The 56,996-nt window shown below is 65.2% G+C and carries 47 protein-coding genes and 2 pseudogenes; 22 read left to right on the forward strand and 27 right to left on the reverse strand.

Features of this window, described 5'->3' with window-relative positions; all coding sequences use genetic code 11:
- Positions 1-97: 97 nt before the first annotated feature.
- From D6Z43_RS27140 to D6Z43_RS27220, 17 genes are read right to left on the reverse strand one after another with little or no spacing between them, the layout of a single operon-like run.
- Positions 98-4,837, reverse strand: coding sequence for a DUF6519 domain-containing protein (locus D6Z43_RS27140; protein ID WP_120655065.1), 4,740 nt, complete (start codon positions 4,835-4,837; stop codon positions 98-100).
- Between the two features lie 13 nt (positions 4,838-4,850).
- Positions 4,851-7,196: a phage tail protein gene (locus D6Z43_RS27145; protein ID WP_218569230.1), complete on the reverse strand. Its 2,346-nt coding sequence runs from the start codon at positions 7,194-7,196 to the stop codon at positions 4,851-4,853.
- The gene (locus D6Z43_RS27150; RefSeq protein ID WP_120655067.1) at positions 7,193-9,847 is read right to left on the reverse strand and encodes a hypothetical protein; all 2,655 of its coding nucleotides are present in this window, start codon (positions 9,845-9,847) and stop codon (positions 7,193-7,195) included. Before D6Z43_RS27150 ends, D6Z43_RS27145 begins: the two co-directional genes overlap by 4 nt.
- Positions 9,847-12,408 carry a baseplate J/gp47 family protein gene (locus tag D6Z43_RS27155; RefSeq protein ID WP_120655068.1) on the reverse strand — a complete coding sequence of 854 codons (2,562 nt, stop codon included), beginning with the start codon at positions 12,406-12,408 and terminating at the stop codon, positions 9,847-9,849. The genes D6Z43_RS27150 and D6Z43_RS27155 overlap by 1 nt, the downstream gene beginning before the upstream one ends.
- 12 nt (positions 12,409-12,420) lie before the next feature.
- On the reverse strand, positions 12,421-12,807 hold the full coding sequence (locus D6Z43_RS27160) for a GPW/gp25 family protein (RefSeq protein WP_120655069.1): 387 nt from the start codon (positions 12,805-12,807) through the stop codon (positions 12,421-12,423).
- Between the two features lie 2 nt (positions 12,808-12,809).
- Positions 12,810-13,136 (reverse strand): hypothetical protein, encoded by a 327-nt coding sequence (locus D6Z43_RS27165; RefSeq protein ID WP_120655070.1) that lies wholly within the window; start codon positions 13,134-13,136, stop codon positions 12,810-12,812.
- A complete protein-coding gene (locus tag D6Z43_RS27170) occupies positions 13,133-13,720 on the reverse strand; it encodes a phage baseplate assembly protein V (RefSeq protein WP_120655071.1) in 588 nt (195 codons plus the stop codon). Before D6Z43_RS27170 ends, D6Z43_RS27165 begins: the two co-directional genes overlap by 4 nt.
- On the reverse strand, positions 13,721-14,866 hold the full coding sequence (locus D6Z43_RS27175; protein WP_120655072.1) for a hypothetical protein: 1,146 nt from the start codon (positions 14,864-14,866) through the stop codon (positions 13,721-13,723).
- A gap of 2 nt (positions 14,867-14,868) precedes the next feature.
- Entirely contained in the window at positions 14,869-15,141 is a 273-nt protein-coding gene (locus tag D6Z43_RS27180) for a hypothetical protein (RefSeq protein WP_120655073.1), read from the reverse strand.
- A 40-nt stretch (positions 15,142-15,181) separates the two neighbouring features.
- Positions 15,182-15,850, reverse strand: coding sequence for a hypothetical protein (locus D6Z43_RS27185; RefSeq protein WP_120655074.1), 669 nt, complete (start codon positions 15,848-15,850; stop codon positions 15,182-15,184).
- Positions 15,847-16,098, reverse strand: a complete 252-nt coding sequence (locus D6Z43_RS27190; protein ID WP_120655075.1) for a hypothetical protein — start codon at positions 16,096-16,098, stop codon at positions 15,847-15,849. Before D6Z43_RS27190 ends, D6Z43_RS27185 begins: the two co-directional genes overlap by 4 nt.
- 16 nt (positions 16,099-16,114) lie before the next feature.
- Positions 16,115-18,226, reverse strand: a complete 2,112-nt coding sequence (locus tag D6Z43_RS27195; protein WP_120655076.1) for an ATP-binding protein — start codon at positions 18,224-18,226, stop codon at positions 16,115-16,117.
- Entirely contained in the window at positions 18,223-19,392 is a 1,170-nt protein-coding gene (locus tag D6Z43_RS27200) for a Pvc16 family protein (protein WP_120655077.1), read from the reverse strand. The genes D6Z43_RS27195 and D6Z43_RS27200 overlap by 4 nt, the downstream gene beginning before the upstream one ends.
- A 2-nt stretch (positions 19,393-19,394) precedes the next feature.
- Entirely contained in the window at positions 19,395-20,225 is an 831-nt protein-coding gene (locus D6Z43_RS27205; RefSeq protein WP_120655078.1) for a hypothetical protein, read from the reverse strand.
- The gene (locus tag D6Z43_RS27210) at positions 20,222-20,959 is read right to left on the reverse strand and encodes a hypothetical protein (protein WP_120655079.1); all 738 of its coding nucleotides are present in this window, start codon (positions 20,957-20,959) and stop codon (positions 20,222-20,224) included. Before D6Z43_RS27210 ends, D6Z43_RS27205 begins: the two co-directional genes overlap by 4 nt.
- Before the next feature lie 8 nt (positions 20,960-20,967).
- A complete protein-coding gene (locus D6Z43_RS27215; RefSeq protein ID WP_120655080.1) occupies positions 20,968-21,486 on the reverse strand; it encodes a phage tail protein in 519 nt (172 codons plus the stop codon).
- A gap of 13 nt (positions 21,487-21,499) precedes the next feature.
- On the reverse strand, positions 21,500-23,389 hold the full coding sequence (locus tag D6Z43_RS27220) for a phage tail sheath C-terminal domain-containing protein (protein ID WP_120655081.1): 1,890 nt from the start codon (positions 23,387-23,389) through the stop codon (positions 21,500-21,502).
- 514 nt (positions 23,390-23,903) lie between these two features.
- Here D6Z43_RS27220 and rfaH point away from each other — a divergent pair.
- Positions 23,904-24,407, forward strand: coding sequence for a transcription/translation regulatory transformer protein RfaH (rfaH, locus tag D6Z43_RS27225; protein WP_120655082.1), 504 nt, complete (start codon positions 23,904-23,906; stop codon positions 24,405-24,407).
- Positions 24,408-24,649: 242 nt separating this feature from the next.
- On the opposite strand, the pseudogene D6Z43_RS27230 reads toward rfaH, so the two are convergent.
- Positions 24,650-24,943, reverse strand: a pseudogene (locus D6Z43_RS27230) (c-type cytochrome); the annotation flags it as partial.
- Positions 24,944-25,392: 449 nt separating this feature from the next.
- Between D6Z43_RS27230 and ppk2 the strand changes: the two are divergent.
- Entirely contained in the window at positions 25,393-26,214 is an 822-nt protein-coding gene (ppk2, locus tag D6Z43_RS27240) for a polyphosphate kinase 2 (protein WP_120655083.1), read from the forward strand.
- Positions 26,215-26,249: 35 nt separating this feature from the next.
- A pseudogene (locus D6Z43_RS27245) lies at positions 26,250-26,786 on the forward strand (transglycosylase SLT domain-containing protein); the annotation flags it as partial.
- Position 26,787: 1 nt separating this feature from the next.
- Here D6Z43_RS27245 and D6Z43_RS27250 read toward each other — a convergent pair.
- The 3 genes from D6Z43_RS27250 to D6Z43_RS28025 all read right to left on the reverse strand — a co-directional run bounded on the left by D6Z43_RS27250 (position 26,788) and on the right by D6Z43_RS28025 (position 27,973).
- Positions 26,788-27,105 (reverse strand): heavy metal-binding domain-containing protein, encoded by a 318-nt coding sequence (locus tag D6Z43_RS27250; protein ID WP_120655084.1) that lies wholly within the window; start codon positions 27,103-27,105, stop codon positions 26,788-26,790.
- Between the two features lie 237 nt (positions 27,106-27,342).
- Entirely contained in the window at positions 27,343-27,768 is a 426-nt protein-coding gene (locus D6Z43_RS27255) for an organic hydroperoxide resistance protein (RefSeq protein WP_028630338.1), read from the reverse strand.
- A gap of 64 nt (positions 27,769-27,832) precedes the next feature.
- On the reverse strand, positions 27,833-27,973 hold the full coding sequence (locus D6Z43_RS28025; RefSeq protein WP_162945880.1) for a hypothetical protein: 141 nt from the start codon (positions 27,971-27,973) through the stop codon (positions 27,833-27,835).
- A 360-nt stretch (positions 27,974-28,333) separates the two neighbouring features.
- On the opposite strand from D6Z43_RS28025, the gene edd reads away from it, so the two are divergent.
- The 10 genes from edd (at position 28,334) to D6Z43_RS27305 (ending at position 40,163) form a co-directional block, all read left to right on the forward strand.
- Positions 28,334-30,160, forward strand: a complete 1,827-nt coding sequence (gene edd, locus D6Z43_RS27260) for a phosphogluconate dehydratase (RefSeq protein ID WP_120655085.1) — start codon at positions 28,334-28,336, stop codon at positions 30,158-30,160.
- A complete protein-coding gene (locus D6Z43_RS27265; protein WP_120655086.1) occupies positions 30,157-31,131 on the forward strand; it encodes a glucokinase in 975 nt (324 codons plus the stop codon). Before edd ends, D6Z43_RS27265 begins: the two co-directional genes overlap by 4 nt.
- A 75-nt stretch (positions 31,132-31,206) precedes the next feature.
- Entirely contained in the window at positions 31,207-31,938 is a 732-nt protein-coding gene (locus tag D6Z43_RS27270) for a response regulator (protein ID WP_028630341.1), read from the forward strand.
- 4 nt (positions 31,939-31,942) lie between these two features.
- Positions 31,943-33,358 carry an ATP-binding protein gene (locus D6Z43_RS27275; protein WP_120655087.1) on the forward strand — a complete coding sequence of 472 codons (1,416 nt, stop codon included), beginning with the start codon at positions 31,943-31,945 and terminating at the stop codon, positions 33,356-33,358.
- Between the two features lie 160 nt (positions 33,359-33,518).
- Positions 33,519-34,772 carry an ABC transporter substrate-binding protein gene (locus D6Z43_RS27280; protein WP_120655088.1) on the forward strand — a complete coding sequence of 418 codons (1,254 nt, stop codon included), beginning with the start codon at positions 33,519-33,521 and terminating at the stop codon, positions 34,770-34,772.
- Positions 34,773-34,998: 226 nt separating this feature from the next.
- Positions 34,999-35,907: a carbohydrate ABC transporter permease gene (locus tag D6Z43_RS27285; RefSeq protein WP_120655089.1), complete on the forward strand. Its 909-nt coding sequence runs from the start codon at positions 34,999-35,001 to the stop codon at positions 35,905-35,907.
- A complete protein-coding gene (locus D6Z43_RS27290; RefSeq protein ID WP_028630345.1) occupies positions 35,900-36,745 on the forward strand; it encodes a carbohydrate ABC transporter permease in 846 nt (281 codons plus the stop codon). Before D6Z43_RS27285 ends, D6Z43_RS27290 begins: the two co-directional genes overlap by 8 nt.
- An 11-nt stretch (positions 36,746-36,756) precedes the next feature.
- Positions 36,757-37,905: an ABC transporter ATP-binding protein gene (locus tag D6Z43_RS27295; protein WP_120655090.1), complete on the forward strand. Its 1,149-nt coding sequence runs from the start codon at positions 36,757-36,759 to the stop codon at positions 37,903-37,905.
- A gap of 119 nt (positions 37,906-38,024) precedes the next feature.
- Positions 38,025-39,248, forward strand: coding sequence for a maltoporin (locus D6Z43_RS27300; RefSeq protein ID WP_371924301.1), 1,224 nt, complete (start codon positions 38,025-38,027; stop codon positions 39,246-39,248).
- A 12-nt stretch (positions 39,249-39,260) separates the two neighbouring features.
- Positions 39,261-40,163, forward strand: a complete 903-nt coding sequence (locus D6Z43_RS27305) for a D-hexose-6-phosphate mutarotase (RefSeq protein WP_120655091.1) — start codon at positions 39,261-39,263, stop codon at positions 40,161-40,163.
- A gap of 149 nt (positions 40,164-40,312) precedes the next feature.
- On the opposite strand, the gene D6Z43_RS27310 is transcribed toward D6Z43_RS27305, so the two are convergent.
- Positions 40,313-41,173, reverse strand: a complete 861-nt coding sequence (locus D6Z43_RS27310) for a MurR/RpiR family transcriptional regulator (protein WP_171016547.1) — start codon at positions 41,171-41,173, stop codon at positions 40,313-40,315.
- Positions 41,174-41,355: 182 nt separating this feature from the next.
- Between D6Z43_RS27310 and zwf the strand changes: the two genes are divergently transcribed.
- The 5 genes from zwf (at position 41,356) to D6Z43_RS27335 (ending at position 47,084) form a co-directional block, all read left to right on the forward strand.
- The gene (gene zwf, locus D6Z43_RS27315; RefSeq protein WP_120655092.1) at positions 41,356-42,825 is read left to right on the forward strand and encodes a glucose-6-phosphate dehydrogenase; all 1,470 of its coding nucleotides are present in this window, start codon (positions 41,356-41,358) and stop codon (positions 42,823-42,825) included.
- Positions 42,812-43,525, forward strand: a complete 714-nt coding sequence (gene pgl, locus D6Z43_RS27320; protein ID WP_120655093.1) for a 6-phosphogluconolactonase — start codon at positions 42,812-42,814, stop codon at positions 43,523-43,525. Before zwf ends, pgl begins: the two co-directional genes overlap by 14 nt.
- Before the next feature lie 16 nt (positions 43,526-43,541).
- The gene (locus D6Z43_RS27325; protein WP_174235596.1) at positions 43,542-44,231 is read left to right on the forward strand and encodes a bifunctional 4-hydroxy-2-oxoglutarate aldolase/2-dehydro-3-deoxy-phosphogluconate aldolase; all 690 of its coding nucleotides are present in this window, start codon (positions 43,542-43,544) and stop codon (positions 44,229-44,231) included.
- 271 nt (positions 44,232-44,502) lie between these two features.
- Complete coding sequence (locus D6Z43_RS27330; RefSeq protein ID WP_120655094.1) at positions 44,503-46,128, forward strand: NADP-dependent glyceraldehyde-3-phosphate dehydrogenase; 1,626 nt, start codon at positions 44,503-44,505, stop codon at positions 46,126-46,128.
- 137 nt (positions 46,129-46,265) lie between these two features.
- The gene (locus tag D6Z43_RS27335) at positions 46,266-47,084 is read left to right on the forward strand and encodes a shikimate 5-dehydrogenase (protein WP_120655095.1); all 819 of its coding nucleotides are present in this window, start codon (positions 46,266-46,268) and stop codon (positions 47,082-47,084) included.
- A 128-nt stretch (positions 47,085-47,212) separates the two neighbouring features.
- On the opposite strand, the gene D6Z43_RS27340 is transcribed toward D6Z43_RS27335, so the two are convergent.
- From D6Z43_RS27340 to D6Z43_RS27360, 5 genes are all read right to left on the reverse strand, one after another.
- Complete coding sequence (locus tag D6Z43_RS27340; protein ID WP_120655096.1) at positions 47,213-47,689, reverse strand: MarR family winged helix-turn-helix transcriptional regulator; 477 nt, start codon at positions 47,687-47,689, stop codon at positions 47,213-47,215.
- A gap of 275 nt (positions 47,690-47,964) precedes the next feature.
- Entirely contained in the window at positions 47,965-48,756 is a 792-nt protein-coding gene (locus D6Z43_RS27345) for an ABC transporter ATP-binding protein (RefSeq protein ID WP_120655097.1), read from the reverse strand.
- Positions 48,756-50,555 (reverse strand): ATP-binding cassette domain-containing protein, encoded by a 1,800-nt coding sequence (locus D6Z43_RS27350; RefSeq protein WP_120655098.1) that lies wholly within the window; start codon positions 50,553-50,555, stop codon positions 48,756-48,758. The genes D6Z43_RS27345 and D6Z43_RS27350 overlap by 1 nt, the downstream gene beginning before the upstream one ends.
- Positions 50,552-51,589 carry a branched-chain amino acid ABC transporter permease gene (locus D6Z43_RS27355; RefSeq protein WP_120655099.1) on the reverse strand — a complete coding sequence of 346 codons (1,038 nt, stop codon included), beginning with the start codon at positions 51,587-51,589 and terminating at the stop codon, positions 50,552-50,554. Before D6Z43_RS27355 ends, D6Z43_RS27350 begins: the two co-directional genes overlap by 4 nt.
- Before the next feature lie 180 nt (positions 51,590-51,769).
- Positions 51,770-52,921 carry an ABC transporter substrate-binding protein gene (locus D6Z43_RS27360; protein ID WP_120655100.1) on the reverse strand — a complete coding sequence of 384 codons (1,152 nt, stop codon included), beginning with the start codon at positions 52,919-52,921 and terminating at the stop codon, positions 51,770-51,772.
- A 735-nt stretch (positions 52,922-53,656) separates the two neighbouring features.
- On the opposite strand from D6Z43_RS27360, the gene D6Z43_RS27365 reads away from it, so the two are divergent.
- The 4 genes from D6Z43_RS27365 to D6Z43_RS27380 are packed head-to-tail and all read left to right on the forward strand — an operon-like array spanning position 53,657 to position 56,869.
- Positions 53,657-54,769 (forward strand): amidase, encoded by a 1,113-nt coding sequence (locus D6Z43_RS27365; RefSeq protein WP_120655381.1) that lies wholly within the window; start codon positions 53,657-53,659, stop codon positions 54,767-54,769.
- Between the two features lie 25 nt (positions 54,770-54,794).
- Positions 54,795-55,967: an acyl-CoA dehydrogenase family protein gene (locus tag D6Z43_RS27370; protein WP_120655101.1), complete on the forward strand. Its 1,173-nt coding sequence runs from the start codon at positions 54,795-54,797 to the stop codon at positions 55,965-55,967.
- A 27-nt stretch (positions 55,968-55,994) separates the two neighbouring features.
- Complete coding sequence (locus tag D6Z43_RS27375; RefSeq protein WP_120655102.1) at positions 55,995-56,357, forward strand: IacB protein; 363 nt, start codon at positions 55,995-55,997, stop codon at positions 56,355-56,357.
- A 5-nt stretch (positions 56,358-56,362) separates the two neighbouring features.
- Entirely contained in the window at positions 56,363-56,869 is a 507-nt protein-coding gene (locus D6Z43_RS27380) for a nuclear transport factor 2 family protein (protein WP_120655382.1), read from the forward strand.
- The last annotated feature ends 127 nt before the right edge of the window (positions 56,870-56,996 follow it).

Raw genomic sequence — 56,996 nt, forward strand, 5'->3', positions numbered from 1 at the left:
TGCCGTGCAACGACTGGCTGCGGCGCGGCAGCGGCGACGGCTGCCGGCACGCGCTGAGGCCGGAGATTTTCGTGCTGGGTCCTGTACATGGCCGGAGTCACTTGGGTTTGCGTGGCGCAGGTTTCTTCGCCGAGGTGCTCTTGGCCGTGGCCTTCTTCACGACGGCCGTGCGGGAGGTGGTTTCCTTGGCTGCCAGCGTACGGCCCTTGTCGGTGGGGGTATTGGCGAGCAGTGCCTTGGCTCGCTCGCGCAAGCGGCTGGCTGCCGTGCGGTCGCCGAGTACTTCGATCAATCGAGCGTTGCTGGCTTCGACGATGCCTTCGACGTCGATGATGTCGCTCTTGGCCAGTTGCTTGCGTGTCGCATCGTCCAGTTCGAGTTTGTCCAGCGGGGTACGCACGGTTGGCCGCGGCGGTTGTTCCGGTTCCGGCTTGGGTTCGGGCGAAGGCGTGGTCGGGCGGGTACCGAAAATCACGGTGCCTTCGCTGATCACCGACCTGGGCACCACCTGCACGGGCACCGCGAGGGTGCTCTGCAGTCGGGCGCCGGGATCGAAGCGCAGCTCGCTGCTGTCGCGCAGCACTTCCCTGCCGGCGGCATCGGCGACGCGGGCGACCAGCTTGCCTTCTTTGGCCAGCCTGGCGGTCTGTGTCGAGTCGAAGGTGGCGCTGAAATAGCCGTTGGCGTCGGTTACGCCCACGGTTTCCGTCGCCGTGCCGCTGCTGCGCAACAGTTCGACCCGGTAGCCGGCCAGGCCCTGGCCGCGATCGTTGACCAGTCGCCCGCTGTAGCTGGAGCCGCCTTCTGGCTGCTCGACCTCTTTGAACGCCAGGGTTTCCGCCCCCGTGGCCAGCAGGCGACTGGCGAGTGCGCCGTTTTGTGCCCGGGCCTCCAGGGTCTGGCTGGTTGGGTTGTCGGCGCCATGCTTGGCGCGCATCCGCGCCGCTTCGAACTGGTAGGCCTTTGCGGTCGCTACCTGGGTGGTGTTGATGTGTTGCAGGGCGCTGGCGGTGCTCTGCTGTGACAGGCTGGAAGCTTCGGCCGAGGTAAAGGCGTCCGAAGAAACCGTGCCTCCCAACTGACCCGCATCGGCGGCCAGCACCGTAACGAGGAACTGCCAGACGGCCGAGGGCTGGGAGAACAGCTTGCGGCACACGTCTATGTCGAGCACCTGGTTTGGCTGGTCAAGGGTGGGCAACGACGTGGTACCGGCCGGTGGCAGGGCAACGATGCAATGGTCCGCCTGGTTCATGGTGGTGAGGTTCATGCGAATGCCAATGCTCAGCAGGGACAGCGTCCTTGTGGCGTCTTCGCGCAGGCGTGACGAGGTGGCCCGCACGGTATCGGCCATCAACAGGGCGTTGGCGAAGAAGGGATTGCCCCGGTACACGGCCGACGTATTGGAGGCATAGCCCAGATCATCCACCGACAGCAGCATCTGCGAGGTGATGGAGCGGTTGGGCAGCCCCAGACGAATGTAGTTGTCGTCGAACAGCGTTTCGCCACCAGGCAGCGATTGTTCGGCGGCGACGGCGAAACGCCGCTTGCCGGCACCGGTGGGCTCGAAGGCCATGTAGGCCCCCAGGACCCGCGCCAGCAGGCGATGAATGCCGCCCAGGTTGAGAATCAACACAGCACCCACGGCCGTATCGAGGAAGCCGAACAGGCCGGTGAACTCACTGTTGAAATGGTTGTTGGCCACCGAGACCGGGCCGAAGGCGAAGGCGGTCAGGGCGCGTCCGGCCGGTTGGTCGACGCGGTTGTCATGCACCCGCAGAGCGGGTTTGGCGCCGCTGGAGGTGGACAGCTCGCGGGTCAAGGAACCGGCGAAACGCACATAGATCCCGCCCCGGATTCCGGCCTTGCGGGCGCGCTCGTAGTCTTCGGTACTGGCGCCGTTGACGTTCAGGGCATTGCCCGTGATGTCGAGATTGTCGCCGTAGCCGACAAACACCCCGCAGACCGGGTCGGCGGCGCGCGGGCCGTTGTCGTGGATCTGGTTGTCACTGATCCGCACGCCTTCCGCCACCGCCAGGGAGATGCCGCCGCGGCCAATGCCCTGGGCATCCGCCAGCATTGCCTCGGTGAACGGGTTGCGCAGGTTGTGGTGCAGGCGGTTGCCGAGAATCGCCAGTTCGCGCACGGGGTCGGTGCCGCGCAGCAGCGGCGTCAGCGCGAGATTGAGCAGAGCGGCGTCGAGGTAGGCGAGCAAGGCGGCTTTCGGGTCGTTGGTCGGGATGGGGCGGTCCGAACCCTTGAGATTGGCTCCCCGGCGCGCTGCGAAACCAATGCCTGAAAGGCCCATCATCGAGATGTCGTTGCCTTCGATGCTCAGTTCATGGAGGAAGCCGCGTGCGCTGCCGGAGGTGCGGGCAGCGAGGGTCACCACAGTGAGCGGGCGGCCGTTGTCGCGGGCTTCGGCAATGCGCAGTACCTGGTATCGCGGCGACACGTCCAGGCCATAGCGGCCGGGTGCGGTCTTGATGCTGGCCATGCCTTGCTCGTCGCTACGGTCGCTGGCGAGGGTGGCAGACTCCAGATAAAGGTCGACATCGGCCAGGGGCTTGCCCTGTTCGTCCTGAACCAGGGCGAGGAAGGGGCCGTCGCTGGTGACATTGACGCTGGGCGCCGGGGCGGGTTCGGTTGGCTCGCCGGGGGTGGAGGACTCGTCGGGGTCGAGGTCACCGCCCAGGGTGATGCCGTTGCCGCCACCGCCGACGATCCGGTTTTCCAGGATGCGCACTCGCTCGGAGCCGGCGCGTACATGGATGCCGCCAAGGGCGCGATAGGGCTGAACCGGCAGCAGTTGCACCGGCAGGAAGGTCCACACGGCGAAGGCGTACTGCAGCACCAGTAGCGGGTACAGGTAGAGGATCTCCGGCTTGGCGCACGGGTCGGCCGGGTCGCGGTTCGGATCGTCGTCAGGCTCTTGCGGGTCTTCAGGCGTTCGTTCGGTAAAGGGCAGCAGCACCAGGGTGTTACGTTCCACCAGCACGTCATCGGCGGCCAGGGACAAAGTTGCGCGGCCATCGGCGGTGTCCAGCAGGTGCAGGCGGTTGTCGGCGATCACCAGGCCACTGGCATTGCCGGCGCGAATGGCGTTGTGTCGTGCGATCACCCGGTTGCCGTGTACACGTACGTCCCGGCAGCCGTCTTCGCGACTGCCATCGATGCGCAGGGCGATACCGTCGTAGGTCACCAGGTCGAGGTCGCAGATCTCCACGCCTATGCAGTCGATCAGATGCAGCAGTGGTTGGCTGCGGGTTTCCAGGCGCGGCAGGACAAGGGTGCGCCAGCGGCAACCATGGATCTTCACGTTGCGCCGGCCTTCCAGCCGCAGGTTGGTGTGGTGCACGCCGGGGAGCAGGCAGAGTTCTCCGCCGGCCGCTGGTAGGTGGATTGCCGCTTCTTCGAGCGAATTGAAGTCACCAAAACTTCTGACACCATCGCCCACCAGGAAGGTGCAGCAGATCTTCTGGTTGGTCAGAGGGCGGAAGCGCTTGCGACAGTCTTCGATGCTGCCGGAAATTTCGGTATTGCGACGACCGGTCCAGTTGATCTCCGCCAGGGGCACGCGGTGATAGACGATGCCGACGGGCGCGGCGTGATCGAGCAGCACCGGCGGATTGCCGAGTTCGCCCGCGCGCACGTTGAAGGTCCAGTAGTCACCCGGTCGGTAGTGGCCGGCGGTACCGAACGCCAGGCGAATGCCGTCGCGGAGCTCTTTCGGGTTGGCGACTTCCGGGTAGTCCTGGATTTCCCCCAGACCGTTCCACAGGCGGAAGAACACCGGCGCGGTGGTGCCTGGCAGGGTGCCGAAGGCGGCCGGGGCTTCGAGTTCCAGGTCGTGGTCGGTGTTCAGGCGCGCCATGCTGCCGTAGACCACAACCCAGGTGCCTGCCAGCTCGTCGTACTGCAGTGCCTCCAGGTAGAACTCGGTCAGGCCCGAGTTGACGATGGCCGCGCGGCCGGCATCGATGATCACCCGGTCAGGATCGCTACTGGCATCGAAGCGGCCACGCCCGGCGAGTCCGCCGTTCCATTGGCTCCACTTGAAGCGCACCGGAACCCCCTCCGGGGCATCGGCGATTTCGATGCGATACAGGCAATGCTCGAAGCCGGTGTAGCCGCCACCGCCGACCACCGGACACTCACCCACCAGGTTGAGCACAGGTGCCAGGGTGGCACTCAACCGCCCTTTGCTGGCGGGAGAATCGCGCAGGCGGGCAAGGATGCTGCTGCAGTCTTCCCCCTGGGCCAGGCGCAGCAAGCGCAGGCGGAAGTTGACGAAGGCGCGCTCGGAGGTGTCCGGCCCACCCAGCGCGGGCTCGAGCAGCCGCTGCGGATACTGGAACGCGTGCAGGGCCTCTTCCGAGACTTCGAGGATCACCGCATCGCGGATGCCGTCGGTGATCTGGCCGGTCGTTGGCATGGGCGTGGCCAGGGGCGGGCCGATGTAGGTGGCTTGGCGAGTCACCAGCGCCAGAGGATCTGGTGCGAGCCCCGGCAAGCGCGTGAGGATGCCGTCGACCCAGGCACGGCCGGGGTGCAGGCGCAGATGCACCGTGCCGTCCGTTACCGCCGCGGCTTCCACGCGGAATCCCTCAGGTTCGCTGGCGGGAACCGCACAGACGCCGGCACCGAGGATGTCGCGTCCGGCCTGGCCATTCCACGCCAGTTCCAGCAGCTCGCCTTCGGTGAAGTCGGCGTCCAGGCTCACGCGGCCTTGCTGGTGCAGCACGCCGCTGAGGTTTCGCAGCACGCCCTGGGCCGGCGGATTTACGCCGTTTTCGTGCTGGTGGGGGTCGAAGTTCAGTACCGAGAAATCGCCTTGCATGGCTCCCCCTTCGTCAGGTGACGGGTACAACCAGCGGCCTCACGCCTACCGGCATGAATTCACGCAGCCGCACGTGCAGGTTGGTCCATTTGTGTGTCTCCAGCAGGAAGCCGAAGGCACCCATCGCATCGTCGTCCGGCCCGAGTTCGCGCACGCGCCGGTCGGTTTCCCGCTGGAGCTGCGCGTAGCCCGGGTCGTTGAAGCGTTCCGAGGTGAAGTACACCCGCGCATCCGGCGCGTGTACGCAGAAATGGTTGGCTGGCAAACGGTCGGCGGCGCTGCTGAAAGCGCTCCACTTGATGCAGCCGTGCTGGTTGTCCAGTACTTCGAAGCGCTGACTGAAGATGCCGCCCAGGCCACCCACTGCGGTGACACGCACCGGGCCGAAACAGGTCAGGCCCTGGAAGTCGAGGGCGGCGCCCCATGCATTGGTCGGGTCGGTGGCGGCCGCGATGGCAAATTGGCCTGTGGGGGCGTCGTCGAAGCCAAGTCCGGCGTCTACCACGCTGTCCTGGATATCCAGTCGGTAGCGCGAGTCGATGGCGATCGAGCCGACGATGGAGCGCTGGATCAGGATGTCCGGCGTGGGCGTGAAGGCATCCTGGTCGGCTGCATCAAAACCGTAGCCATCCTCCAGGCGCAGTGCCGGTTGCATGGGCGCGCGCTGACCGTTGCGCAGGCTATGTCCGCCAGGCGCCAGGGTGCAGCCGACCAATTCCAGGCGTGCCACCGCGGCGCGGTCGATCAGGGCCTGGCCGATGGGGAAGGGGGCCGCCGGGTCGGCGGCCAGGTAAAGCCCTTCCAGGCGAACCTGGGGGGTGAACGGCGTTGCGTTGGCGGCGTCCAGCACCCGCAGTGACAAAGGCTGCGCCAGGAGCAGGAGTGGCCGATGGCCGCCGGCCGCACGGACGGTCAACGAGTGAGCCAGGCGCAGTGAGTGGGTGCCATCGACGGCCGTGCCGGTCATGGCGGCAAGGTCGAGAGGATGCACAAGGCTGTCGTGGATCTCGACGATCACCGGTCCTGTTGCGCTCTCCAGGCCATCCAGGGCTTGCTGCAGGCTGATGCCTCCGGATACCTCGCCGACGCGGCGTACTTCCGCATCCGCCGGTATGACCGGGACCTGCCGCGACAGCGGGTGCGCGCCCACCGGACCCGCGGCGCCGTAGGTGTAGCTGGCCTGCAATTGCGAGACCAGTGCGCCGTTGTCCGTCGTCACCAGCAGGTCGGCCTGAGCGGCGGTTGCCACCCCGACCAGCACCCGGCCGATGTCCGGGTCTATGACGATCTCGCCGATGGCGGTGGGGCGTCGCAAACCCTCTTCCCAGGCGCAGAGGTTGTCGCCACGGAACCGCCAGCGCCATTCGGTCTGGGGTGGCGGCGGTACCAGTAGCGGTTCCAGGGCGCGGGGCAGGAACAGGTGCAGGCCGGCATCTCCCAGGTCGAAACCGCTCGGGGGTGTCGTTGCCGGATCGTAGTAGTCCACCCGTACGTAGGCGTCGGCATGGCTGGCCAGTCGTGCATCGAGCATCGGGCCGGGTACGGCGTCGGCTTCGGTCAGGGGTGCAACTACACCGCCTGAGGTGGCTGCCCGGAGGAAACCGGGGCGGCTGGTGTTGAACAGGTGTACCGGGATGTCCAGCGGGTGCAGGTCGAAGCGCAGGACAAAGCGTGCCACTCCGGCCGGCTGGACTCCCAGGTTGATGCGGCCCTTGGCCAGAGGGCGGACACGGGGAAGCCGGTAGGCCGACAGGCGCCAGAGGAAGATCGCCAGGTTCGGCAGGTTGATGTGGCGCTGGTCGTCCACCGCGGGCTTCAGGTCGGCGCTGTAGGCGAAGGGATCGAAGGGCGTGCCGAGCAGCGCCAGGGTAGCCGGCTCACGGATCGGTGCGGTGCCGCCGCGGGGTACCTCGAAACGGGTGAGCGTTGCGGTGCCGTAAGGGGGCTGGCCGCCGGCGTCGGGGCGCTGGTGGTTGAGGTGCTGGGTCCAGCCGAGGTTTTCGCGCAACTCGACGCCACGGCAGGCCCAGCCAGTGAGGTTGACCGCAAGACGCTCGATGGCGCCCAGGGTGCCCTTGCGCCGGCGCAGCGCGATGGTGTCGGCGACGTCGGCACGCAACGTACGTGGATCGCCCTTGAGGTGCGTGGTGCCCAGCAGGTCGGCCAGGTAGGGGATGACCCAGTCGTCGCAGGTGTCGATGAACAGGTCTTCATAAAGCTGGGCGATGTTCTGGTGCAGCGCGTCAAAGGGGCCTTCGATGGCGCGAAGGTAGGCGCGCAACTGATTGGCCGGCGTGACCTCGGCATCGCGAGTGCGATAGATATCCGGCAGGCGCTCGAACAGGGGGACTCGGTTCATGGGCATTCCCCCGCGGCGGGTTCGGCGATCGGGGTCAGGGTCAGGTGCGCCGGCGCCAGTTGCAGCAGTTCATGGGGGCTGCAAGAGAGCACCTGGGCCTGGGGCCGGGGAGCAGAGGGCAAGGCGGCGTTGCTGTCGTTGCCGGGGGCGAGCAGGCCCAGGGCGCTGACCCGGCACCAGAGCACCCCCGTTACATTCTGCGCCCGGCCTTCGATGCGGCTGGCGTATTCGGGCTCGCCCAGTTGTCGCGCCTGGAGGCCGAACAGGCCGCTGCGCTCGTCGGCGACCACCCCGGTCAGGCCCAGGGAAGCGCGCAGGGCGTTCTCCACATCCTCCTGGCGATAACGCGGATCGCGGGCGTAGCTGAGGTCGACGAATACATGGCGCAGACGGGCCTGTTGCACCACCAGCGGAAAACGATCCGGCCCCCTGCAGCGCTGCGCATGGGCCAGGGTGGCCTGTATCGCGGTGAACTCGGCCTCGCGCCCTGCGGCCAGCAGCACCCGCAGGATTACCGCCGGTACACCCTCATGCAGGTCCCAGGCTGCGGCTGCGCGGACCACGCCGGGAAGGGCCAGGGTTTCGCTCTCGTAGTCACGGATGCTGACCAGCCTTCCCAGGCTCTGCACCTTGCCAGGTGCCGCCTCGCGCGCCTTGTAGCCCGGTTCAGGGTCGGCGCCACCGGAGACGATGCCGGCCAGGGAAACCTTGTCGAATCCTGCCGGTCGCTCGCCTGCGGTCGGCGTGGCGCCCGGCTTGATCGGCCCGCGTGCGCCGACGCCGCTGCGAAAGCGCGCCACCACGTTCTTCAGACCGGAGGGCAGCCGGGCGCCGGACTCACCATCGCCGAACTGTACAAAGCTGCGGCCCTCGGCGTCTTCGCGGACGATGTAGATCGGCTCCGCCGCCGCGCGACCATGGAAGCTGTCCACCCGGTTCCACAGACGCCCTTCGACCCAGATTTCCAGCTCCGGGGTGTGGGGTGGCACCGCCCCGGCGGAAAGGAAGTAGGTGAGTGGCGCCTTGGGCAACGGGAAGGTCTGCCATGGTTGGCGATGGTCGCCGTTACCCAGCACGGCCTCGTGTTCTGCCTTGCCCTGGGAGGCATCGACAAGGTTGCCATGGACCGTTACCCGTGGTTCGGCTTCATCGAAGTCGGCGCGGGTGAAGGGCGTGGGTGGACGGTCGAAGTTCAGCAACCAGGGGCGCGCCACATCCGGTGTCGGCGTGGGGAAGCTGGCGGGGCTGCTGGTACAGGTCAGCTCGACGCTGCGTCCATCGGGATGGCTGAGGTACAGCCTGCGTCCGGCCAGCGCCCGTGCGTGGTTGGCGGTGCCGTAGAAGAACAGGGCGCCGGTGCCGTTGGCATAGCCGCTGGAGGCGGGCGTGGAAACCGGCTTGAGGGCGAGGGCCGGGCTGGTGACTTCGCGGATCAGGAAGTCGCGGATATCGCTCCAGGGCGAGCCACTCATGGCATGGCGAATCAGTGGCTGGTCCAGAGTCAGCAGGCTGCTGGGGCCGATGAGATTGCCGAAGCCGAGGGTGGCTGAACGCACCGCCAGCACTTTGCGCACCAGCGACAGCGGTACCTGGCCGGTGACGCCGCTTTTTGCCACGCGCACCTGCACCACGAGATGCATGCCAGGGCGCAGGTCGCTGACTTCGGCATCCAGCGCAAGGAGGTTGGCCGGAAGTGCGATGGATGCACTGGTGTTGGTGCAATCGTGGGGGTAGAGGTGGCGTTGGAAGCCTGTATCGGATTCAAGGGCGCCGACGATTTCGCTGCCGCTCTTGCGGCTGGTGATGGTCTTGGCCGGCGCATTGTGGCCGAAGTGACGGAAGCTGCGGCCGATCCGGAAGGCCGCCACCGGCTGGCTCCGGCTGTGTTGCAACGGAGCGTCGATTTCCACGATCACCCGGCCGAGCAGGCGGGTGACGGTCTTGACCTTGACCTGTTGCGGCGCCTGCTGCGTGGTGAGGGTTGAGCCGCTGGAGGTCCAGCCCGGCTCCGGCGGCATCAGCAGCAATGAATCGCCGGGTTTGAGCTCGAAGGCGACGAGGCTGGCGCTATCGCTGGCATTGCCGACACTGTGCAGCTCGAAACGGGTGGCGCCGGCGGCAAGGCTGGCGGCATAGGAGCGTGGGCGGTAGAGGTTGAAACGGCCCAGGTGCGGCCAGGCGAGCAGTTCGACGTCGGTCTGGAAGTCCGCTGGCGTGGCCAGGCCCTGCAATTCGGCCTTGACCGGGAATCCCGCACGCAAGGTCAGGGGCCGTTCACCGCGTACCTCGAAAGCCAGCGTGGCGCGACCGCCGATTCCCGGTGCCAGGCGATAGCCGGTCAGGCGTACCAGTTCGGCGATGCTTTCACGCCAGGCCGCGGTACGCAGGTAGGCCTCATTGGCGTAGTGCTCCTGGTAGAAGCTGAGGATGTCACCGAGGATCGCCGCACCCTGGAGCAGGGCAATGCCGGGGTCGTCAGCTTCGCGATGAGTCCAGGCGGCCAGCTCCGGCGCGGCGTCCAGGGAGCGGGTCATGGCTTCCAGGAAGTCGGCGTAGCGCCCGATGCGGTAAGCGATACGCGGCAGGCCCGGCCGATTGTCGGCGTGTCGGGGGAACACGAAGGGATCAGTGATCAGCGGATTGCAGGGCATCAGCGTCTCCCTCCCTGGATCTCGAAGCGGATCAGCCCGCGTTCGAGGTGGTCCGGGTCATTGGCCAGCAACAGGGTTTCGTCGAAGCCGATCTCCAGTACCGGCGCTCCGGGCAGACCGGGCAGTGGTGCGGAGAAGCGCTTCATGCTCAGGCTGACCAGGTGGCGGATGCCGGCGATGCGCTGCAGGCGGCCTTCGATCATGCTGCGGTGCAGGGACTGCCCGAAGGTCCATTGGTCCGGGTGGAAGAATCCGGGACGGCCGTCGGCGGTCCAGCCGTCGGAGAACTCCTGCTCCAGCTCGTAGCGCAGGTCTTCGCGCCAGTAGGCATCGCCGGCGCAGACCACCACGCGGATATCCAGCGGCACATAGCGCGGAGGCCGCAGTTCGATGTCCTCGCCTATCAGGCGCACCGCTTCCAAGTGGTCAGCCACGCGTGAGCGCAGTTCATTCCACAGAGTCTCCGAGCGCTCGTCGCCCAGAGCGGTGAAACCGGCGGGGTCCATGGCGATGCGCACGGTACGCCAGCTCCCGGTCCAGGCGTAGCGCGCCACGGCACGAGACACACCGGAAACTTCCTCGGCGCGCCTGACGTAATCGGCAAGGGTTACTGCCCGCAACTGGCGTGCGCGGAAAGCCTCCGGGGCGTTGCGGCGGATTCGTTCGACCGGTTCCGGATCGCGTCCGTCGCCGACGTCGAAGGGATTGGTGGCCGCCACTAGCGCCCCATTCAGGGCACCGGTGAGGGGCTGCAGGTTGACCAGCTGATCGGCACCGATGTTGCCGGGGTGACCGCCGCCGACCTGGTACTCGGCATGCACCACCGCACCGGCTGGCAACAATCGGCCGTTGGCTCCATTACCGAAGCGCAGCTGGCTGCGCCGGTGCTCGTCGGTCTCGACCATGAAATGGTCGCCGTTCTCCGCCGAGTCGTCGCTGTGCACCAGGCTCTCTACCTCGTCCCAGTCTTCCCGGGCGCCGCCCGGGCTTTCCACCTGCAGCCAGAGCGTCGAACGGGCCGGTTCCTCTCCCGTTGGCGCGCCACCCCGGGGCGGCGGCAGGTAGGCCAGCGGGCCGTCGTCCGGCAGTTCGGCCAGCACCCAGTCACGGCCGTCGCCATGGCGGTCGAGACGCTGGTAGTGGCGATGACGCAGGCCGGGGATATCGCTGGGCAACAGGCTACCGGGTTCGCGGAATTGCACCCGCAGTGGCTGCCCTTCGTATACCGGCAGCAGGTTGCCACGGAACACCGAGATGTCCTCCACTGCGACGGGCGGAGGGCCGGGGCAGAACGTGGTGAAAGCGAAGTCGTGGCGCAGGGCATCTTCCTCGCGCCAGCTCACCCTCAGCATCCAGGTGCCAGTCAGCGGATCGAAGCGGCTTTCGGCGGCGCCGCCATCGAGGTCGTTGCCCGGCAGCAGGCGCAGCAGTTGCCGTTTCGCGGGGTTGCGTCCGGGTACCTGGCCGGTCAGCGGGTTCAACCGTTCCTCGATCAGCAACTCACGCCAGCGGCCCTGGCGCACCAGATCACGCAGGGCCTCGACCTCGGCCTGGGAAGCCAGGGGCGGCTCGGGCACCAGGTCGGCGGCGGTGCTGCCGGCGGCGAGAGCAGGTTGGGCGTTGCCCCAGGTGTAGAGGCGCAGACGGTTCAGGCGTGGGTCCAGGTACTGGCGACGCGACGGCTCCAGGCGGCGCTGGCGGCTGGCGAAGAACACCGCGTCGGCGTTGGGTGGAGCATCGCCGGTCCAGGTCACCAGCTCCTGGTCGTCCAGGCTGAAGGGGGACTGGCCGGCGACCACTTCCAGGGCCAGCCAGGTACTGGCCTGGTTACCTTCGTGGAGGTGGTAATCCATAAGGCGTGCATGGCGGGCCAGGGTCACGCGCTTGCGGCTGGTAGCCAGGTAGGCCTCGGCCATCACCCGGTCCTGGAAGTCGCTGAGTTCGTCGGCGGCGGCGGCGAACAGGCCGATCAGCACCTGATCCAGGTCGGCTTCGCTGGTGCTGGCCCAGCCCGGTACACGCTCGGCCATGGCGACCATCAGGGTATGGCGGAAGGAGTCGTAGTCCTTGGCCAGATAGTCAATCGCCGGATTGGGTGCCGGCGGCCGCCCGCCCTGTGGCGGGGCGCAGTCGTTGGTGAAGCAGCCAGGACGAAAGCGGAAGCCGATGGCACTGAAGAACGGGTCGATCAATGCGGCGTCCCAGACCAGCTCCAGTCGGTACGTGGAGTAATCGCCCACGGGCGCTATGCGCAGGGACAGGCGCGTGGCATCGAGCGGTGTTACGGCGATGACCTGCACCTGGCCGCTGGCATTGCCGGCCACCACCCGACTACCGCCGCGAACGCGGAATACCTGGCGGGCGCGTGCCGGATCGCCGCCGATGTCGGCGACGATCGCGGCCAGGTGCAGGCCGTTGAAGAAGTGCAGCTCCAGGTCCGCGTGGCCAGGGGCGGGACCTGGCGGGAGGCTCACCAGCGCCAGTTTCAGACCGTCGAGACCGTGGCTCTGCAACTGGTCGGCGCGCTCGTCGACCAGGTCGGGGAACTTGATAGCGGCCATGCTGGGCTATCCCTAGCGCGAGCTGCGCTGGAACTTGATGACGCGCGAGTCCGGGCTGCCCGCGGGTCGGTACTTGAGGGTCACTTCCAGAGTGGCGGCGGCGTCATCCCAGATCACGTCGACCATTTCCACCGTCAGCCGGTGTCCCAGCCAGCGGGTCAGGCCGTTGGTGATACGCGCCTTGACCACCCCGCGAAGTGCCTCGGAGGAAGGTTCGAATACCAGCTTGCGCACGCCGCCGCCGAATTCCGGCAGGAACAGGCGCTCGGCCGGGCTGGTCAGCAGCAATTGCAGCAGCTCGTCATGCACATGGGCGTCGTCGTTCGCCGGGGCGACGCTGCGGCCGTCGTCTCCGATGCGGAAGGGGAAGGCCAGGTGCCGTCCATTGGAAAGTGCCATGCTCATATCCCTTTGGCTTTCTGTTGGGTCTGCACCACCAGGGCGGTGCCCTGGGGCGCCTGCGCGGCATTGAGGCAGAGGCCGACGCTGTTCTGCAGCAGCACCGGCACATTGCGGATCGAGGTCTGGGTCGCCGCGCTCACCCAGCGAATCGAGACACAGGGTGAATAGGCGCCGGGCGTGAAGGGACAGCCGATGATGGGATGGATGTCGGTCTGCAACAGCATGGGCGCGCCATCCACCAGCGCCTCGGTGTTGCTGGTGATCAACTGGGCCGTTCCACCGTGGGGGCACATCACTGTGCTGCTGGTGGTGAGGATCGGGATCATGTCGGCGGCACCCCGAAACTCATGGCGCCATTGACCAGGCTGACTCCGGCCAGGCCGACCTTGATCAGGCCGTTGTTCAGCGAAATGGTCTCGTTGCTCAGGCGGATCTCGCAGGCGCCGCAGGTGATGATGATTTCGCTGGCGGTGAGCGTGATGGTCTTGGCGATCATCTCGTCGCCATGGCTGATGCGGACCTCGTTGGCCTCGTCATCCAGTACCACCTTGTGGCCCTGCTCGGAGACGATGACGCGCACACCGGCGCCCTTGGGCTCGGGGCGTTGGCCCTGGGCCCACCAGGCGCCCGACCAGATGGGGTTGTCCAGGTTGCCTGCCTCGAACTCGATCCAGACGCCCGAGCCCACCTTTGGCAGCAGCACCATGCCGTGGCCGTCTCCGGCGAATGGCGCGGCCGGCAAGGCCCAGCCGCACGGGTGTTCGCCGAGCACGCCGGGCACCGTGGCGCGGATGCGGCATTGGTCGTTGGGGTCGTCGATGTCGGTGACGGTACCTCGGTACTTGCCGAAGTAGCGCCTGACCGCGTGCTCGACCAGCCGTTCGACCGTGTGTTCCAGGAGTTGGTCCATTCAGAAGATCCCCACGCTTGCCGAAATCGAAAGTTGCAGACCGCCGCCAAGGGCCTCGGCCACCGCCGCGCCGGACACTTCGGAAACCGAATCGGCCTTGGCTTCGATTTCCTGGGTGTAGAGCGACGGCGTGATGCGGTGGACCACCTTGGTGAGCAGGTAGTCGCCGCTGTAGGGCGTCGCGCCGGCGTCGAGGCGCACCTTGCGATAGGGGCTCAGCACTGCGCCGTAGCAGCCCGGTATCACCTGGCTGGAAAGATGGAAGACGTAGCCGTTGCGCCGTGCCCGTGCGGTGGCGGCGGCAGTCGGGTCCTCGCTCGTGGCTTCGGCCGGGGGCAGCAGTCGCCGGGGGGTAAGGTCCACGGGCAGCGCCGGCAGGCTGCGCATCAGGCCGAGGTCGGCGGCGCTGGTCTCGAAGTGGGTCACGCCCTGGTCATCCACCCGTAACACCTGGGCAATGGTGCGCTCACCACCTTCTGGGGCCTGGGTGACGCTGGCGTTGGCCAGGTTGCGGCCGTTGCCGATCATGACCAGTGGCGGCAGGTCCGCCGCGTCGGTCGGGTCGGCGAGGAAGCAGCCGATGCTGGCACCGCGTGTGTCGCCGGGCAGGACATAGGCGTGGCGATCGTTGGCCGTCGCCAATTCGCGCAGGAACTGCAGCACGGTACCGCGTCGGGTCGTGGTTTCGGGCGTTGCCTCGGTGCTGTCAATGCGCGTATCGGCAAGCTGGGTGAAGCGGCCGAACAGCTCTTGGGCAATGTCACTGGCACTGCGATGTTCGAATGGCGGTTCGGTTTCCTCGTCGCGGTTGAGGAAGGCGCTGTCGTCCCGCACCACCAGCGTTGCGGTACTGCGGCCCGGTTGCGAATCGAGCGCGGCATCGATGCTCGTCAGTGGCCCGTCGATCAGGGGCGCGAAGCGTCCATTGCCGATGTCCAGTTCGACCCGCACGCGGGAGAAGGGCTCGCTGGTTTCTCCCGGCCAGTGCAGCCAGGCGCCGTTGGCGTCCAGGCATAGGACCATGCGCAGACGGGCTTCCCAGAACGCGTCCATCTCCTGGGTGACCTCGATCTCCTCGATCCGGCGCAATTGGTCTTCGTCGGCGGCGGTGTCGCCAAACCAGACGCGGAAGCGTTGCTCGGCCATGCTCAGCTCCTGGGCACCTGCAGGGTGTCGCCGGGGTTCTCTACCAGGCTGCGGCTGTCCAGGGCGCTGTTGGCATCGGCCACGTGCCAGAACTGCGTGGCATCGCCGCCGCCAGCGTGGGCCAGCAGGTCGAGGCGATCACCGGCCTCGACCATCCGGGGCTCACCGCCGACGGGTGTCAGTCGGCGCAGTTTGAGGGCGAGTACTTTCTCGCCGGTTGATGTGCTGATTTCCACCGTGGCGACGCGGGCGTAGCGGGAGTTGGGCAGGAACATGACGGGCTCCTTCGATACCGCGACCAGGGGGCGGCAGGCACTAGATGGGGATCAGCTCGACGATCTGTTCAGCGGTGTTGGCCAGGTTGGCGATGGCCTGGGCTTCCTTGGCAAGGGTCGAGTACTCCAGGGCGCCCTTGGCCAGCACGTCGTCCGAGCAGTCGTCGACGGCGATGACGCTGAGGGTGATATCCACCTCGGCACGGGTCGGGTTGAGCAGCGCGTCGTACTCCAGTTCGGTGATGCCCATGGAGTCGATGGTCACCGGAAGCACGCGGGTCAGGCCCCAGATGAACAGGATGCGCGGATACTTCTCGCGCGGAATCGGCTGGGCCGGGGCGTCGTCGCCACCACCGCCGAGGGCATCGCCGATGGCGTCCAGGGCGGCGCCGATCAGGCCGGCCAGCTTGGCGCTGGGCAATACCATCTTCTCCAGTGCCGCCAGTTGTGGACCGATGCCGAACAGTTCCGCCAGTACCTTGCCTTCATCGAGCATGTTGGCGGCGCTGAAGTGCGCCTTGAAGGTGATCTTCTCGAAGGTCTTCTCCCCGGCCTGGGCGGTTTCGCGCTGGGTAGCGCCGGTGGGGCGCGGTGGAATCTCCAGGGTGCGGGTGAGGGACTCGGGATTGAACTGGAAGATCACCACATTGGGGATTGGGCCGATCAGGTCGGTGCCGTATTCGATCAGTGCGCCGCGAAGAAGGCTCATGGACGCTCTCCAGTGAGGCTCTGGGCTATCTGTCTGGCGATGCCGGTAGCCAGGTCACTCGCTTGGGCCGTGGCGCTGCTGGCGAGGTGTCCGGCATCCAGCTGCCGATGATTGCCGGTGTGCAGATGGCGCCCGGCCAGGGCTTCGGCCAGGGCCGGGCCCAGCGCGTGGGCAGCCGCTTCGGCAATCTCCGGCGGGATGCCGCGCAGGTCGAGTTCGAGGGACTCTATTCGCAGCTGTCTGCTCATGGCGCTCTCCGGAGACCTAGCGACGGGTTCGGTGGGTGGCGGCCAGGGCGGCATAAGGGCCGAACTGGTCGAGGCTGTTGGCGCGGTCCAGCTTGTCGTACTCGCGCTGCAGCGCACGTACGACGGCGGGCATGTCCAGACGCCTGGGCGCCCCCTCGGCGGCGCTTTGCAGGCAGGCGTTGAACACCACGCCGCGAATGTGGCCGCCGGCCAGGGCGAAGCGCTGGGCGAGGAAGTCGAAGTCCAGGCTGCTGGCGTCGACGCTCGCTGGAATGACGCTGCGCCAGATGCGCAAGCGTTCTTCGACGCCGGGGAGGGGGAACTCGATCACGATGCGAAGGCGGCGAAGGAAGGCTTCGTCCAGGTCCTTGCGCCGGTTGGTGGCGAGTATCGCCAGACCCTTGAAGCGTTCCATGCGCTCCAGCAGGTAGCTGATCTCCAGGTTGGCGTAGCGGTCATGGGCGTCCTTGACCTCGGTGCGCTTGCCGAACAGTGCATCGGCCTCGTCGAAGAACAGGATCAGGTCGGCCGAGTCAGCGGCATCGAACAGCCGGCGCAGGTTTTTCTCGGTCTCGCCGATGTACTTGTTGACCACCTGGGACAGGTCGATGCGATACAGCGGCAAGCTCAATTCGGCGGCAATGGCTTCGGCTGCCATGGTCTTGCCGGTGCCCGGTGGTCCGGCGAAAAGGGCGCTGAGGCCTCCTTCGTTCCAGGCGCGTGCGGTACCCCAGTCGAAATGCACACGGGTCAGGTTGTGCATGGCCGTGACCAGTTCATCGACCTGCGCCGCCTGGGCGGCCGGGAGCATCAGTTCGTCCCGGCTGAAGCGCGGCACGACCGGCTGGGCCAGAGCGCCGAGGTCGAGGTCGGCCCGTGCGGCGGTGAAGAGCTCGCTGGCGCTGGGGAGGCGGCCAAGGCTGGCAAGTTCGCCGGCGACCCGCTCGATGGCGGTGCGCTCGTAGCGGAAGCGCCGCGCGAGCTCGGGCAGCAACGGCGCCAACCCGGTATCCGGAAACAGTCCACGCCAGTAGTCCAGCCGCTGCCCATAGTCCGCTGGCGGCACCTCCAGCGCCGGTAGCGTTTCACCGAGGCCGTGCAGGGCACTGCGCTCATGGGCACCGATGAATACCAGCAGTGGCAGGCCGGGCAGCGGCGGCGGTTCAAGGCCACCATCGTGGGCCGTCGGGTCGACCAGCAGTTTCGCCGGCAGATACAGCGCACTTCCGCGCAGCCACGCGCAGCTCATTGCCGAGGCCAGGTGCTCGCGGGGCAGGCAGGTGCTGGGGTGAAGGGTTTCAACACCCGCCAGGGCCGTGCAGGCGGCGGCGGTTTCCGCCAGCGGTGCTCCGGCGGCGCCAAGTAGCGGCAGTAACTGCACGCCGCGGTTGGCGGTGAGCGCGGCGCGGACGCGGGCGGCAGCTGGCTCCATGGCTGCCGCCAGAGGCACGGCGGCTACCGGTTGCAGTGACGCCGGTGGGGCACTGGCGGGGAACAGCAGTTCGCGGGCCACCAGCGCCGGCACGAACAGGGGACTGTTCCAGTCATGGGGTTGTGCCGTGGCCATCAGGCCATGGCGCAGCAACGGGTGCGATGGGTCGAAGCAGCGCAACAGCTCATCCGGCTCGTCCCACAGACGTTGAGCCAGGGCGAGATTGGGGCTGGTGCGCGAGAGGTCATTGAGGCAGCTGGCGATCACCGGGCCGGCGGCGCTATCGACGCCCGGGAGCAGGGCGAGGGCGAGCACGAAGCGCTCCACCGGGGCCAGTTCCAGTTGCTGTGCAACCCAGCCGAAGGAGCCGCGCGGCGGGGCGGTTTCATCCGCTGGGGCCAGCGTGGCGATGCGCTCGTCGAGGTACCGAGCGGTGACGTCCTCGGCGAAGAACCTGCGCTTGTCGTGCTCGTAGCGCAACAGGTCGAGGGCTGCCAGCGCGGCGTCCACCGGGGCCGGCAGAACACCTTCGGCAGCACCCTGCTGGGCGCGCTCGCGCCACAGCCAGCAGACTTCCCGGCGCAGGCGCAGAGTGACCTGGGACAGCCAGTGGCGGGCCTGGATGTCCGTGCCATGGACGCCAGGAAGGAAGGCCACCGGCTCGGCCAGTGTCCGGGCGGCGAAAGGATTGTTCATGGCACCACCACCCTGGGGCTGGCCTTGGCCTGCTGGTTGTTCACCCGCAGGATCACCCGGTAGCTACCAGAAGCGACCGCAGCCGCCGCGCCGGGAATCACCAGGCTCTGTTGGTCGGTCGCCGTGGCGGCGGCGTCGAACAGGTGCACGGTCACGCCGTCGCTCTCGCGGTAGAAGAGGACCATCAGGTCATCGCTGTCGGTACCCAGCAGCGTGCCCTGCAGGTGCAGGTCGCCGGCCACCAGTGCGGCGCTGTCCAGTGTTGGCAACAGGCGTGCCGCGAGCAGGTTGCTGGAACGGGTGCGGGCCGGTGACAGGCGCCGGCGTACGATCAGCGGCATTTCCCCCGCCGACAGGGTGGTACCCGAGGCGATGGGCGTGCCCGGGCTGCCTTCGGCGCTCACCAGCAGCCGCTGCGGTTCGCGTTCAAGCACGTTGAGCTGGACGTCGCCCAGCAGCACTTCGAGATTGCTCGGGTTGAGGTCTTCACCGTACAGGGTGAGGGTGGCGCCGGCTTCGAAGCGCGCGGGTTCGACCCGGTCCAGGCGTGCGCCCAGGGATGGCATCACGGCCACTTGTACGCCTTCGAGTCCGATCAGCGTCTCGGGCGTGGTGCTGTAGTCCACGCCCACCAGGAGGGCCGCGCGCGGCAGACTGGCGGGCACGATCATCACCGGCCGCACCTGGAACGCGACGGAAAGGCGGTAGCGTTCTTCGGCACCTTGCATGGTCTTGGCCAGCAGGTCGGCACCGGATTCGTCGAAGCTCAACTTGAGTGGTTCCGGGTTGTGTTCCAGTGCCTGGCGAACGTCCAGCGCTACAAGCGAATCAAGGGGCAGGAACGCGAGTTCGTGCAGGGCCGCCATACCGCGTCCGAGCAGGTCATGGGCAGCGGCGGTATCGCTGCTTTCACCAATGTCGAACGCAGTGAGCAGGAACTTCAGCACCAACCACAGCGGCGGTGGTTCGCCATCGCGCAGGGAAAGGTTGCGCAGCTGTGGGTCGAAGGCGGTTTCGTAGAGGAAGAGATTGAGCTTCTCGTTGGAATCGTTTTTCGCCGCGTCTTCGGGCTTGCCGATGGACACGTCGAATCCGCGCCGGATCAGGTGATCCTGCAGCAGGCGCGTGACGGCGCCGATGGCTTTGCCGGAGTCCGCGAGGGCCATGGTCAGAGTCTCCGCAGGGCGCGGCGCGACAGGCCACTTCGGCCGGGGGCGGTGGGTGTGGCCGATGGCTGGTTACGCACAGGCTGCGTGGCAGGGCGCGCCACGGTCTGCGGGGCTGGTGCCTCGACTCGCAAGTGAATCGCGCCGATAGAAATTTCCACGGACTCTTCCATGGAGCGTCCGGGCGCCTCGGGCTGGATTTCTGGTATCGCCGGTTCGGCTGCGGAGATGGGGGCGCCAAAGGCGCTGGACGAGGGGACTATCGTGGCGGCATTGGCCACCGGCGCGGGCATGGAGCCCGGCTGGGCCCGTGTGGTGGCGTGTTCCGGATGCGGGGGCGAAGGTTGGCCCTCCGATTTCTGCGGCGGCCGGGCACCGTGTCGGGAAGGCTGCTCCAGGGGCGCGGCCAATTGCGGATCGGCCGCTATCCAGCGCAGGGCGGCCTGCACCGGGTCATTGACAGAAGACGGGCGCCCCTGATGTTCGTGCTCTTCGATGTTCTGTGGCAGGGGCGATTCGGGCGTGTGCTGGCGCAGTGCAAGGTCGTGAAGCTGCGCCGTGTTGCCCGGCCGGGGTGTTTCATCCGGTCGACCAGGCTCACGGGCAAGGTCTACCCGCATGGGCTGTGACGCCGGGGCCTCGGGGGTGGGTACCCGTGTGTCCGGGATCGCTGTGCGCAAAGCCTGCGAGGTGAAGGGCCGGGAGACCGGTGTGCTCGGCGCAGCCGGCACCGTCGCGTCTGCACCCAGCTCCAGAGGTGCTTCGAAAGTGGGTGTGCCCGCCGGGGAGAACAGGCCGCTGGCGCGCATCAGGGCGGCGAAGTAATCGCTCATCTCGAAGCCTCGATCAGGGCCAGGTACTGGGCACGGCGCGCCGGGGTCAGCGCCAGGACCTGGGCTTCGCTCCAGCCGTAACGGGAAGCGAGGTCATGCACGTCGCGCAGCAGGGCCCGTTGGCGTGCGTTGAGACGGGCCAGGGCGGCGTCATCGAGGTCGATGGGCACTTCGCTGTCCGCACCGCATGCCGGGCAGTTGCAACCCACGGCCAGGGCCACCAGCGGGTCTGCCTCGGCAATGGCCGCGGATAGTTGCGCTTCGTCCTCAGGGCGCACCTGTCCTGCCAGCAACAGGCTGTCGAGCATCAGCCGTCGCGCCACGTCCGGCGTGCCGGGTCGCGCTTGTCGCCAGTTGCGCAGGTCTTCGCCTGTGGGACGACGCAAGGTGACCTGGCTGTCCGGGCCCAGGCTCACCTGGATCGGCCCTTCGGCCTCGGCAGTGCCCAGCAATGGCGCCAGCTGGAGTTCGAACTCGAACACCTCGTTGCAGGCCGGGCACCGGGCGCTGAAGGGCAGGCTATGCACGCCGTCGGTGGCGGCCACCAGGCGCAGCAGCGCGGCGCTGCGCCGGCTAACCGGCTGCGCCCACCAGAACCCGATGTCGGTTCCACTGGCGCACTGGGTCAGCAGCGCTGTGACCAGACCTGGACGGTCGCGGTCGGCGAAATCGAGGTCCAGGTCCGCGAGTTCGCCGAAGGGCCGCATCGAGATGCGCGAGGGGAGTTGATGCATGGCTCAGGTCACCCCGCCAGGACAGGTTCCGTAGGTTCGGAGACCTCAGGATCACGCTCCCAACCTTCGTTCTCCAGCTTCAGGGTCTGGATCGCGATGGCGTTGGCGTTGGCGTCGAGGTCAGGCAGCGCCTGGAACTCCGAAACCCAGCAGCGATAGATCTTGTAGGCCAACACTACCTGCCCGGCTTCGTTGTAGACCTCCAGGATCAGGTCCTTGCGAAAGTCCTTCAGGCTGACCTCTGCGCCGAGCCCGGTGCCGACGTGCCAGACCTTGTTGGCCCATGCCTCGAACTCCAGGTCATGGGTGACGCCGCGCTCCAGGGTGATGGCTTCGTACTTGGTTCGCCCCGGGGATTTGCGCGAGGTGGACGGGTCACCGCCTTCACGGTGCTCGACCACTTCGGTGGTGCGCTTGAGCGCACCGACCTTGCTGACGCCCGCGACGTATCGGCCATCCCATTTGATGCGGAATTTGAAGTTCTTGTAGGGATCGAAACGATGGGTGTTGACGGCGAACTGGGCCATGATCCGACTCCCTTTATTGCAGATCGCCGGCGATCTGCTGGATGGTGAGGACGACGAACTCCGCCGGTTTCAGAGGGGCGAAGCCGACCTGGATGTTGACGATGCCGAGGTTGCGGTCGGCCTGGGTGGTGGTTTCCTTGTCGCATTTGACGAAGAAGGCTTCCTGGGGCGTCTTGCCCTGGAAGGCGCCCTGACGGAACAGACCGTTCATGAAGGCGCCCAGGTTCAGGCGGATCTGCGCCCACAGCGGCTCGTCGTTCGGTTCGAAGACTACCCACTGGGTACCGCGATAAAGGCTTTCTTCGAGGAACAGGGCGAGGCGGCGAATGGGGATGTACTTGTATTCGTCCGCCTGGGCGTCGGCGCCCTTCATGGTGCGTGCTCCCCAGGAAACCCGTCCGTAGGCGGGGAAGCTGCGCAGCACATTGACCCCGAGCGGGTTGATCTGGCCGTTCTCCAGGTCGTTGACCGGCAGGGCCAGGTCGAGCACGCCATTGAGTACGGCATCGGTGCCGGCGGGAGCTTTCCAGACGCCACGGGTGGCATCGGTACGCGCATAGACTCCGGCCAGGGTGCCGGAGGGGGCCATCGCTCGTGGCCGCAGGCCGTCCAGTGGGTCGACAAGGCGCACGGCGGGGAAGTAGGTGGCGGCGTTGCGCGACTGCGAAGCGGCGTTGGTCCAGGTGCCGATGTTGGCCAGCGTGCGATTGGACGGTGCGTCGACGATGTAGAAGGCGCGCCGCGCTTCGCACAGGGCGGTGGCCGCAGGTATTACCCCGGCCTCCTGGCCAGCTGTCATGTCGAAGGTTTCCGGGATGGCCAGGATGTTGAAGAGGTCCACGTCCAACAGGGCATAGATCCCGGTCTTGGCCGACTCGTTGCCCACAAGCTCGAGTGCTCCGCCGCGAGCGCCATCGGTCCCGGTTGCGGCGGGCGCGAGGTTGCTGACCACGGCCGGACGATGCTCGGCGGCGCCGGTGAACTCACGGCCGAGGTTGGCGAGCCCCAGGTGGAGGGTCGCGGTAAGGCCTCCGAAGGCACCTCCCGCAATGGTCACACTGGAGGATTCGCCGGCGGTCAGGGACTCCAGGCTCAGGTGGTCGTTGCCGGTTTCGCCGTCTGCGCCGGTCTCGGACGCCTGGAGCTCGGCGGCCAGGCCAGCGGCAACGATGGCGTCATTGGTGGAAGTCACCAGGTCGCCGATGTTGGCCCAGGGTGCATCTTGCAGGGTCAGCAGGAAGGGAGTGGTGCCATTGAGCGTTCCGCCGATGGTGGAATTCGCCGGATCGAGAGGGAAGGTGGTGAGTTCGGCGCTGACCGCGCGACCGGCTTCGGCGAAGGTCAGGCCGCCCGTACGGGCGACGCGGATCAGTGCGGACGCGTTGTTGATTACCGAAATGGCGTATTGCGCGGAGTTGGAGTCGAGACTGAGGTTGCGATGGGTCTCTACCGGCACCAGGGTGGCGCCGTCCGCCTGCAACTGCGAGACCACCAGATTGAAGTCGCTGTCCGGGTTGCGCACGCCGGTGTGCACCACGCTGAGCCGCAGGCCGTTGCCCCAGGCACCGGGGCTGGCGGCGCTGACTTCCAGAACAGGGTCGCCGGCGCTGTTCTCCAGTACCCAGGAACTGGTGGCGTGACCGACCGCCACACGCACGATCAAGGCCTGGGTGCCTCCGTTGAGGAAGAATTGGCGGACGCCGTAGGACAGTGGGCTATCGCGGTCGAGGCCGCCATAGCCGCGCTCGAAATCGGCGAAGCTGGTGATAGCCACGGCCTTGTCGGGCACGCCCTTGCGCGTATAGCCGACGAAGGCGGCGATGGAGGTCGCAACACCCGTGATGGTGCGTACCCCGCTGGCCTTTTCGACGATGTAGACACCGGGATAGCTGACTTGGACCATGACGCCGACTCCTTTTGCGCTGTGCAGGGGACCCAGCCAGGGAGGCGCCTGGCGGTGTCCCTGGTGGACTCTTGGGTGACTCGGTTCGACTGCGCGGGGCAGGGGGTGATGCTGCCGTTGGCAGGGCTGCTGGGCAGCGAAGCACGGAAGGGCAAAGGGAGGGGGCCGCTACCTGTTCGAGCGTGCTCGATAATCCAGGCACAAGGCTACCGCCACTCGCCTTCAACAAGTTGGGCGAAAGTTTGTGTGTTGGAACTTGTGTACTAACTTGGGATCACAATTCCATGTGCATTAATTGATGGCAGAGTGCCTTCAATGAGTGCTGTCCAATGACAGGAAGTCAGGATAGTTCGCCGTCTAACGCGCACAATCTCTGCGCGCGTCCAGCTAATACTTTCCGACAAGCGGAGAGGGCGGCGGCATGACCATTAGTCGGCCGGCGGTTTTGTCTTGCGGCAGGAATTTGCGCGTGGAACTAGCGTCATGGTGAGGTTCATTCACGCCAGGGACAGCCATGAGCAAGGACGCACTTCTCCCCGAAATTGCCTGGTATCTCCTGCAGTGCAAATCGCGTCAGGATGAGCGTGCGCGGGAGCATCTGTTACGTCAGGGATTCGACTGCTTCTGCCCGGTCCTCGAGGTGGAAAGTCTCAAGGGTGGCAGGCTGCGGCGGCTCACCCAACCGATGTTTCCCGGTTATCTGTTCGTCCATCTCCGTGCCCAGGACAATTGGGTCGCACTGCGCTGTACGCGAGGAGTGGCAAGGGTCGTGAGCTTTTCAAGCAGCCCTGCGCGGGTGCCTGACAGCATCATCGAACACCTCCGGCAACGCTGCGCCAACGCGGGAGGAATTACGGCCCTGCATGCTGGCGACAGCGTCCAGGTTCGGGTCGGGCCCTACGCGGAGATGGATGCGATATTCCTGGCCATGGATGGGGATCAACGCGTGAGGCTCTTGTTGAACATCCTGAATCGCAAGCAACAAGTCAGTATTCCGATATCCCATCTCGTGGCTTGATAAATACATTTGTATTCATTTTTTTAATGTTGTTGGTCTGGTTCTTTGGGGGTTGTTTAAATATTTATGAGTTTTTTAAAATTTCGATTTAAAAGTTTTTCCGAATGCTGGTGATGTTCGTAACATGTTGTGGGTTCTGGCGGAATTCTCAATTCTTCACAGAACTTGATGGGGTGTTGAGGTTCTGCTTCGGAATCGGTGTGTGAAAGTCCAGCCGAACAAGTCCATTTGGTTCGCTAGCGTTATTCCTGCCGTTGTTCTTCGTCACCGATGTATTGAAACAGAGCCTGGATATCCTGTTCGCCCAATTGCAGGTTGGGCATGGCGACCTGGTTGTATTGGCGGAAGAGTTCGACCGCCAGCGGGTCCTTTTCGGCGAGCATGCGGTCTGGCTCCTTGAGCCAGCGGGCCAGCCATTGAGCGTCGCGCTGGTGAGTCACGCCGAGCCGGTCCGGGCCGACGCTGCGCAAGGCACCCAGTTCGCCGTCCTGCGGGCCGAGGGTGTGACAGGCGCTGCATCGGGTGCGGAACAGTTGCTCGCCGTTGGAGGGTCAAGGAGTTGGATGAGGCCGACAGGAAGGCCGACCAGGGATAGGGCCCGTGCAGGAGTGAATTGATTCGCGAAGTCGTTTGTAGCGGCACTCGACCTGGTCCGAAAGCCGGTGCGCGTGGCGTACCCCAGGGTTAGAAGGCCTGTGGGCTGCTTCGCGAGTGAATTCGCTTACAGGCTTCGCAGCTCCATGCGCTTCAGTGCGCCCCGTCACCTTTGAGCAGGTCGCTTTCGTTCCACTCGGTGTAGACGCAGGCATTCGCCGCGGCCCAGCGCAGCAGCACCGGCGCGCCGGGTTGCAGCGCAGCGGTGGCGCCGGAAAGCTCACAACGCCCCGTTCTGCCTCGCAGGATGGGGCGTTTCGCTTGTGGACCAGCAAGATGCCAGAGCTCAGCTAGCTTTTACTGATCGGGTCCCACAACAGCGGAGCAGGTCATGGCGAAGGGCAAGAAAAAGGCGGCCGCCAACGCGGCGGAGCAGGACAGTCTGGGGCGCAAGGAGTACGACAAGGAGCTCAAGCGCCTGCACGTGGAACTGGTGAAACTCCAGCAATGGGTGGTGGACCAGGGGTTGAAGGTCTGCATCGTCTTCGAAGGGCGCGACGGCGCAGGCAAGGGCGGGACCATCAAGGCCATTACCGAGCGGGTCAGCCCTCGAGTGTTCCGTGTAGTAGCGCTACCGGCACCCACCGAGCGGGAAAAGTCCCAGATGTACATACAGCGCTATCTGGCGCATATGCCGGCGGCCGGTGAAATCGTGATATTCGACCGCAGCTGGTACAACCGCGCCGGTGTCGAGCGAGTCATGGGCTTCTGTTCCGAGGAGCAATCTCACAAGTTCCTCACGGTCACGCCACTGTTCGAGAAGATGATGGTCGAGTCCGGGATCGTCCTGGTCAAATACTGGCTCGAGGTAAGTGCCGAGGAGCAGACCCGCCGGCTCAAGGACCGTATCGACGACGGGCGCAAGATCTGGAAGCTGTCGCCCATGGACCTCAAGTCATACGCTCGCTGGGATGACTACACCCGCGCCCGCGACGAAATGTTCGCTGCCACCGACTCTTCCTGGGCGCCTTGGTACATGGCCAATTCGGAAGACAAGCGTCGCGTGCGACTGAACATCATCAGCCACCTGCTCAAGCAGATTCCCTACAAGGACCTGACCCGCGATCAGAAGGTCGAACTGCCCAAGCGCGGCAAGCTGGGCAAGTACAAGGCGGCGCCTTATCCATTCCGGTTGGTCGACGAGGTGTTCTGATTCCGTCGCCCTGGGCGGCGAAGGCGGTGTCTCATGAGGAGGAGTTGAAGCGCTTTGCCGCGCTGGTCGGCATTTTCGAGAAGCACGCCGGGACCTACGACTTCGACTACCTGATGCTGATGGCCCAGGGGTACCAGGAGTCCCAGCTCAACCAGAATGCTCGCAGCCATCGCGGTGCGGTTGGTGTGATGCAGTTGCTGCCCAGCACCGCAGCCGACCCCAGCGTGGGCATCGCGGAGATCGACAAGGACGTTGACCGCAACATCGAGGCGGGCAGCAAGTACATGCGGCTGCTGGCCGACAAGTACCTGAACGACCCCGAACTGACGCCGGTGAACCGCACCCTGATGGCCTTCGCCGCCGACAACGCCGGGCCGGGAAACCTGCGCAAGTTCCGCCGGCTGGCAGAGAAGTCGGGGTTGGACAAGAACGTCTGGTTCGGCAACGTCGAGCACGCCGCCGCGCGCCTGGTGGGGCGCGAGACGGTGGATTACGTCGGCAATATCTACAAGTACTACGTGGCCTACAAGCTCGCCCGAGACAAGCAGATGGCGAAGGCCCGGAAGTCCTGACTCAGATGGTCACGGCAGTGCCGCTGATGCTCACCATCAGCATGCTGCCGTTCTGTCCGACTACCTCGTAGTCGATATCGATGCCGACCACCGCGTTGGCTCCGAGCTTTTCGGCGCGCTCGGACAATTCCTCGAAGGCGATTTCACGGGCCTTGGCCAGTTCCTTTTCATAGGCGCCGGAGCGGCCGCCGATGATGTCGCGGATGCCGGCGAACAGGTCGCGGAACACGTTGGCGCCGAGAATGGCTTCACCGACCACGATGCCCTTGTATTCGCGGATGGTTCGGCCTTCGAGGGTGGGGGTGGTGGAGAGGATCATGTTGCACTCCTTGGCGGTGGGGATAGAGGGCAATTGTAGGGGCGATTTCGATCGTCAAGGGCTGCGTAGCAGACCTCTGGGCATTGAACGGCAGACCTTCGACCTGCTTGGCGAATGAATGCGCCCCTGCAGTCGAGGTTCTCTGCGGCTTCCTTGCGGGAGCCAAATTGAAATCGCTCCCACACAAAAAAGAACGGGCACCCCTCTCGGGATGCCCGCCCTTGTTCCTTGTGCGACTCAGACCAGGGTCAGGGTCACGTCGATATTGCCGCGAGTGGCGTTGGAGTAAGGGCACACGATGTGCGCCTTGTCCACGATGGCGCGGGCTTCCTCGCGGTCCAGGCCGGGGATGTCGATACGCAACTCCACCTCGATGCCGAAGCCGGTGGGAATGGCGCCGATGCCCACGATGCCTTCGATGGAGGTATCAGCCGGCAGCTTGTGCTTGTCGCGGGCTGCGACGAACTTGAGTGCGCCCAGGAAGCAGGCCGAGTAGCCGGCTGCGAACAACTGCTCGGGGTTGGTGCCTTCGCCGCCGGCGCCGCCCAGCTCACGCGGGGTGGTCAGGCTGACGTCGAGTACGCCGTCGGAGGAGATGGCGCGGCCTTCACGGCCGCCGGTGGCTTCAGCGTAGGCGCGGTAGAGAACGTTTTCGATGCTCATGATGGTTTCCTTTTCAGTCAGGTTTGGATTGCGTGGTGTGCGTGAGTGGTCGGGGTTGTCTGGATCAGCCGTCGTGGTTGATCAGCCATTCCGGGTACTGGGCTCCGCTGCCGTTGCCGCTGCTTTTCTGCTCGCTGCTCCCGGTATCGGCGAAGCTGGCGGAGGAAAGCGCGAGGATGGCGGTGAAGGTGATCAAGGCTTTCATGGTGATTCTCCGATGTAGTTTGTTCGTTAATGTTTTGTGCGTTAAGTAATTCGGTGAGGTTGAAATTACTGCTGAGTTATTTTGCGTGCAAGATATTTTTTAGAGCATTTCGCTCTAGCGCCCACTCAGAAAAGACATAAGCCTCTGGAATGCGCCATGAGTGGAATAGGTGGCGGAGCGGGGCGGGCGTTATGCTGCGCGCCCCGCCCGAGTCGGTGGTCTATATGAATGAGAGTGGGTCTTTCTGGTTTTGTTGTTTTAATAACAAAATATTTTGAATTTAGTAGTGAATTTCCAATCTTATTGGCAGTATTGTAGTTTGTATAAAAACAAATCTACCCGCTACCTGGAGTCGAATCCATGCATCCCCGCGTACTTGAGGTAACCGAACGCCTGGTGGAGCGCAGCCGCGCAACCCGCGAGCGCTACCTGGCGATGATTCACAAGGCGGTCAGCGATGGGCCGCAGCGCGGCAAGCTGCAATGTGCCAACTTCGCCCATGGAGTGGCCGGTTGCGGTAGTGGCGACAAGCAGCGCCTGCGCCTGATGGATTCGGCCAACGTGGCCATCGTCACCGCTTACAACGACATGCTCTCGGCGCACCAACCTTACGAGGTCTACCCGGAAAAAATCCGCCAGGCACTGCGCGACATTGGTTCGGTGGGCCAGGTCGCCGGCGGTGTGCCGGCCATGTGCGACGGCGTCACCCAGGGGGAGCCGGGTATGGAGCTGGGTATCGCCAGCCGCGAAGTGATCGCCATGTCCACCGCGGTGGCGCTGTCGCACAACATGTTCGATGCCGCGCTCTTCCTCGGTATCTGCGACAAGATTGTCCCCGGGTTGATGATGGGCGCCCTGCGCTTCGGCCACCTGCCCTCGATCTTCGTGCCCGCCGGACCCATGCCGTCGGGTCTGTCGAACAAGGAAAAGGCCGAAGTGCGCCAGCGTTACGCCGAAGGCAAGGCCAGCCGCGATGAGCTGTTGGAGTCGGAAATGAAGGCTTACCACAGCCCCGGCACCTGCACCTTCTACGGCACCGCCAACACCAATCAGATGCTCATGGAGATCATGGGCTTGCACTTGCCAGGCGCCTCCTTCGTCAACCCGAATACCCCGCTACGCGAGGCGCTGACCGTGGAGACAGCGCGCCAGGTAACGCGCCTGACGAAGCAGTCCGGGCAGTTCCTGCCGCTCGGCGAACTCGTCGATGAACGCGTGCTGGTCAACTCCATCGTCGCCCTGCACGCCACCGGTGGCTCCACCAACCACACTCTGCACATGCCTGCCATTGCCCAGGCGGCGGGCATCCAGCTCACCTGGCAGGACATGGCGGACCTCTCCGAGGTGGTGCCGACCCTGGCCCACGTCTATCCCAACGGCAAGGCCGACATCAACCACTTCCACGCCGCTGGCGGTGTGGCCTTCCTGGTACGCGAGCTGCTCGATGCCGGCCTGCTCCATGAAGACGTCAACACTGTCATGGGGCGCGGCCTGCGCCAGTACACCCAGGAGCCGTTCCTGGAAGACGGCAAGCTGGTGTGGCGCGAAGGTTCGAGCAAGAGTCTGGACGAATCCATCCTGCGTCCGGTTTCGACGCCCTTCTCGCCGGAGGGTGGTCTGCGTGTGATGGTGGGCAATCTTGGCCGTGGCGTGATGAAGGTGTCCGCCGTGGCACCGGAGCACCAGGTGGTCGAGGCCCCGGTGCGGGTCTTCCACGACCAGCAGGCGCTGGCCGATGCCTTCAAGGCCGGTGAACTGGACCGTGACCTGGTGGCGGTGATGCGCTTCCAGGGCCCGCGCAGCAATGGCATGCCCGAACTGCACAAGATGACCCCCTTCCTCGGTGTGCTGCAGGACCGTGGCTTCAAGGTGGCCCTGGTCACCGACGGGCGCATGTCCGGCGCTTCGGGCAAGATTCCCGCCGCCATCCATGTCTGCCCGGAAGCCTTCGACGGCGGGCCGCTGGCGCGGCTGCGCGACGGCGATAGGGTACGTGTGGACGGCACCACCGGCACCCTGGAGGTTCTGGTGGATGCCGCCGAGTTCGCCGCCCGCGCGCCGGCACCCTGGGACCTCGAAGCGAACGTGGGAACGGGGCGCGAACTCTTTGCCTTCATGCGCGAATCCTTCAGCAGTGCCGAGCAGGGCGCCAGTGCCTTCACCCGCAACCTGGAGAGCCTGAAGTGACGTTGGCGCTGGTCGGAGACATTGGCGGTACCAATGCGCGATTCGCCCTCTGGCGAGACGAGGAACTGGAGTCGGTGCGCGTGCTGGCCACCGCCGACTTTGCAGGGCCGGAACAGGCCATCAGTCACTACCTCGCCGGCCTCGGCCTGGCGCTGGGTAGCCTGGGTGCCGTCTGCCTGGCCGTGGCCGGGCCCGTGAGTGGCGAGCACTTCCGCTTCACCAACAATCACTGGCGCCTGAGCCGCTCGGCTTTCTGCCGCACCTTGCAGGTGGAGGAGTTGCTGCTGATCAACGACTTCTCCGCAATGGCCTTGGGCATGACCCGCCTGCGCGAGCACGAAAAGCTGCAGATCTGTCCCGGCGTCGCCGATCTGGACAGTCCGGCGGTGGTGATCGGCCCTGGCACCGGCCTTGGCGTCGGCACCCTGTTGCCATTGGGCGAAGGGCGCTGGAAGGCGTTGCCGGGGGAGGGCGGACATGTCGACCTGCCGGTGGGCAACCTGCGCGAGGCAACCCTCTGGCAGCAACTGCACGGCCAGCTCGGTCATGTCAGCGCCGAGAACGTGCTCAGCGGCAATGGGTTGCTACAGCTCTATCGCGCGGCCTGTGCCGTGGACGGTCATGCACCGCGCCTGGCTTCGCCTGCGGAAGTGAGTGCGGCGGCGCTGGCGGGCGACCCGCTGGCCGAGGACGTGCTGGACCTGTTCTGCGGCTGGCTTGGGCGAGTGGCCGGCAACAATGTGCTGACCCTTGGCGGCCGTGGCGGTGTGTATATAGTCGGCGGCGTGGTGCCGCGCTTCGCTGCCTTCTTCCAGAAGAGCGGCTTCGCCCGCGCCTTCGCCAGCAAGGGCTGCATGAGCGGTTATTTCGAAGGCATCCCCGTGTGGCTGGTGACAGCTGAATACCCCGGCCTGGAAGGCGCCGGAGTCGCCCTGCAGCAGGCGCTATTCCGTAGGATGGATAGAGCGTAGCGGAACGCCGCCCGACCCATCCTACCGGCACCTCGTATCACCAGTGTTTGATCAGAACAACAAAGGACGGCCACTGTGAGCCAATCCGGAAAATCCATTCTCCTGGTGGATGACGACCAGGAGATTCGCGAACTGCTGGAAACCTACCTGAGCCGCGCCGGCTTCCAGGTGCGCAGCGTGGCCGATGGCGACGGCTTCCGTCGTGCCATGGGTGAAGAGGCGGCGGATCTGGTGATACTCGACGTGATGCTGCCCGACGAAGACGGCTTCAGCCTGTGTCGTTGGGTACGCGCCCATCAGCGCCTCGCGCAGGTGCCGATCATCATGCTCACTGCCAGCTCCGACGAAGCCGACCGCGTGATCGGCCTTGAGCTGGGCGCCGACGACTACCTTGGCAAGCCCTTCAGCCCACGTGAGCTGCTGGCGCGGATCAAGGCCCTGTTGCGTCGCGTCGGTTTCGGTCAGGAGCGAGCGGTGGTCGAGGTGCTGGCCTTCGATGAATGGCGCCTGGATATGATCAGCCATCGCCTGTTTCACCTGGACGGCGAGGAGGTGATCCTTTCCGGTGCCGACTTTGCCCTGCTGAAGCTCTTCCTCGACCACCCGCAGCAGATCCTCGATCGCGACACCATCGCCAACGCCACCCGTGGCCGTGAGGTGATGCCCCTGGAGCGCATCGTCGACATGGCAGTCAGCCGCCTGCGCCAACGCCTGCGCGACACGGGCAAGGCACCACGGCTGATCCGCACCGTGCGCGGCGCGGGTTACCTGCTGGCGGCGCAGGTGACGCCGCACCACCATGCTTAGGCTGATGCCGCGCTCGCTGCTCGGGCGCATGCTGTTTCTCACCCTGCTGGTGGTGCTGCTGGCGCAGGCGTTATCCAGCGTCATCTGGGTCTCGCAGCTGCGCGCCAGCCAGATGGAGGGCCTGCTGACCAGCGCCCGCAGCTTGGCGCAATCCATGGTCGCCAGCGTCAGCTACATCCGCTCGCTGCCCATCGGCTACCGCCCCATGGTGCTGGATCAGTTGCGCTCAATGGGCGGCACGCGCTTCTTCGTGTCCCTCAACGACAAGCCGCTGGAGATGCGCGTGCTGCCGGAAACCCCGCGCAAGCGCGCGGTGCTCGACGAGGTGGAAACGGTGCTGCGTGAACGGCTGGGCAAGCAGGTGGACCTGTCCCTGCACTTCGTCAATCCGGATGATCTGCGCATCTTCAACAGTGGCTTGAAACTCGACGAACTGCCGCGCTCCTGGGCTCACTACGCGCTGACCCTGGAACCGGTGAATCCGCCCATCCTGGTCACCCAGATCCAGATCGGGCCCAGCGAATGGCTGTACCTCGCATCTTTGATGCCCGAGCCGTACGCCACGCTGGAAGACCAGGGCCTGCCCACCCAGCAGCTCTGGTTCATCATCCTCACCAGCTCGTTCCTACTGTTGTTCATCGGCCTGCTGGTTCACTGGCAGAGCCGCCCGCTGAAGCGTCTGGCCAGGGCCGCGCGGGAAATGTCCCTGGGGGCGGAAGTGGAACCCCTGCAGGAAGCCGGTGGCAGCGAAGTGGCCGACGTGAGCCGCGCCTTCAACAGCATGCGCGAACGCATCAGCCGCTACCTCAGCGAACGCAGCCAGTTGTTCAGTGCCATCTCCCACGACCTGCGTACCCCCATCACCCGACTGCGCCTGCGGGTGGAGTTGCTGGAGGACGAGACACTGCAGGCCAAGTTCAGCCGTGACCTGGATGAACTGGAACTGCTGGTGAAGGGCGCGCTGCAGTGCGTGAAGGACACCGACATCCACGAGAACATCGAGCCGGTGGATCTCAATCACCTGCTGCATGGGTTGATCGAGCCCTACCTCGGCTCCGGCCAGGTGACGCTCGAGGGGGAGGCGAGTGCGTCCTATCCCGGCAAGCCCCTGGCCCTGCGTCGCTGCATCGGCAACCTGGTGGACAACGCCTTGAAATACGGTGAGCGCGCGCACCTGCAGATCGAAGACAGCGATGACGCCTTCGTGCTGCATGTCGACGACGAAGGCCCCGGTGTGCCGGAGCAGAAGTTGGAACAGGTGTTCGAGCCGCACTTTCGCCTGGCCGGCCATACGCAGGGCTACGGGCTGGGGCTGGGCATCGCGCGGAATCTGGCGCACAGCCATGGCGGAGAACTGAGCCTGCGCAATCTGCGTGAAGGCGGCTTGCGGGTGACGCTGTGGTTGCCCAGGCAGGCCTGATTTTCTCCCTCTCCCAGAGGGAGTCAGCCCGAGTTTTGTAACCACCCCGTGACCATCCACTATCCCTTTGTTACCCGCGGGCTTGAAGGCCGTGGTTAGACTGCAGGCAAGCGCAAGCACCGACTTGCACAGTCATAAAAACAAGAAGGTATCCCCGTCCATGAATGCCATCTCCCGCCTGGCCGCAGTCGTTTCCCTCGCCTCCCTGTTCCCCCTGTCCGCCCTCGCCGGCGAAGTGGAAGTCCTGCATTGGTGGACGTCCGGTGGCGAGAAGCGTGCCGCCGATACCCTGCAGAAACTCGTCGAAGAGAAAGGCCACACCTGGAAGGATTTCGCCGTTGCCGGTGGTGGTGGCGAGGCTGCCATGACCGTGCTGAAGACCCGCGCCGTCTCCGGCAACCCACCGTCTGCCGCGCAGATCAAGGGGCCGGATATCCAGGAGTGGGGCGAGCTGGGTCTGCTGGCCGAACTGGATGAGGTCTCCAGCGAAGGCAAGTGGGATTCCCTGCTGCCCAAGCAGGTGGCGGACATCATGAAGTACGACGGCCATTACGTGGCCGTGCCGGTCAACGTGCACCGGGTCAACTGGCTGTGGATAAACCCCGAGGTCTTCCAGAAGGCCGGCGCGACGCCGCCCACTACGCTCGACGAATTCTTCGTGGCCGCCGACAAGCTCAAGGCTGCCGGCTTCATCCCGCTCGCCCACGGTGGCCAGCCCTGGCAGGACGGCACGGTGTTCGAGGATCTGGTGTTCAGCATTCTCGGCCCGCAGGGCTACCACAAGGCCTTCGTCCTGCAGGACAAGGCGACCCTCACCAGCGACAAGATGGTGGAAGTCTTCGCCGCCCTGAAGAAGCTGCGCGGCTACGTCGACCCCGACGCCGCCGGTCGTGACTGGAACAGCGCCACCGGCCTGGTCATCAACGGCAAGGCCGGCATGCAGATCATGGGCGACTGGGCCAAGAGCGAGTGGAGCGCCGCCGGCAAGGTGGCGGGCAAGGACTACCAGTGCCTGCCATTCCCCGGCACCCAGGGCAGCTTCGCCTACAACATCGACTCCCTGGCCATGTTCAAGCTCAAGGATGAAGCGAACATCCAGGCGCAGAACGACCTGGCGCGCACGGTGCTCGAGCCGCAGTTCCAGCAGTTCTTCAACCAGAACAAGGGTTCCATCCCTGTTCGCCTCGATCAGGACATGTCGAGCTTCGACGCCTGCGCCCAGCAGTCCATGAAGGACTTCAAGGAAGCGGCGGCGGGCGATGGCTTGCAGCCCAGCCTGGCGCACGGCATGGCCGCCTCCAGCTACGTGCAGGGCGCGGTGTTCGACGTGGTGACCAACTTCTTCAACGACCCCGCCGCCGACCCGAAGAAGGCCGCGCAACAACTGGCCGCCGCGATCGAAGCGGTGCAGTAAGCGCGCACCCGGGCGGGTCTTGCCCCGCCGGATTCCAAGTCTGAATTCAGGCACATGCCCAGGTGTGTGCCTCGGGATCGGTCGCGCCTGAACTACCTGTAGGAGCCAGCTCGCTGGCGATGCGGAGTTGGTCGGCAACCTCAATGCCGGTCGGCTGCCTCTGTTCGCCAGCAAGCTGGCTCCTACGAGGTCCGTGCCACCGCTCTTTCCTTGCGAGGAGTTATCCATGTCTTCAACCGCAGTCTTCGCCAAGGCCTCACCGCTGGACGCGCTGCAACGCTGGCTACCCAGGCTGGTGCTGGCGCCCAGTGTGCTGATCGTGCTGGTCGGGTTCTACGGCTACATCCTCTGGACCTTCCTGCTGTCCTTCACCAACTCGCGCTTCATGCCCAGCTACACGTTCGTCGGGCTGCAGCAGTACGAGCGCCTGCTGGGCAACGACCGCTGGTGGGTAGCGAGCCAGAACCTGCTGGTCTACGGCGGGATGTTCATCGGCATCAGCCTGGTGATCGGCGTGTTCCTGGCGGTACTGCTGGACCAGCGCATCCGCCGCGAGGGCTTCATCCGCACCGTCTACCTCTACCCCATGGCACTGTCGATGATCGTTACGGGCACCGCCTGGAAGTGGTTGCTCAACCCCGGCCTCGGCCTGGACAAGTTGCTGCGCGACTGGGGCTGGGAGGGCTTGCGCCTGGACTGGCTGGTGGACCCTGATCGCGTCGTCTATTGCCTGGTGATCGCTGCCGTGTGGCAGTCCTCGGGCTTCGTCATGGCGCTGTTCCTCGCCGGCCTGCGCGGGGTGGATCAGTCGATCATCCGCGCCGCCCAGGTGGATGGGGCGAGCCTGCCGACCATCTATCTGCGCATCGTCCTGCCGAGCCTGCGTCCGGTGTTCTTCAGCGCGCTGATGATCCTCGCTCACATCGCCATCAAGAGCTTCGACCTGGTGGCGGCGATGACCGCCGGCGGCCCCGGCTATGCGTCCGACCTGCCGGCGATGTTCATGTACGCCCACACCTTCACCCGCGGCCAGATGGGCCTCGGCGCCGCCAGCGCGATGCTCATGCTCGGCGCGGTGCTGGCGATCCTGGTGCCCTACCTGTACTCCGAACTGAGGAACAAGCGCCATGACTAGCCTGGCCGGAAAACCCGCCTTCAGTTTCAGCCGCCTGGCCATCCACGCCACGCTGTTCGTTGCCTGCGCCGTCTACCTGGTGCCGCTGGTGGTGATGCTGCTGACCAGCTTCAAGACGCCGGACGACATCCGCACCGGCAACCTGCTGTCGCTGCCCGACGTGTTCACCCTGGTGGGCTGGGCCAAGGCCTGGGCCAGCGTCGGTGGCTACTTCTGGAACTCGGTGAAGATCACCGTGCCGGCGGTGATCATCTCGACCCTGCTCGGCGCGCTGAACGGCTACGTGCTGTCCATGTGGCGCTTCCGCGGATCGCAGCTGTTCTTCGGGCTGCTGCTGTTCGGCTGCTTCCTGCCGTTCCAGGTGGTGCTGCTGCCGGCGTCGTTCACCCTCGGCCAATTCGGCCTGGCCAACACCACCGGTGGCCTGGTGCTGGTGCATGTGGTCTACGGCCTGGCCTTCACCACGCTGTTCTTCCGCAACTTCTACGTGAGCATCCCGAACGCCCTGGTGAGCGCGGCGCGGCTCGACGGGGCGGGCTTCTTCACCATCTTCGGGCGCATCCTGCTGCCCATGTCGGTGCCGACCATCATGGTCTGCCTGATCTGGCAGTTCACCCAGATCTGGAACGACTTCCTCTTCGGCGTGGTGTTCGCCAGCGGCGACACCCAGCCCATCACCGTGGCCCTGAACAACCTGGTGAACACCAGCACCGGAGCCAAGGAATACAACGTCGACATGGCCGCCGCGATGATCGCCGGCCTGCCCACCCTGCTGGTCTACGTGCTGGCCGGCAAATACTTCCTGCGCGGGCTCACTGCCGGCGCTGTAAAAGGCTAGGAGTCGCACCCATGGCAACCCTCGAACTGCGCAACGTCAACAAGTCCTACGGCAGCGGTCTGGCGGACACCCTGAAGAACATCGAGCTGTCCATCGACTCCGGCGAGTTCCTGATCCTCGTCGGCCCCTCGGGCTGCGGCAAATCCACCTTGATGAACTGCATCGCCGGGCTGGAGAGCATCAGCGGTGGCGCGATCATGGTCGACGGCCAGGACATCAGCGGCATGAGCCCCAAGGATCGGGACATCGCCATGGTGTTCCAGTCCTACGCCCTGTACCCGACCATGAACGTGCGCGAGAACATCGCCTTCGGCCTGAAGATCCGCAAGATGCCGGCGGCCGATATCGACGCCGAGGTAGCGCGCGTGGCCAAGCTGCTGCAGATCGAGCACCTGTTGCAGCGCAAGCCGGGTCAGCTCTCCGGTGGCCAGCAACAGCGCGTGGCCATGGGCCGGGCGCTGGCGCGGCGGCCGAAGATCTATCTGTTCGACGAGCCGCTGTCGAACCTCGACGCCAAGCTGCGGGTGGAGATGCGCACCGAGATCAAGCTGATGCACCAGCGGCTCAATACCACCACCGTCTATGTTACCCATGACCAGATCGAGGCCATGACCCTGGGCGACAAGGTAGCGGTGATGAAGGACGGCATCATCCAGCAGTTCGGCACCCCGCAGCAGATCTACAACGACCCGGCCAACCTCTTCGTCGCCGGCTTCATGGGCTCGCCGCCGATGAACTTCATCCCCCTGCGCCTGCAGCGCCGTGACGGCCGCCTGGTGGGCCTGCTGGACAGCGCCGACGGCCACTGCGAGCTGCCCCTGGGCGACGCCGATGGCGATCTGGAAGGGCGTGAACTGATCCTCGGCGTTCGGCCTGAGCAGATCCTGGTCGGCGCCAGCGACCTGCCCGCCATTCGTGCCGAAGTGCAGGTCCTGGAGCCAACCGGCCCGGACACGTTGGCCTTCGTAGAGATCAACCAGACCAAGGTCTGCTGCCGCCTGGCCCCCGATGCCCCGGTGCGCGTGGGCGACACCCTCGACCTGCAGTTCGCGCCCGACAAGGTGCTGCTGTTCGACGCGCAAAGCGGCGAGCGGCTGCGTGCACCGGGAAAGGCGGCATGCCCTGAGCGCGCCAAGGTGGCACGCCTGAAGGGCATGTAGGAGCGAGCTTGCTCGCGAGAGGCTGGCACGGAGCCGGGTTGTTCGCGAGCAAGCTCGCTCCTACCAGCGCACCGCGTAAACGATCCATCGCAACACAACAATAAAAATCTGGAGTGGACATGAGCACGACGATCAAAGGTTTGTGGGTACTGCCCTGCGCGCTTTTCGCGGTTTCCGGTATGGCGCAGGCGGTGGAATTCACCGGCTACATGCGCAGCGGCGCCGGCGGTTCCAGCGAGGGCGGCACACAATCCTGCTTCCAGTTGCCGGGGGCGCAATCGAAGTACCGTCTGGGGAACGAATGCGAGCAGTACATCGAACTGGACCTGCGCCAGGACCTGCTCAAACTCGATGACGGTTCGGTGGTCAGCGTCGAAGGCATGGCGCAGCTCTACAACGAATACGGCCATACGCCCGAGTTCACCGGTGATCATGGCTTCGCGCGGATGAACCAGATGTATGCCGAGTGGAGCAACATGCCGGCGCTGGGCGGCGGCTCCTTCTGGGCGGGGCGCCGCTTCTACAAGCGGAACGACATCCACATCTCCGACTTCTACTACTGGAACCAGAGCGCCACCGGCTTCGGCTTCGACGAAGTGGCCATCGGCGATCTCAGGTACAGCTACGTATTCTCGCGCAAGGACAACTACGACCAGGACCCTTACATCAATCGTCATGATTTCAACGTCGCGGGCTTCCAGACCAACCCCGGCGGCGAAGTGGAGCTGGGTGTCAGCTACCTCTCCAAGCCCGACAGCACGGACGCCCACAGTGGCTGGTCGGTGGCGGCCCAGCACAAGCAGAAGGAATTCCTCGGCGGGGTGAACACCTTCGCCCTGCAATACGGGCGTGGTCCGGGCACTGCGCTGGGTTACACCGGCGATCCGACCCTGGACAACGCCAACCAGAGCTGGCGCGTGGTGGAGTTCTTCGACTGGCAGGTGACCCCGCGCTTCGGTGGCCAGTTCGAGGTGATCTACCAGAAGGACAAGCGCCCGGATGGCGGCGACCAGAACTGGCTGTCCGTCGGCGTGCGTCCGAGCTATGCGATCACCGAGCAGTTCAAGCTGGTCACCGAACTGGGCCGCGACCAGGTTGAAGCCCCGGGCGGCACCCGCAAGCTGACCAAGTTCACGGTCGCGCCCACCTGGTCGCCGGCCGGTCCTGGTTTCTGGGAGCGTCCGGAAATCCGCCTCTACTACACCTATGCCAGTTGGAACGAAGCCGCCCAGCGCGCGGCCAGCGAACTGGCAGCGGGCTCGGCGCTGTCGGATACCGGCGCCTTCGGTGATGCCCTGCACGGTTCCAATTTCGGTGTGCAACTGGAGTACTGGTGGAAATGACCGGGAACGACGATGGCCGCCGGTGAAATCCGCCGTCGCGGGCCGTGCCTGGTGAAGGCGGGAGAGGGTGCTGACCATCCCCTTGCCGGCCTGTTGCGTCCGGCGAATGGGCAACCCTTTCGCTGGACCGAGCACCAGGGGCGCGAGCTGCTGCTCGTTGAGCACCCGCGCTGTTCGGCGGTGTTCAGCCGCCAGGGCGGCCAGTTGCTGCACTTCCAGCCATCCGGCGAACGTCCGTTGCTCTGGTGTGCAGCGCGTTGGCCGCGCATCGGTGCCATTCGTGGCGGCGTGCCGGTCTGCTGGCCGTGGTTCGGTCGTCACCCCATGGAAGGTGGCTGGCCGCACCACGGTTGGGCGAGGCTGTCGGATTGGCGACTTATCCACAAAGAAGCCGATACCGACGGCGTGCGCCTGAACTGGCGTCTCGACCTGCACGACTGGCAGGTGGAGCTGGTGGTCGAGCTGGGCGAGCGTATGAGTCTGCAATTGGTCACCCGTCACCGTGACAGCGAGCCTTGCGTGCTCAGCCACGCGTTGCATGCCTATTGGCGAGTCAGCGATGTGGCGCGGGTCGGGTTGCTGGGGCTGGACGGCGCCGAAGGTCGCGACCTGCTGAGCCGCGAGGCGTGCCGGCAGGAGGGTGAACTACGGGTGATCGACGGCTGCCACACGGTGTTCCAGCGCGGCGGCCGGGTGCGGATTCAGGACGCCGGGTGGCAGCGGCGGTTGTGCATCGAGGGTGGGAGTAATCCTGGCACCGTGGTCTGGCATCCCGGCAGCCGGCCCTTGGCGGAAGTCAGCTGGTCGGAAGGGCTTGGCTTTCTCTCGGTACAGGGAGCGGCCTGTGGTGAGGACAGTGTGGAACTGGCGGCGGGGGAGGAGGCGCGGCTGAGTTTGAAGGCGTGGGTGGGGTGATCGGGGGCGGGCCTGGCCGCTAGAGGTGTAGGGGCGAATTCATTCGTCAAGCAGGCCAAAGGTCTGCCCCCGGCTTCCCTCGGGGCCGCTGCGCGACCCTTGGCGAATGAATTCGCCCCTACAAGGAGGAGTCGGGACGCTTCAATCAATCAGCTCGGCTCCTCATCCGCCGGATAGCGGCTGGCGTTGAGGCTTTCCTTGATCTTGCGCAGGTGTGGCTGAAAGTCGACGCCGCGGCGCAGGGTCATGCCGGTGGCGAGCACGTCCAGCACGGTGAGCTGGATGATGCGCGAGGTCATTGGCATGTAGATGTCGGTGTCTTCCGGCAGGGGAATGTCCAGGCTCAGGGTGCTGGCCTTGGCCAGCGGCGAGTTGGCTGCCGTGAGACCGAGTACCGATGCGCCATTCTGCCGTGCCAGGCGTGCCGCCTCCACCAGCTCGCGGGTGCGGCCGGTGTAGGAAATGATCACGAAGAGGTCGCCGGTATGCGCCACCGACGCCAGCATCCGTTGCATCAACACGTCGGAGTGGGCCGACACCGCGAGGTTGAAGCGGAAGAACTTGTGCTGGGCGTCCAGGGCCACCGAGGCCGAGGCGCCCAGGCCGAAGAAGTGGATCTGCCGGGCCTGGATCATCAGGTCCACCGCGCGGCTGATCAGTTGTGGGTCGAGGCTCTGCAGGGCGCTGTCCAGGGAGGCAATGGCACTGCCGAAGATCTTCCGCGTGTAGGCCTCGGGGCCATCGTCGGCGGACACCGCCTGGCTCACGTAAGCGGCACCGCTGGCCAGGCTCTGGGCCAGTTGCATCTTGAGTTCGGGGTAGCCGTTGACGCCGAAGGAGCGGCAGAAGCGGTTCACCGTCGGTTCGCTGACCTGCGCGGCCTGGGCCAGTGCGGCAATGCTGTAGCGGGTGGCCTGCTGCGGGTCGCGCAGGATGACTTCGGCGACCTTGCGCTCGGCCTTGTTGAGTTCGTCGAGGCGGTTCTGGATCTGCTCCAGCAGGTTGTGCACGCGGTCCATTGGGATTCCTGGGAAGGGGCCTGCAATCGGTGGCCTATCGTACTGAGCGCATCCAGGCTGAGCCACCGCAATCTCGCATGTTGAGAAATGTAGTTTTATTACAACATTTTGTCTTGCTGTAACGCTTAACTGGGTGTATTCATAAGCTTATGTTTGATAGAAGAACAAATATTATGACCTCGCAACCTGTCGAACCCTGCACCCTGGCCCTCTTCGGCGGCCTGGGTGATCTGGCACTGCGCAAACTGTTTCCTGCGCTCTATCAACTGGACCGCGCCGGCCTGCTGCCGGCCGATACGCGCATCCTCGCCCTGGGGCGCGAGAACGGCGAACCCGCCTCGCATATCGCCGCCATTGGCGATCACCTGCGCCGCTACGTGCCGGCTATCGAAGTGGAGGAGGGCGCGGTACAGCGCTTCCTGGCGCGACTCGATTACCTGACCATGGACTTCCTCGACGCCAGCGCCTATCCGGCCCTGGCCGACAAGCTGGGGCCGGTTGCCCGGCTGATCGCCTACTTCGCCACGCCGGCCGCCGTGTACGGCGCCATCTGCGCGGGCCTTGCCGTCACGGGACTGGCCGAGCGCACCCGCGTCGTGCTGGAGAAGCCCATCGGCCACGACCTGGAATCCTCCCGTGCGGTGAATGACGCCGTGGCGGCGCACTTCCCGGAGAACCGCACCTACCGGATCGACCATTACCTGGGCAAGGAGACGGTGCAGAACCTGATTGCCCTGCGTTTTGCCAATAGCCTGTTCGAGACCCAGTGGAACCAGCACCACATCTCCCACGTGGAAATCACCGTGGCCGAGCAAGTGGGCATCGAAGGTCGCTGGGGCTACTTCGACCAGGCCGGCCAACTGCGCGACATGATCCAGAACCACCTGCTGCAACTGCTCTGCCTGATCGCCATGGACCCGCCCAGCGACCTCTCCGCAGACAGCATCCGCGACGAGAAGGTGAAGGTGCTGAAAGCCCTGGCGCCCATCGCCCAGCAGCAGCTTGGCCAGCAAGTGGTACGCGGCCAGTACGTGACCGGCAACATCCTCGGCAAGACGGTGCCCGGCTACCTCGAAGAGGAGAACGCCAACACCCACAGCGACACCGAGACCTTCGTTGCCCTGCGTGCCGAAATCCGCAACTGGCGCTGGTCCGGCGTGCCCTTCTACCTGCGTACCGGCAAGCGCATGCCGCAGAAGCTTTCGCAGATCGTCATACACTTCAAGGAACCGCCGCACTACATCTTCGCCCCCGAGCAGCGGCCGCTGATCAGCAACCGTCTGATCATCCGCCTGCAGCCGGACGAAGGCATTTCCCTGCAGGTGATGACCAAGGACCAGGGCCTGGACAAGGGCATGCAGCTGCGCAGCGACCCGTTGCAGCTGAGTTTCTCCAACACCTACCGCAGCGCGCGGATTCCAGATGCCTACGAGCGGTTGCTGCTGGAAGTGATGAAGGGCAACCAGAACCTCTTCGTGCGCAAGGATGAAATCGAGTACGCCTGGAAGTGGTGCGACCAGCTGATCGCCGGATGGCGCCAGCAGGGCGACGCACCCAAGCCCTACGCGGCGGGAACCTGGGGGCCGGTGGCCTCCATCGCATTGATCACCCGTGATGGCAGGAGCTGGTATGGCGATCTGTAATCTCGACCTGCCGACGCAGGTCACCGGGCTCAGCCTCGGCAGCCCTGAACAACTGGCCGGTGAACTGGCCATCACCGTGGCCAATGCCCTGCGCGTGGCCATCGAATCCCGCAATGCGGCCGTGCTGGTGGTATCCGGTGGACGCAGCCCGGTGGCCTTCTTCGAGCGGCTCTGCGCGCAGACGCTGGACTGGTCGAAGGTGACCGTCAGCCTGGCCGACGAGCGTTTCGTGCCAGTCAGCCACCCCGACAGCAACGAAGGCTTGGTGCGCCGCCATTTGCTGCAGGGCGCGGCCTCCAACGCACGCTTCGTCGGTCTCTACCACAGTTCGCAGAGTCTGGAAGAGTCAGCCCGCCTGGCCGATGCGGCCTTGGCCCGGCTGGGCGCCATCGACGTGCTGGTGCTGGGCATGGGCGAGGACGGCCACACCGCGTCGCTGTTCCCGTCCAGCCCGAATCTGGAGCAGGCGCTGAATGCCGACTGCGCGCAACGCTGCCTGCCGATGCAGGCGCCCAGCGTACCGCGCCAGCGCCTGACCCTGACGCTGCCGTTGCTGACCAGCGCGCACCTGACCCTCCTGGCCGTACAAGGCCAGGCCAAGCTGGCCACCCTGGCCGACGCGCTGGCGGGTGATGACGTGGCGGCCATGCCGATCCGCGCTTTCCTCCGCCGTCCCCTGGAAATCCACTGGTGCCCCTGAGCCCGAAGGACCGCAAATGACCAGTCTCCCTACCAACCGGGCCGCCAGTCGCGAAGCTGTGCCGAGCATGGCCGACAAGGCGGCCCTGATCGATATTCTCTGCGGTGCGGCGCGCATCCTCCCGGTGATCACCATCGAACGCGAGCAGGATGTCCTGCCCCTGGCCGATGCCCTGGCCGCCGGCGGCCTGCGCACCCTGGAAATCACCCTGCGCTCCGAACACGGTCTGTCTGCGATTCGTACCCTGCGCGAACAGCGTCCGGAACTCTGCGTGGGTGCCGGCACTGTGCTGGATGAATGGATGCTGGCCGAAGCCGAGGCCGCCGGCTCGCAGTTCATCGTCACCCCCGGCTGCACCGCCGAGCTACTGCGTGCGGGCGTCTACAGCCCGTTGCCGCTGCTGCCCGGTATCAGCAGTGCGTCGGAAATCATGCTCGGCTACGCCTTGGGTTATCGCCGCTTCAAGCTGTTCCCGGCGGAGATCTGCGGCGGTGTGAAAGCCCTGAAAGCCTTTGGTGGCCCCTTCCCCGGCATCCGCTTCTGCCCCACTGGCGGGGTCAACCCCGACAACCTGCACGACTACATGGCCCTGCCCAATGTGATGTGCGTGGGTGGCACCTGGATGATGGACAAGGACTGGATACGCAACGGCGACTGGCGACGCATCCAGGAAGCCACCGCCCAGGCGCTGGAACTGCTGGGCTGAAACCCACCCAGTCAGCGTTCCTGCTTCACCTGTAGGAGCGAATTCATTCGCGAAAGGGCACCCAGTGCCCTCGGGTAGCCGCTCAGGACAGGCCAGCGGCCTGCTTCGCGAATGAATTCGCTCCTACACGTTTCCACCCCGACACCGTAGTTCCCGGACTTCAATCTCCTGCGAGAACGGATTCCGCCAAACGGTTTGCTGAAACGATTTACCAAATCAAGAAACCGCGTTAAAACCGACTTCCAGTGGTTCCGATCCAGAGGAAAGTGCAATGACCCACAACAACAAGCTCGAAGCCCTGTTCCCCACTGCCGACCAGATTCCCGAGCGCTACCGCCCCGGTGCGCCGATCGAACAGCGCGAGTACCTCGTCAACGGCGAGCTGATCCGTTGGGATGGCCCATTGGCTGCCGTGCGCAGCCCGATCTTCCTGGCCACCGACAAGGGTGATGAGCAGGTGGTGCTGGGCAGCACGCCGCTGCTGGACGCCGACGCCGCGCTGGCAGCCCTGGAGGCCGCCGTGAACGCCTATGACCATGGTCAGGGGCTGTGGCCGACGATGCGCGTGGCCGAGCGAATCCAGCACGTGGAGAAGTTCCTCGCCCGCATGCGTGAGCAGCGCGACGCGGTGGTCAAGTTGCTGATGTGGGAGATCGGCAAGAACCTCAAGGATTCCGAGAAGGAGTTCGATCGCACCTGCGACTACATCGTCGACACCATCGAAGCGCTCAAGGAGCTGGACCGCCGCTCCAGCCGCTTCGAGCTGGAGCAGGGCACCCTCGGCCAGATACGCCGCGTACCGTTGGGCGTGGCCCTGTGCATGGGCCCCTACAACTACCCGCTGAACGAGACCTTCACCACGCTGATCCCGGCACTGATCATGGGCAACACCGTGGTGTTCAAGCCGGCCAAGTTCGGCGTGCTGCTGATCCGTCCGCTGCTGGAGGCCTTCCGCGACAGCTTCCCGGCCGGCGTCATCAACATCATCTACGGCCGTGGCCGGGAAACCGTCAGCGCCATCATGGCCAGTGGCAAGGTGGACGTGTTCGCCTTCATCGGCACCCACTCCGGCGCCGCCGACCTGAAGAAGCTGCACCCGCGCCCGCACCGCCTGCGCGCGGCGCTGGGCCTGGACGCGAAGAATCCCGGCATCGTGTTACCCAAGGTGGACCTGGACAACGCCGTCAGCGAGGCCATCACCGGCGCGCTGTCCTTCAATGGCCAACGCTGCACGGCGCTGAAAATCCTCTTCGTCCACGAGGATGTGCTCGAATCCTTCCTCGACAAGTTCTGCGCCAAGCTGGCCGCGCTCAAGCCGGGCATGCCCTGGGAAGACGGCGTTGCCCTGACCCCGTTGCCTGAACCGGGCAAGGTCGATTACCTCAACACTCTGCTGGCGGATGCCGTGACCAAGGGCGCCAAAGTGGTCAACCCGAGTGGCGGCAGCCACCGGCAGAGCTTTTTCTATCCCGCCGTGCTGAGCCCGGTGAGCCCAGAGATGCGCCTCTACAACGAAGAACAGTTCGGCCCGCTGATCCCGGTGGTGCCGTATCGGGAAGTGGAGGAAGTGATCGACTACGTGCTGCATTCGGACTACGGCCAGCAGCTAAGTCTGTTTGGCAACGACCCCGCCCAGGTTGGCCGGCTGGTGGATGCCTTCGCCAACCAGGTGGGCCGCATCAACATCAACGCCCAGTGCCAGCGGGGCCCGGACACCTTCCCCTTCAACGGGCGGAAGAACTCGGCCGAGGGCACGTTGTCGGTACATGACGCCCTGCGGGTGTTCTCCATCCGTACCCTGGTGGCAACCAAGTTCCAGGCGGACAACAAAGAATTGGTGAGCGAGATCATCCGCAACCGCGAATCGAACTTCCTGACCACGGATTACATTTTCTGAGGCGGATGTGATTGCTGCTTTTTTGTGGGAGCGAATTCATTCGCGACAGGGTGGTTCCCGGTCAGGCCTTCGGCCTGATTCGCGAATGAATTCGCGACTACAAGGTTTGATTCCCCGCCGCAAAAACGGAGACTCCAATGCCCCGCACCATCAGCCGCGACACCCGGCTCTGCATGTCGCTGTCCGGCCGGCCCGGCAACTTCGGCACGCGTTTTCACAACTATCTGTACGAGGCCCTGGATCTGGACTTCGTCTACAAGGCCTTCACCACCACCGACCTGCCGGCGGCCATTGGTGGCATCCGCGCCCTGGGTATTCGTGGTTGCGCCGTTTCCATGCCGTTCAAGGAAGCCTGCATCCCATTGCTGGATGAACTGGACCCTTCTGCCTTGGCCATCGATTCGGTCAACACCATCGTCGCCGACAACGGCTGGCTGAAGGGCTACAACACCGACTACAGCGCCGTGGCCAGCCTGCTGGCGAGCCACGCGGTGCCGAGCGACATTCGCTTCGCCGTGCGTGGCAGCGGTGGCATGGCCAAGGCGGTGGCCAGCGCCTTGCGCGACAGTGGTTTCCGACACGGCACGATAGTCGCCCGCAACCCGGAGGCCGGCCCGGCGCTGTCTGAGGGCTGTGGATATGCATGGCTGGCCGAGCTGGGTGACGAGCATCCGCAGATGCTGGTCAATGTCACTCCCATCGGCATGCAGGGCGGCCCGGAAGCGGACTCCCTGGCCTTCACCCGTGAGCAGGTGGAAGCGGCCGAGTGGGTCTTCGATGTGGTGGCCCTGCCGGTGGAAACTCCGCTGATCCGCCTCGCCCGCGAGCTGGGCAAGCCGGTGATCACCGGTGCGGAAGTCATCGTGCTGCAGGCGGTGGAGCAGTTCGTGCTCTACACCGGCGTACGGCCGGAGGCAGGGTTGATCGAGAAGGCTGCGGAGTTTGCGCGAGGGTGAGGGAAACCTTGTAGGGGCGATTTCAATCGCCAAGCAGGACGGAGGTCTGCCCTTCAAGGCCCCATGGGGACACTGCGTGTCCCTTGGCGAATGAATTCGCCCCTACAGGAACTGCACCACCGGAGGAATCAATCCTCCGGCAGGTTCGCGTAGATCTTTTCCAGCGTGCCGTTGAGCTTGGCGATCTGGGCTTCGGTGAGGCCCTGGAAGCTGTTGGTGAAGATGTGCGCGGTATTGACCTGGATTTCTTCCACCATGTGCCGGCCCTTGTCGGTGATGGTCACCTGGGTGACGCGGCCGTCGTTGCTGCAGGGGGCGGTGTCTACCAGGCCGTCGTCCTTCATGCGGTAGACGATCTTGGTGACGGTGGAGAGTTTGGCGATGGCATGCTCGGACAGCTCCGAGATGCTCGACTGGCCGTTCTCCTTGAGGATGAAGAGGATGCGCCAGCGAGGGACGTCGAGGTCGATCTTCTTCAGGGTCTTCTCCATGGCCATGTTGTAGCGGCCATAGACTCTGGCGATCCAGTAGAAGGGAAACTCCTCCTTCTTGAAATCGTCGCTTGCGGGGTTGTAACGGTTGAGGCGCTTTTTCGGGGTGCTCATGCGAGGGGGGCAAGGTTCGAACTGACAGGGGGAGAGTTATAGGGGGTTGCGCGTGGGCTGTCGACAGCCATCTGCAGCGGGCTTGACCTCGGTCAGCAGGGCGGGCCGCTGCGGAGAGCGGCCAACCCCCGTCAGCCGTGCAGGAAACGGTGGGCCAGGTCGAGCTGGGAGTTGGCCAGCTGGTGCAGTTCCTGGCCGATCTGGGTGCTGCGCTGGGCCTGGCCGGCGCTCTGTCCGGCAAGCCCGGCCGGTCGACGATCGGCCGGGCTGTTTACCTAGCTGGCGAGCATCTCCTGGTGCTTGCTGGCCAGGCCCAGGTAGGCCTCGATCACACGCGGGTCATCGGCCAGTTGGGCGGCCGGGCCCTGCATGGCGATCTGGCCGGTTTCCAGCACATAGGCGTAGTCGGCCACACGCAGCGCGGCGCGGGCGTTCTGCTCCACCAGCAGGATGGAAACCCCCTGCTGACGCAGGGTGGTGATGATGCGGAAGATCTCGCGGGTGATCAGCGGTGCGAGGCCCAGACTGGGTTCGTCGAGCATCAGCAGCTTGGGCTTGGCCATCAGCGCACGACCTACGGCGAGCATCTGCCGCTCGCCGCCGGAGAGGGTGGCGGCCAGTTGGTCGCGGCGTTCCCACAGGCGCGGGAACAGGTCGTAGACCTCCTTCAGCGTGATCGCGTGGTCGCGCTTGCCGCTGCGGTGACGCTGGAAAGCGCCGAGCAGCAGGTTGTCGGCCACCGTCATGCTGCCGAACAGTTCGCGCTTCTCCGGTACCAGGCCGAGGCCGCGCGCGACCATCACTTCCACTTCCGGCACCGCCTCCAGGCTGCCGTCGAAGGCGACCCGGCCGCGGGAGCCGAGCACGCCCATGATGGCGGACAGCAGGGTGGTCTTGCCGGCGCCGTTGGGGCCGATCACGGTGACGATCTGCCCCTGGCCAACCCGCAGGCTGGCGTTGGACAGGGCTTCCACCTTGCCGTAGGCGACGCTCAGGTCGCTGACTTCCAGCACCGGATTGGCGGCGAGGTTTTCCGGCTGCTTCAGGTCTTGAATCGGCATGTTCATCACTCAGCACCTCCGAGATAGGCTTCCAGCACTGCCGGGTCTTTCTGTACGTCAGCTGGCAGGCCGTAGGCGATGCGCTGGCCGAACTCCATCACCACGACCCGGTCCACCAGGCCCATGACGAAGTCCATGTCGTGCTCCACCAGGAGAATCGCCATGCCCTCGCTGCGCAGGCGGCTGAGGAGCACGCCAAGGGCTTCCTTCTCCTTGTGGCGCAGGCCGGCGGCCGGCTCGTCGAGCAGCAGGAGGCAAGGGTTGGCGCAGAGTGCGCGGGCGATCTCCAGGATGCGCTGCTGACCCAGGGCCAGGCTGCCGGCTTCCACGTGCAGGTAGTCGCCCAGGCCGACGCGTTCCAGCTGGCGGCGGGCTTCGCCCAGCAGTTCGGCTTCCTCGGTGCGGTCCAGGCGCAGCGCGGCGGAAAGAACGCCCTTGTTGCCGCGCATGTGGGCGCCGATCGCGACGTTCTCCAGCACGCTCATTTCCGGCAGCAGCTTCACATGCTGGAAGGTGCGGCTCATGCCCATGCGGGCGATCTCGCGGGAGGGGATGCCGTTGATGCGCTGGCCACGGAACAGCACGTCGCCCGAGGTGGGCGTGTCGACGCCGGACAGCTGGTTGAACAGGGTGCTCTTGCCGGCGCCGTTGGGGCCGATCAGCGCGAGGATTTCCCCGGCGCGTACGTCCAGGTTCATCGCGTTGTTGGCCACCAGGCCGCCGAAGCGGCGGGTCACGTCGCGGGCTTCCAGCAGGACTTCGCCCGCGACAGGCAGTTCACGGCGTGGCAGCTCGACGGTGGCTTCCACCGCCTTGAACGACGGGCGCGGTTTCCACGCATCCGGCACCAGGCGCAACAGCAGGGGCCAGAGGCCGCCCGGCGCACGTTGCATGAGCAGGATGATGAGCAGGCCGAAGACGATTACCTCGTAGTTGCCGGAGCTGCCGAACACGTGTGGCAGCAGGTCTTGCAGCCACTGCTTGAGCATGGTCAGCACGCCCGCGCCGAGCAGCGCACCCCAGACGCTGGCCACGCCGCCGATCAGCGCCATGAACAGGTAGTCGATGCCCATGTGCAGGCCGAAGGGCGTGGGGTTCACGAAACGCTGCGTATGGGCGTAGAGCCAGCCCGACAGGGCGGCAAACAGCGCGGAGATGAGGAAGATCACCATCTTCGCGCGGAAGGTGTTCACGCCCATCGACTCGGCCATCAGTTGGCCGCCCTTGAGGGCACGGATGGCGCGGCCTTCGCGGGAGTCCAGGAGGTTCTGGGTGATCAGCATGGCGCAGAGCAGCACGGCCCAGATCAGGTAGTAGATGTCCTCACCCTTGTTCAGCTCCCAACTGAACAGCGAGATCGACGGCAGGCCGCTGACGCCGGTGTGGCCGCCGAGGGATTCCAGGGTGCCGAACAGGTAGTAGAGCGACAGGCCCCAGGCGATGGTGCCGAGTGGCAGGTAGTGCCCGGAGAGCTTGAGGGTCAGCGCGCCTAGCAGCAGGGCCACCGCACCGGTCAGAACAAGGCCCACCAGCAGCGTCAGCCAGGGTGAGGCGCTGGCCCAGGCCAGCCAGCCCGGCAGGTCCTGCACGGTAGTCAGGTAGGCGCTGGTATAGGCGCCAAGGCCAACGAAGGCAGCCTGGCCGAAGCTGGTCATGCCGCCGACGCCGGTGAGCAGAACCAGGCCGAGGACCACCAGCGTGTAGAGGCCGATGTAGTTCAGCAGGGTGACGTAGAAGGGCGGCAGCAGCAGCGGCGCGACGCCGAGCACGGCCACCAGGGCGAGGATCAGGTAGCGCGGTTTCATTCATCGTCCTCCACATGACGGCTGGTGAGGGAGCGCCAGAGCAGGAAGGGGATGATCAGGGTGAAAACGATGATCTCCTTGTAGGTGCTGGCCCAGAACATCGAGAACGCCTCGATCAGGCCGACGCCCAGCGCACCCAGCGCAGCCACCGGGTAGCTCACCAGGCCGCCGATGATGGCGCCGACGAAGCCCTTGAGGCTGATGACGAAGCCCGAGTCGAAATAGAGGGTGGTGATGGGGGCGATGAGGATGCCCGAGAGCGCACCGATGAAGGTGGCCAGCGCGAAGGTGGACTTGCCCGCCAGGTTCGGCGAGATACCCATGAGCCGGGCGCCCAGGCGATTCACCGCCGTGGCGCGCAGGGCCTTGCCGTAGAGGCTGCGCTCGAAGAACAGGAACAGGCCGACGATCAGCGCCAGCGAGACAGCGATCACCCACAGGGTCTGGCTGTTGAAGGTCACCGGACCCAGGGTCAGGCCGGCCTCGGAGAAAGGTGCGGTGCGTGCGCCTTCAGGGCCGAACATCAGCAGGCCGAGGCCGACCATGGCCACATGCACGGCGATGGAAACGATCAGCAGCACCAGCGAGCTGGCCGAGGCGATTGGCTGGAAGACCAGGCGATAGAGCTGCGGGCCCAGCGGTACCACCAGGCACAGGGTGAGCAGGGCCTGGATCGCCATCGGCAGTTCGGCCAGAGGCAGGCTACGCACCAGTCCGACCATGGCCAGCGCATAGGCGAGCTTGGGGATGATTCGTATGGGGAAACGGAAGCCGCGGCTGGCGCGGGTTGCGTCATACAGGTCCATGGCGCAATCCGCCAGGGTCAGGCCGAGCAGCAGCCAGACCAGAGCGGTGGGCTGGCCGGCCTGCAGGCTGGCCATGGCCAGCGCGCCATAGGTAACGAACTCCCCTTGGGGGATCAGCAGGATGCGCGTGACGGTGAAGACCAGCAGGAGCGACAGGGCCAGCAGCGCGTATATGGCGCCGTTGGTGATGCCGTCCTGGCCGAGCAGCAGGGCTATCTGGAGATTCATGGTGGGAACTCTTGTTGCGATTCATAGGGTGGATGACGCTTTCTCGTCCACCGTCGGTGCTCCATCCGAACCCCGAAAGGTGGACATGAGGAGCGATGTCCACCTTACGGAGCGGGAAGGTTCGTGCCGGGCGTAGGGTGGATGACGTTTCTTTCATCCACCGTCGGCGCTCGACCCGCCTCAGTCACTGCCGAGCAGCGTCCAGGTCCCGTTCTTCACCTGGATCAGTTCACGGCCGCGTTCGTCGAAGCCGCTGTGGTCTTCCGGAGTCATGTTGTAGACGCCTTGGGTAGCAGGGAGCTCGTGGCTCGATTCCAGCGCGTCGCGCAGGGCCGCGCGGAACTCCGGGGTACCCGGTGCGGCCTTGGCGGCGGCCTGAGGAATGGCCTTCTGCAGGAGCAGGCCCGCGTCGTAGGTATTGGCACCGAAGGTGGCCGGCTTGCTGCCGTTCAGCTTCTCGTAGGCGGCTACGTACTCGCCGGCGACCTGCTTGGAGGGATGGCTGTCGGGGATCTCGTCCAGCACCAGCATCAGGCTGGCGGCGAGGATGGTGCCTTCGACCTTCTTGCCGCCGAGCTTGAGGAAGTCCGGCAGGGCGGCTCCGTGGGTCTGGTACATCTGGCCGCGATAGCCCTGGTCGAACAGGGTGGTCTGCGGCAGTACCGCGGCGCTGCCAGGCGCCGCGACCAGCACGGCGTCAGGACGGGAAGCCAGCACCTTCAGGCTCTGCCCGGTGACGGACGTGTCCTGGCGCTGGAAGCGCTCGTTAGCCACCAGCTTGATGCCATGTTCGGCGGCCAGGGCGCCCATCACCTTGGACCAGTTCTCGCCGTAGGGGTCGGCGGTGCCGATGAAGCCCAGGGTCTTCACGCCGCGCGCGGTCATGTCGTCTACCAGGGCCTTGGCGATCAGGTCGTCGTTCTGGGTGGTCTTGAACACCCACTTCTTCTGGTCATTCATCGGCAGCACCACGGAGGCGGTGCCCACCGGTGCCAGCAACGGCACACCGGCCTCGGCGACGAACTGGATCACGCCCATGGCGTTGGGCGAGCCGCTTGGGCCGATGATGGCGTCGACGTTCTCTTCGCTGATCAGCTTCTTCAGCGCCTTCACGGTAGCGGTGGGGTCGCTGCCGTCATCCAGGGGGATGTAGGTCACCGTCTGGTTCCCTGCCTGGGTAGGCAGCAGCGGCGTCGAATTCTTCTGGGGAAGCCCCACCAGGGCCAGTGGACCCGTGGAAGAGGTTATGACACCGACTTTCACTTCGGCCTGGGCATTGGCCAGGCAGATGGCACTGAGGAGCAGGGTGGACACGGCTTGTTTGAGGAACATGACGTTCTCCGAGGGTTGCAAGGCTATTGGAGAGGCAATCCGCAAGGCGCGTCGGTCCCTTGTGGGGGGCCGGCGCGCAGATGGCTTGCCGCCTTTTTTTTGTTCTGGCGCCTTGTGGCGCTGCCGGCGGCTATCCCGCTCGGCGGAAGCGAAAGTGCAGCTCCCGTGCCAGAAAAACCTGCGCCATGGCGGTGCAATGCCGAGGCATCCCCGTTCAGGCGTTCGGCTTTCTCCTCAAGTCGGCATGTTCTGGCTCTCACGTCGGACCTTTCGGAAAACCTCATTCCTGCCAGTGGCAATCGGCCTTTCAGCGTCCTTCTTCAGGGTGTTTTACCTGCTTATTTATGTGATTTTTTAGGCTGTAAAAAGCCATATCTATCGCCAATAAAACCGCAATAATTTGCAAATAATCCGTTCGATTACCGGTCATTTCGAGATGGGGTATATGCACGCAGATTTTCAATGTGTGCGATGTGAATGATTCTTAAGTGATTTATAAATCATTGAAAAATAACGATTTAATAATCATTTTTGCGTGAAAGTTCCATTTTTAGGTTGTTACCTAAATGCACGGAAGTGGTGCTTTGTTACGTGAAAATGCACCTAATCTACACACTCTTTTTCCAGTGATAATTCAATTGACATTTCACGTAATTATTCCGATTCTGGATTTACGCAATCGACACCCTCGACGGGGTGATCGGGCACCAACAAGAACGCCAATGGGTGAAGCAGATGACGATAGTGGTCGAGCGACTGGAGCTGGGTGGCGCGGGGCGAACCGTGATGGTGAAGGACACCATCGATATCGCCGGCCACCCGACCCGTGCCTCCAGTCGTGCGCTGGAAGAAGCGCCCGACGCCGTGCGCCATGCCGATGTAGTCCAGGCGCTGCTGGATGCCGGTTGCCGCATCACCGGCAAGACCAGCCTGCATGAACTGGCCTTCGGCACCACCGGCCTCAACGCCTGGACCGGCACCGCGGAAAACCCGCGTTATCCCGGACGCGTGCCCGGTGGCTCCTCCAGCGGTTCGGCCGCTGCCGTCGCCGCGGGTCTCTGCGACTTTTCCCTGGGTACCGATACCGGTGGCTCGGTGCGCGTTCCGGCGGCCTGCTGCGGTGTGTTCGGCCTCAAGCCGACCTTCGGACGTGTCAACCGTGCGGGTGTGATGCCGGCGCAGACTTCTCTGGATTGCGTCGGCCCCTTTGCCGACACCATCCAGATACTGATCGAGGCCATGGCTGCCATCGATCCTTCCTTTGATGCACTGCCGACGGTGAACGGCGTCCGGATCGGCGTCGTACCGGTACACGCCAATCCGGAAGTGCAGGCGGCGCTGGATGCCGTGCTGGAAGCCTCCGATTTCGAACTGCTCAGTGCGCCGCTGCCCGGGATGCAGGCCGCCTATGACGCGGGCCTGGCCATCATCAACCGGGAAACCTGGAATGCCTGCGGCCACCTGGTGGAAACCGGGCTGGTTGGCGCCGATGTCGCTTCGCGCCTGCTGGCTGCCAGTGGCACCACCGATGCCGCCTTGGCCGACGCCGAAGACGTCCGCGCCGCATTCACCGCTGAAGTGGATGCCGCCCTGGCGCGTTGCCCGATCCTCGCGCTGCCGACCATGCCGGACTACCCGGCGCTGGTCGCTGACGCTGCTGATACCCGCGCGGCCATTGGCATGACCGCCTTCGTGCGGCCGTTCAACCTCACTGGCCACCCGGCATTGAGCATGCCCTTCGAGGGCGCCTCGAAGCTGCCGGTGGGTCTGCAACTCGTTGCCGCCAAGGGCGCGGATGAACTGCTGCTGGCAGTCGCCCGCGAGATCGTGCAGCGCCTCGAACAATAACCAAGAAGCCCACCTGGAGAGCCCCATGTCTTCGCTAAGCGAGCTGGATTACCAGCGCCCCACCCCGATTACCGCGAGTGAAGGATTCCAGGCACTGCTCGCAGGCATCCGCGAGCGTGCCCGGCGCGAGGAATTCGACCGGCAGAAATTCATTTCCCAGGACGTGATCGAGCGCTTCAAGGAGCTCGGCGTCTACCGTGCTCTGGTGCCCACTCGCTTCGGAGGCGATCAGCGCTCGCCGATGGAGTTCTGCCAGATGGTGGAAGACATTTCCGCCGCCGATGGCTCTGCCGGCTGGGTCGCCAGCTTCGGCATGAACCCGGTGTACCTGGCGGCGCTGCCCCTGGCGACCCTGGAAAAGGTCTATGCCAACGGTCCGGACGTGGTGTTCGCCGGTGGCATCTTCCCGCCGCAACCGGCCGTCTTCGTCGAAGGCGGACTGGAGGTCAACGGCCGCTGGAAGTTCTCCAGTGGTTGCATGGGCGCCAACCTGATTGGTGTCGGCATCAGCCCGAAGAACGGTGACACCGTCGGTCTGCCTCGTCTGGCCGTGATGCCGAGCGAAAAGGTGAAGATCGAGGAGACCTGGGACGTGGTCGGCCTGATCGGCACCGGCAGCCATGACGTGGTGATCGATGGCGTGGTAGTCCCCGAGGAATGGACCTTCGTCCGTGGTGGCCCGTCCAACCTCGACGAACCGATGTTCCGTTATCCGTCCCTGTCCTTCGCCACCCAGGTGCTGTCTGTCGTGGGGCTGGGCGTCGCTCGTGCCGCGCTGGACTACCTGTCCGGCATGGCCACTGGCCGTTTCTCCGTCACCGGTGCCCCGGCCCTTTCCGACCGCCCGTTGGCGCAGATGCAGATGGCCAAGGCCGAAGCCGAATTGCGCGCCGCCCGTGCCTGGTTCTACGAGGCCATGGAAAACGCCTGGGCCAACTTGCTGGCCGGCGACCCGGTGAGCGTGGAACAGACCAACCTGCTGCGCCTGTCCTCGACCCATGCCACCCGCGTGGCGGCCGAAGTGGCGCGTACCGCGCAGATGCTCTCCGGCATGACCGGCGTGTACCGGGACAACCCGCTGTCGCGCTTCGTCAACGACACCCTGGTGATCACCCAGCACGCCTTCATGGGCGACATGACCTACCAGAACGCCGGCGCGATCTTCTTCGGCAACAAGCCGCTGCCCGGCTACCTGTGAATTCCAACTGACTGATCGGTGATTCTGATGAGCGATAAAAAAGCCCTGCGCGTCCTGTTCTGCATGGGTATCAACCAGAACTTCTTCGATGCGCCGCGCGAAGAACAACTGCAGGTCTGGGCTGCTTTCAGCGAAATGTGGAACGGCATCCACGACCTGCCCGGTGTGAAGGTGTTCGGCAACATGGACGACGACCAGAGCATGGTCGGCCCGTCCACCGGCTACCCCTGGACCACCTACCTGCTGGCCGACGTACCGGACATCGAAACCGTGCACGCCGCCTGCAACCTGTTCCGCACCACCCCGGTGGGCGACGGCACCTACAAACTCTGGCGCTACGCCAAGGTCGAGGCCCGTACCGGCCGCGAACTGATCATCCAGCGCGCGTGACCGCCATGACCGAAGCCCTTGAGCAACGCCTGCGCCAACTGGAAAGCGAACATTCCGTGCGCGCCTGCATGAACCGCTACATGGAGCTGTGCGACGCACTGGATGCCCGCACGCCCCTAGATGAGTTGGCCGGCCTGTTCACCGCCGACGCCATCTGGGAAGGCAAGGGTGCCAAGTACGCCAAGAGCTTCGGTGGCTACCAGGGCCGTGAGGCGATCCGCGCCATGTTCGCCACCTACATGGTCGAGCCGGCGCACTTCGCCCTGAACGTGCACTTCCTCTGCTCCGAGCTGATTCGCGTAGAAGGCGCGCAAGCGCTTGGCAGCTGGGTGATGTTGCAGACCTCCACCTTTGCCAGCGGCGCCTCGCACCTCAATGCAGCGCGCCTGACGGTGAAGTTCCGCGAGGAAGAGGGCACCTGGCGCATGGCGCATTTCCAGACCGAGAACCTGTTCAGCCGCCCGGTGGATGCCTGGAACGATTCCGCGCACCTGCCGGTGCCGGGCAAATGAAAACACCTGCCTTTGTGTAGGAGCGAGGGGGGACGCCGAGTCCTTGCTCGCGAAAGGGGAGCGACCGAGGTTCGCGAGCAAGCTCGCTCCTACGGAAGCCGCCAACAAGAACTTTGTGTGAGTCGAC

The organism is Pseudomonas sp. DY-1 (assembly GCF_003626975.1).
Lineage (GTDB): Bacteria > Pseudomonadota > Gammaproteobacteria > Pseudomonadales > Pseudomonadaceae > Metapseudomonas.

Excerpts from the sequence above, each read along its gene's own strand:
- D6Z43_RS27140 (WP_120655065.1), bottom strand. The coding sequence starts at position 4,837 with ATGCAAGGCGATTTCTCGGTACTGAACTTCGACCCCCACCAGCACGAA.
- D6Z43_RS27145 (WP_218569230.1), bottom strand. The coding sequence starts at position 7,196 with ATGAACCGAGTCCCCCTGTTCGAGCGCCTGCCGGATATCTATCGCACT.
- D6Z43_RS27150 (WP_120655067.1), bottom strand. The coding sequence starts at position 9,847 with ATGCCCTGCAATCCGCTGATCACTGATCCCTTCGTGTTCCCCCGACAC.
- D6Z43_RS27155 (WP_120655068.1), bottom strand. The coding sequence starts at position 12,408 with ATGGCCGCTATCAAGTTCCCCGACCTGGTCGACGAGCGCGCCGACCAG.
- D6Z43_RS27160 (WP_120655069.1), bottom strand. The coding sequence starts at position 12,807 with ATGGCACTTTCCAATGGACGGCACCTGGCCTTCCCCTTCCGCATCGGA.
- D6Z43_RS27165 (WP_120655070.1), bottom strand. The coding sequence starts at position 13,136 with ATGATCCCGATCCTCACCACCAGCAGCACAGTGATGTGCCCCCACGGT.
- D6Z43_RS27170 (WP_120655071.1), bottom strand. The coding sequence starts at position 13,720 with ATGGACCAACTCCTGGAACACACGGTCGAACGGCTGGTCGAGCACGCG.
- D6Z43_RS27175 (WP_120655072.1), bottom strand. The coding sequence starts at position 14,866 with ATGGCCGAGCAACGCTTCCGCGTCTGGTTTGGCGACACCGCCGCCGAC.
- D6Z43_RS27180 (WP_120655073.1), bottom strand. The coding sequence starts at position 15,141 with ATGTTCCTGCCCAACTCCCGCTACGCCCGCGTCGCCACGGTGGAAATC.
- D6Z43_RS27185 (WP_120655074.1), bottom strand. The coding sequence starts at position 15,850 with ATGAGCCTTCTTCGCGGCGCACTGATCGAATACGGCACCGACCTGATC.
- D6Z43_RS27190 (WP_120655075.1), bottom strand. The coding sequence starts at position 16,098 with ATGAGCAGACAGCTGCGAATAGAGTCCCTCGAACTCGACCTGCGCGGC.
- D6Z43_RS27195 (WP_120655076.1), bottom strand. The coding sequence starts at position 18,226 with ATGAACAATCCTTTCGCCGCCCGGACACTGGCCGAGCCGGTGGCCTTC.
- D6Z43_RS27200 (WP_120655077.1), bottom strand. The coding sequence starts at position 19,392 with ATGGCCCTCGCGGACTCCGGCAAAGCCATCGGCGCCGTCACGCGCCTG.
- D6Z43_RS27205 (WP_120655078.1), bottom strand. The coding sequence starts at position 20,225 with ATGAGCGATTACTTCGCCGCCCTGATGCGCGCCAGCGGCCTGTTCTCC.
- D6Z43_RS27210 (WP_120655079.1), bottom strand. The coding sequence starts at position 20,959 with ATGCATCAACTCCCCTCGCGCATCTCGATGCGGCCCTTCGGCGAACTC.
- D6Z43_RS27215 (WP_120655080.1), bottom strand. The coding sequence starts at position 21,486 with ATGGCCCAGTTCGCCGTCAACACCCATCGTTTCGATCCCTACAAGAAC.
- D6Z43_RS27220 (WP_120655081.1), bottom strand. The coding sequence starts at position 23,389 with ATGGTCCAAGTCAGCTATCCCGGTGTCTACATCGTCGAAAAGGCCAGC.
- rfaH (WP_120655082.1), top strand. The coding sequence starts at position 23,904 with ATGAGCAAGGACGCACTTCTCCCCGAAATTGCCTGGTATCTCCTGCAG.
- ppk2 (WP_120655083.1), top strand. The coding sequence starts at position 25,393 with ATGGCGAAGGGCAAGAAAAAGGCGGCCGCCAACGCGGCGGAGCAGGAC.
- D6Z43_RS27250 (WP_120655084.1), bottom strand. The coding sequence starts at position 27,105 with ATGATCCTCTCCACCACCCCCACCCTCGAAGGCCGAACCATCCGCGAA.
- D6Z43_RS27255 (WP_028630338.1), bottom strand. The coding sequence starts at position 27,768 with ATGAGCATCGAAAACGTTCTCTACCGCGCCTACGCTGAAGCCACCGGC.
- D6Z43_RS28025 (WP_162945880.1), bottom strand. The coding sequence starts at position 27,973 with ATGAAAGCCTTGATCACCTTCACCGCCATCCTCGCGCTTTCCTCCGCC.
- edd (WP_120655085.1), top strand. The coding sequence starts at position 28,334 with ATGCATCCCCGCGTACTTGAGGTAACCGAACGCCTGGTGGAGCGCAGC.
- D6Z43_RS27275 (WP_120655087.1), top strand. The coding sequence starts at position 31,943 with ATGCCGCGCTCGCTGCTCGGGCGCATGCTGTTTCTCACCCTGCTGGTG.
- D6Z43_RS27280 (WP_120655088.1), top strand. The coding sequence starts at position 33,519 with ATGAATGCCATCTCCCGCCTGGCCGCAGTCGTTTCCCTCGCCTCCCTG.
- D6Z43_RS27285 (WP_120655089.1), top strand. The coding sequence starts at position 34,999 with ATGTCTTCAACCGCAGTCTTCGCCAAGGCCTCACCGCTGGACGCGCTG.
- D6Z43_RS27290 (WP_028630345.1), top strand. The coding sequence starts at position 35,900 with ATGACTAGCCTGGCCGGAAAACCCGCCTTCAGTTTCAGCCGCCTGGCC.
- D6Z43_RS27295 (WP_120655090.1), top strand. The coding sequence starts at position 36,757 with ATGGCAACCCTCGAACTGCGCAACGTCAACAAGTCCTACGGCAGCGGT.
- D6Z43_RS27300 (WP_371924301.1), top strand. The coding sequence starts at position 38,025 with ATGAGCACGACGATCAAAGGTTTGTGGGTACTGCCCTGCGCGCTTTTC.
- D6Z43_RS27305 (WP_120655091.1), top strand. The coding sequence starts at position 39,261 with ATGGCCGCCGGTGAAATCCGCCGTCGCGGGCCGTGCCTGGTGAAGGCG.
- zwf (WP_120655092.1), top strand. The coding sequence starts at position 41,356 with ATGACCTCGCAACCTGTCGAACCCTGCACCCTGGCCCTCTTCGGCGGC.
- pgl (WP_120655093.1), top strand. The coding sequence starts at position 42,812 with ATGGCGATCTGTAATCTCGACCTGCCGACGCAGGTCACCGGGCTCAGC.
- D6Z43_RS27325 (WP_174235596.1), top strand. The coding sequence starts at position 43,542 with ATGACCAGTCTCCCTACCAACCGGGCCGCCAGTCGCGAAGCTGTGCCG.
- D6Z43_RS27330 (WP_120655094.1), top strand. The coding sequence starts at position 44,503 with ATGACCCACAACAACAAGCTCGAAGCCCTGTTCCCCACTGCCGACCAG.
- D6Z43_RS27335 (WP_120655095.1), top strand. The coding sequence starts at position 46,266 with ATGCCCCGCACCATCAGCCGCGACACCCGGCTCTGCATGTCGCTGTCC.
- D6Z43_RS27340 (WP_120655096.1), bottom strand. The coding sequence starts at position 47,689 with ATGAGCACCCCGAAAAAGCGCCTCAACCGTTACAACCCCGCAAGCGAC.
- D6Z43_RS27345 (WP_120655097.1), bottom strand. The coding sequence starts at position 48,756 with ATGAACATGCCGATTCAAGACCTGAAGCAGCCGGAAAACCTCGCCGCC.
- D6Z43_RS27350 (WP_120655098.1), bottom strand. The coding sequence starts at position 50,555 with ATGAAACCGCGCTACCTGATCCTCGCCCTGGTGGCCGTGCTCGGCGTC.
- D6Z43_RS27355 (WP_120655099.1), bottom strand. The coding sequence starts at position 51,589 with ATGAATCTCCAGATAGCCCTGCTGCTCGGCCAGGACGGCATCACCAAC.
- D6Z43_RS27360 (WP_120655100.1), bottom strand. The coding sequence starts at position 52,921 with ATGTTCCTCAAACAAGCCGTGTCCACCCTGCTCCTCAGTGCCATCTGC.
- D6Z43_RS27365 (WP_120655381.1), top strand. The coding sequence starts at position 53,657 with ATGACGATAGTGGTCGAGCGACTGGAGCTGGGTGGCGCGGGGCGAACC.
- D6Z43_RS27370 (WP_120655101.1), top strand. The coding sequence starts at position 54,795 with ATGTCTTCGCTAAGCGAGCTGGATTACCAGCGCCCCACCCCGATTACC.
- D6Z43_RS27375 (WP_120655102.1), top strand. The coding sequence starts at position 55,995 with ATGAGCGATAAAAAAGCCCTGCGCGTCCTGTTCTGCATGGGTATCAAC.
- D6Z43_RS27380 (WP_120655382.1), top strand. The coding sequence starts at position 56,363 with ATGACCGAAGCCCTTGAGCAACGCCTGCGCCAACTGGAAAGCGAACAT.